Consider the following 57,671-nt stretch of genomic DNA (forward strand, 5'->3'; position numbering starts at 1 on the left):
CGATGGTACTGCAGGGGGGACCCTGTGGGAGAGTAGGACGCCGCCGAACAATCATTCACAGAGAACCCCCATCCGGGAAACCGGATGGGGGTTCTTTGCGTTTCCGGCCCACCGGAGCACCTCACCAGGGTCCCCACGAGGGGCCCCACGAAAGTTCAAAAAGTTCGGCCGGCCATGTCGAGAACCCGTGGCTGGCTCCGTCCCCGGGGTGGACGCGGCCACAATGGGTCGCACCAGCACCGAGGAGAACATCATGGCCAAGTACCTGCTGCTCAAGCACTACCGAGGCGCCCCGGCTCCGGTCAACAACGTGCCCATGGACCGATGGACGCCCGAGGAGATCTTGGCGCACGTGAAGTACATGCAGGACTTCGCGGACCGGCTGGAGAAGACCGGCGAGTTCGTCGACGGCCAGGCGCTCGCTCCGGAGGGGACGTTCGTCCGGTACGACGGCGAGGGGCGCCCGCCGGTGACCGACGGCCCGTTCGCCGAGACCAAGGACCTGATCGCCGGCTGGATGGTGATCGACGTCGACAGCTACGAGCGCGCCGTCGAGCTGGCCGGGGAACTGTCGGCCGCTCCCGGGGCGGGCGGGCGGCCGATCCACGAGTGGCTGGAGCTGCGTCCGTTCCTGGCCGCGCCGCCCACCGTCACCGAGTGACCTCCCCGCCGGAGAGACCGACTGGGTGCAGATCGTCGAGTGGTACGACGAGCTCGTCCGTCTGACCGAGAGCCCGGTCGTCCGGCTCAACCGCGCGGTGGCCGTCGGTGAGGCCGACGGACCGCGCGCGGGGCTGGCGGCGCTCGGGGAGCTGGACGATTCGCTGCCCCGCCACACGGCGGTGGCGGCGTACCTCCACGAGCGCGACGGCGACCTGGAGACGGCGGCCCGGCTGTACGCCGAGGCGGCCCACCAGGCCCCCAACCTCGCCGAGCGCGACCACCTCATGCGCCAGGCCGCCCGGCTCAACTCCCGTCGGCCTCGCTGACGGACCGTCCAGGTGGCGCGGCGTCACCACGGCTCTCCCCTTGGAGGGATGGGACCAATGGGCGGGACCAGGGGACGTGACCGTCGTAAGGCGTGGCTCAGAGGCGGCCGGCGGCCTTGAGCGCGAGGTAGGTGTCGGCGAGCGCGGGGGCGAGCTGGGTGGGGGAGGCGTCGAGGACGGTGACGCCGTGGCGGGTGAGGAGGTCGGCGGTGGCGCGGCGGTCGGCGCGGGTCTGTTCGGCGGCGGCGGCGCCGTAGACGGCTTCCAGGGTGCCGCGGCCTGCGGCGAGGGCGTCCAGGTGGGGGTCGGCGACGGAGGCCAGGACCACCTCGTGGCGCTTGGTGAGCAGCGGCAGCAGCGGGCGCAGGCCGTCCTCGACCGGGGCCGTGTCGAGGCCGGTGAGCAGGACGATCAGCGAGCGGTGCGGTGCCATCTTGAGGGCGGTGGAGACCAGCGAGCGCATGTCGGTCTCGTGCAGGGCCGGTTGGAGGGAGGCCATCGCGTTGGTGAAGGCCGGCAGGATCTCGCTGGGCGAGCTGCCGGCGACCGCGGCGCGCTTGCGGGCGTCGTGGGCGAGCAGGTCGACCCGGTCGCCGGCGCGGGTGGCGAGGGCGGTGAGCAGCAGGGCGGCGTCGAGGGCGGCGTCGAGGCGGGGCGCGTCGCCGACCCGGCCGGCGGAGGTGCGGCCGGTGTCGAGGACGACGAGGATGTGCCGGTCGCGTTCGGGGCGCCAGGTGCGGACGGCGACGGTGTTGCGGCGGGCGCTGGCCCGCCAGTCGATGGAGCGGACGTCGTCGCCGGGCAGGTACTCGCGCAGGGAGTCGAACTCGGTGCCCTGGCCGCGGGTCAGGACGGAGGTGCGGCCGTCGAGTTCGCGCAGCCGCGCGAGCCGGGAGGGCAGGTGCTTGCGGCTGTTGAACGGGGGCAGGGCGCGGACCGTCCAGGGCAGGTGGTGCGAGCCCTGGCGGCCGGCCAGGCCGAGCGGCCCGAGCGAACGGACCGTCACCCGCCGGGCGTGGTGGTCGCCGCGACGGGTCGGGGCGAGCACGCTGACGGCCCGGCGCCGCTCGCCGGCGGGGACGTGCAGGGTGTGCCGGGAGGCGGCCTCGGCGGTGCCCGGCCGCCAGGCGGACGGGGCCCAGGCGTCGCGGATCCGGGCCCGGAGGAGCCGCCCGGAGGGGTTGGTGACGGTCAGTTCGACGGAGGCGGGTTCGCCGAGCCGGACGGTGGTGTCGCCGCCCCGGCCGAGTTCCAGACTGCGGACGGGGGCGGCGAGCACCAGGTCGATCACGGCGGCGAGCAGCACGGTGCCGGTGACGAGGCCGATCCCGGCCCAGGACGGCAGCAACAGGCCCACGACGAGCGTGCCGAGCGCGGCGAGCAGGGCGGTTCGCCCGGTGAGGGCCATGCGGTGCGCTCCTTCGGGAACGGGCGGTTCAGCGGGGGGCGGGCGTCTGGGTGAGGACGGCCTGGATGACGGAGTCGGCGGTGACGCCCTCCATCTCGGCCTCGGCGCGCAGCGCGACGCGATGCCGCAGGGTGGGCAGGGCCAGGGCCTTGACGTCGTCGGGGGTGACGTAGTCGCGGCCGGCGAGCCAGGCCCAGGCGCGGGAGGCGGCCAGCAGGGCGGTGGCACCGCGCGGCGAGACGCCGATGGACAGCGACGGGGACTGCCGGGTGGCCCGGCAGAGGTCGACGATGTACGCGAGGATCTCGGGGGAGACGGTCAGCTTGGCGATCTGCTCGCGGGCGGCGGCGAGGTGCGCGGGCCCGGCGACCGGGCGGACGCCGGCGGCGGCGAGGTCGCGGGGGTCGAAGCCGGCGGCGTGCCGTGACAGGACCTGGAACTCCTGGTCCCGGTCGGGCAGCGGCAGGACCAGCTTGAGCAGGAAGCGGTCCAGCTGGGCCTCGGGCAGCGGGTAGGTGCCCTCGTACTCGACCGGGTTCTGGGTCGCGGCGACGAGGAACGGGACGGGCAGCGGGCGCGGCACGCCGTCGACGGTGACCTGGTGCTCCTCCATGGCCTCCAGCAGGGCGGCCTGGGTCTTCGGCGGGGTGCGGTTGATCTCGTCGGCGAGCAGCAGGTTGGTGAAGACCGGGCCGGGCTGGAAGGAGAACTCGGCGGTCCGGGCGTCGTAGACGAGGGAGCCGGTGACGTCGCCGGGCATCAGGTCGGGGGTGAACTGGATGCGCTTGGTGTCCAGGTTGAGCGCGGTGGACAGGGTGCGGACCAGCAGGGTCTTGGCGACGCCGGGGACGCCCTCCAGCAGGACGTGGCCGCCGCAGAGCAGGGCGACGACGAGGCCGGTGACGGCGGCGTCCTGGCCGACCACGGCCTTGCCGATCTCGGCGCGCAGGGCGGTGAGTGCGGCGCGCGGGTCGGTGGCGGTGTCGGGGGTGCCCGGGGTGGCAGCCGCCGCGCCGGGGGTGCTGGACGGGGTGGCGGTGGCCTGTTCGGTCACGGGTTCCGTACCTGCCTTTCGAGGGCGTCGAGGTCGTCGGCGAGCCGCAGCAGTGCGGTGTCGTCGGTCGGGGGCGGGCCGAAGAGGAGGGCCCGGACGTCGCCGGCGGGCTGCTCGGGGAGGCGGTCGGCCACGGCCGCGCAGAGGGTGTCGGGGTCGGGCGCGCCGGCGTGGAGCGGGACGCCCAGGGCCGGGGCGAGGCGGTGCGCGGCGGCCCGGCGCAGGGCCTCGGCGGCGCGGCCGCGGGCCTTGGCGCGGCGGTAGAGCCGGGCGCGGCCCTCGGTGGTCTCGGCGGCGCGGACCACCACGGGCAGGTTCTCGCTGATCACGGGGCCGAGTCGGCGGCCGCGCCAGAGGGCGGTCAGGACGGCGGCGACGGCGAGCTGGTAGCCGGCCCAGCGCCAGCCGTCCGGGATGTAGTCGCCGAAGGTCTTGTCCCGGGTGCCCGGGGCGAGCGGGGCGCTGTAGTCGGGCAGGTGCCAGGTGAGGCGGGGCTGGGAGCCGAGCAGGCCGAGCGCGAGGGCGGCGTTGCCGTCCTTGGCGAGCTGCTCGTTGTGCAGGAAGTCGCCGGTGCCGAGCACGATGACGTCGCCGCCGGCGGTCGGGGCGCTGACCAGCGGGTAGCCGTGGCCGCGCGGGTAGCAGCCGGCGCCGCGGCTGCCGCTGGTGTAGAGCATCCCGCCGATCTCGGCGCTGCCGGCCCGGACGGCCTCGGTGAGCGGGCACTGGGCGGCGGTGCTGCGGACGGAGGCGTAGGAGGGCCCGCCGTCCTCGTCGGAGGGGCGGATGCCGGGGGCCAGGGCGCTGAGTGCGGCCGGACCGGGGGCGATGAGGACGAGCCGGCCGTGCCGGGCCGCGGCGACGGCGCGCAGTTCGGCGGGGCCGAGCAGGTCGGGCTCGGGCAGGACGAGGGTGTCGGCGCCGCCCGGGTGGCCGGTGAGGTCGGTGGTGAGGTCGGTCTTGAGGCCCTGGTGTTCGAGCAGCGCGAGGACGGCGTGGCTGCCGTCCTTGTCGTAGGAGCGCGGGTCGAACGGCGGGTAGCGGCGGTCCTGGCCGAGGGCGGCCACGGCGGTGGCGCCGATCAGCAGGACGGCGAGGACGAGCAGGTACCAGCGGGCCCGGCGCCAGAGGCCGCGGCCGGTGGGGGCGAGGCTGGTCGTGGCCGTCCCGCCGGGGACCGGGGCGGTGGGCGGCTGCGGCGCGGGCGGCGCGGGGGCGGTGCTGGTCATGCCGCTCCTCCCAGGGCCGGGCGGGCGCGTTCCAGGGTCCGGTCGAGCTCGCGCAGCAGCTGGTACGCGGCCTGGTCGGCGGTGCGCTCGCCGTAGGCGATGTCGTCGAAGGTGCGGGCGGCGGCGGCCAGGGCGGCGGCGTGGTCGGGCAGGGCCCGGCCGGCCTCGGTGGCGGCCTCGTCGGCGGTGCGGCCGGGGCGGACGTCGAGCAGGGTGCGTTCCTCCAGGGCCCGGACCAGGGCCCGCATCTGCGCGCGGACGGCCTCGTTCCACTGCCCGGCGGCGGCGTGCCGTTCGGCGTCGGCCCGGTACTGGCCGGCGCCGCGCGGTCCTTCGACGCCGTAGACGTCGAGGACGGTGCGGGCCGCGCGCCGTGGCGCGCCGAGGCGCCACCAGAGGGCGGCGCCGATCAGCACGGCGACGATCAGGAAGAGCACCAGGCCGGTGGTGCCGCTGGTGCCGTTGCCGGAGATGCTGTCGAGCGCGTCGGTGATGTGGTCGTTGAGCCAGGTCATGACCCGTTCCAGGACGCTCGGGTCGTGCTTGTGGTACTCGGCGTCGAGCAGTTCGTCGCGGGCGGCGTCGCGGGCCGGGTCACGCGGGACGGTGACCGGGGCGCCGCCCGCGACGAGGAGCCTGTCCCCCCAGGTAGGCATCCGGGTCAGCGCCTCGCGGGGGGTCGGCCGGCCTGGTCGCCCCAGCCGGTGGCGCCGGGCTCGGCGAGGCCGGCGGCGCGGGCGAGTTCGATGTCCAGGGCCTCGCGGCGGATCCGCTGGTCGACGTAGATGAGGACGCCGAGGGCGGCCCGGAAGGGGATGGTGAGGGTGGCGGCGATGATGCCGGCGATCGCGGTGGTGATCAGCATCGCGGTGGGCTCGTGGGCCGAGCTGAGGTCGACCTGGCGGTCGAGGTCGCTGAAGCCGAGGACGAGTCCGGCGAAGCGGAACGGGATCGCGATGACCATGGCGACGATGAAGGTCAGCACCTCGCCGAGCAGCGAGATGCCGAAGATCCGCCACCAGGAGCCGAGGGTCAGCCGCCGGGAGCGGGACAGCGCGGTCCGCACGCCCTGCTTCTCCAGCATCAGGGCGGGGGCGGCCAGGCTGAACCGGATCCACAGCCAGAACCCGACCGGGATGGTCAGGATGCCGACGAGGAACAGCAGGGCCTCCGTCTCGGGGGCGCCCGCCGAGCCGGTGGCGTAGAAGTACCAGGGGCTGAAGCCGAGCAGCACCACACCGCCGGACATCAGGCCGGTGAGCAGGGTCAGCCCGAGCAGCTGCGGCAGCCGGCGGCGGGCGTCGCGCCAGGCGTCCCCGGCGTTCGCGGACTGCCCGAGGACGGCGCGGCTGACGACCATGGTGAGCAGCGCGGTGGCGACCACGCCGAGCAGCACCGTCAGCGGCATCGAGGCCAGCATGGTCGTCACCTGGGTGGCGGGGCCGGTCTTGCCCTTGACCAGCAGCTGGGCGGCGACGTTGCCGGCCTGCTCGACGATGGCGATGCCGAGGGAGAGGGCGAGGGTCGTCCGCCAGTGCTTGCGGATGGTGGCGACGGAGCCGTCGAGGAGTTCGCCGAGTCCGAGCGGGCGCAGCGGGATGACGCCGGGCTTGGGGCTCTGCGGAGCGCCCCAGCCGTAGGGGTGGTGGCCGTTCGGTGCGGGCCGGCTCCAGTCGGGCCGGGCCTGCCGGCCGTTCCAGCCGGGGGCCGGGGCGGGGGCGCCCTGCGGTGGTGCCGACGGCCCGGGCACGGCGGCGGGCGCGTCGGCCGGCGGCCGGGCGTCGTCGCGGGGCGGCTCGGGCGAGCCGGGCGAGGCCCAGCCCGGAGTGTCGGTCATCACTGCTCCTCGGAGGGGCGTCACGGGCGCGGTTCCGGGCGGATCTTTCGCCCGCGCGCAGCGCCCATCGTGCCATGGGGCCTGGGGAGGCCCCATGGGTATCCGGCCGCTGATCGGAAACGGGGGCCTTCCGGTGGCCGGGCGGTGGGCCGCGGATCGTTCGAAGGCGCTCCGGCCGGGCACATTCGACCGGTATGGCCGGAATTAACCGGTGGGGGGAGTTGGCCGTTGTGGAGCATTGGCACTGCTGTGCGGCAGGTCACAATCCGGTAATGAGAGGATGGACGCATGAAGGGACGCGTCCTCGTCGTTGATGACGACTCCGCACTGGCCGAGATGCTCGGTATCGTGCTGCGTGGTGAGGGTTTTGAGCCGTTTTTCGTCGCGGATGGGGACAGGGCGCTAGCTGCGTTCCGGGAGACCAAGCCCGACCTGGTCCTGCTCGACCTGATGCTGCCCGGTCGGGACGGAATCGACGTCTGCCGGCAGATCCGGGCGGAGTCCGGCATTCCGATCGTCATGCTGACCGCGAAGACCGACACGGTCGACGTCGTGGTGGGCCTGGAGTCGGGTGCCGACGACTACGTCACCAAGCCGTTCAAGCCCAAGGAGCTGGTGGCCCGGGTACGTGCCCGGCTGCGCCGTGCCGAGGAGCCGACGCCCGAGCAGCTGACCATCGGCGACCTGGTGATCGACGTGGCCGGCCACTCGGTGAAGCGGGACGGCCGGGGCATCCCGCTGACCCCGCTGGAGTTCGACCTGCTGGTCGCGCTGGCCCGCAAGCCCTGGCAGGTGTTCACCCGTGAGGTGCTGCTGGAGCAGGTCTGGGGCTACCGGCACGCGGCGGACACCCGCCTGGTCAACGTCCACGTGCAGCGCCTGCGGTCCAAGATCGAGAAGGACCCGGAGCGCCCCGAGATCGTGGTGACCGTCCGCGGCGTCGGCTACAAGGCCGGACCCAGCTGACGTGACGCACCTGGCTGACGAAGCCCCGTCGGGTTCCGCGACCGACGGGGCCGACGCGGTTCGCGGGTCCGTGCTGAGTTCGACCACCCGCCGCCGGCGCCGGGCGGCCGCGTACGCGCTGCTGACCCGTCAGCTGCGTCGCCCCGCGCGCCGGGTGACGGCGCTGTACCGCCGGTCGATCCAGCTGCGCGTGGTGGCGGTCTCGCTGCTCGCGTCCATCGCGGTCGTCCTGGTGCTCGGCGTGGTCGTGATGGCGCAGGTGCGCACCGGCCTGCTCGGCACCAAGATGGCGGCCGCCCGCGAGCAGGCCAGGATCGGGTTCCAGGCGGAACTGAAGAAGATCGACGAGGCGAAGGACCAGCGGCTGCGGGTCGGCGCCACGCCCGACCCCACCATCGAGGAGACCGGCACCTGGCTGCTGCGCCAGGTCAACGACCTGGCCGCGAGCGGGCAGACCGTCTACTCGGTGATCGCGATGGCCGCCGGCACCGACGCCATCGTCCCGGAGAACGGCTTCGCGCCGCGCTTCTCGGGCGACATCCTGCCCAGCAGCGTCCCCGACACCCTGCGGGACAGGGTCCACTCCGAGCCCGGCCAGATGTTCGACCAGCCGGCCCGGATCCACCGGGCCGACGAGCGGACCGAGCCCGGGCTGGCCCTCGGCATGCAGTTCACCGGCCCGGCCGGCAACAGCTACCAGATGTTCTACGTGTTCTCCTTCGGCCAGGAGACCGACACCCTCGACCTGATCACCGGCACCCTGGCGACCGCCGGCGTGTTCGTGGTGATCCTGATGGGCGGCATCGCCTGGGTCGTGGTGCGCCAGGTGGTCACCCCGGTCCGGATGGCCGCCGGCATCTCCGAGCGGCTCGCCGACGGGCACCTGGAAGAGCGGATGAAGGTCACCGGCACGGACGACATCGCCCGCCTCGGCGAGTCGTTCAACCGGATGGCCAACGCCCTCCAGGCCCAGATCCGCCAGCTGGAGGAGCTGTCCCGGGTGCAGCGGCGCTTCGTCTCGGACGTCTCGCACGAGCTGCGCACCCCGCTGACCACGGTCCGGATGGCCGCGGACCTCATCTACGACAGCCGCGAGGACCTGGACCCGATGGCGGCCCGCTCGGCGGAGCTGCTGCAGGGCCAGCTGGACCGCTTCGAGTCGCTGCTCGCCGACCTGCTGGAGATCAGCCGCTTCGACGCCGGCGCCGCGATCCTGGACGGCGAGCCGGTCGACCTGCGCGACATCGTCGCCCGGGTGGTGGAGGCCGCCGACCCGCTGGCCCAGGCCAAGGGCAGTGCGGTGGTGATCCGCGGCGACGGCGAGCCGGTCGTCGCCGAGGTGGACTCCCGCCGGATCGAGCGCATCCTGCGCAACCTGGTGGTCAACGCCCTGGAGCACGGCGAGGGACGCGACGTGGTGGTCCGGCTGGGCTCGGCCGACGGCGCGGTCGCGGTCGGCGTGCGCGACTACGGCATCGGCCTCAAGCCGGGCGAGGCGTCCCGGGTGTTCCACCGCTTCTGGCGGGCCGACCCGTCCCGGGTGCGGACCACCGGCGGCACCGGCCTCGGCCTGTCCATCGCCGTCGAGGACGCGCACCTGCACGGCGGCTGGCTGCAGGCCTGGGGCGAGCCCGGCGGCGGCTCGCACTTCCGGCTCACCCTGCCGCGCACCCGGGGCGGCGAGATCAGCCGGGCGCCGTTCCGGCTGGAGCCGGAGGACTCCCGCAACAACCGGGGCCTGGGCACCTACGGCGTGCCGTACCGGCGGGCGATCAGCCCGCCCGGCGCGACCGCGATGACCGCGGCCGAGGAGCAGGCGGAGACGCCGGAGGGGCCCGTCAACGGCTTCGGCAGCGGGCTCGGCGGGGTGCTGAACATCGGCCCCGACCTGGGAAAGCGCCGGCTGCCCGAAGGGCCGCGCGCGGACCCCTCGGACGTCCGGACGGCGGGGAGCGGGTACGGTGCCACCGGCGCCCAGGTGATGGTGGACCCGACGCCCGGAAGGCCGTCGGTGGCACAGCGGACGGCGGAGCCGGACGTGACGGACGGGACGGGCGGGACGGACCTGGAGGGGTCGCAGCGTGCGAAGGACGAGCAGCAGGACTGAGCCGCGGTTTACGGCGGTGGCCGGCGTGGTGCTCGGCGCCCTGGTGGCGAGCGGCTGCGCGGCCATGCCGGACTCCGGCGGCATCTCCCGGGTGGAGCTGTCGCAGGGGGCGGCCGACAAGAACCTGCAGGCCAAGGTCTACCCGGTGGCGCCGGCCAAGGGCGCCAAGCCGCGTGCCCTGCTGACCGGGTTCCTGGACGCGGTGACCGCCGACGAGGGGTACGAGACCGCGCGGCAGTACCTCACCGAGAACGCCTCCGCGCACTGGAACCCGGACGCCGGCATCCAGGTGCTCTCCGCCGCCACCCCGAACCTCCCGGCCGGCCAGGACATCGCCGACACCGACACCAGCGTCTCCGCGACGGTGACCGGCTCGCTGATCGCCAGGATCGACGAGAAGCACTCGTACCTGGCCGAGGGGCAGCGGGACGTCTCGGCCGACTTCACCCTCGTCCGGGAGAAGGACGGCGAGTGGCGGATCGACCGGCTGCCGGCCGGCGTGATCATGAACGAGACCAACTTCAACAACAGCTACCGCCAGGTCGACCGGTACTTCTACACCACGCCGGACCCGTCCTCGACCGTCACCGGGAGCGCCGGCCAACAGGTCCTGATCCCCGACCCGATCTACCTGCGGCGCCGGATAGACCCGCTGACCGCCGCCGCCAAGGCCCTGGTCGCCGGGCCCTCGACCTGGCTCGCGCCGGTCGCCCGGACGTCCTTCCCGAGCGGCGTCACCGTCGACCGGGTGAGCGTCGACGACGGCCGGATCGCCCACGTGCAGCTCGGCGGGGCGGACGTCAGCGAGCCGGTGTCCTGCCGGCGGATGGCGACCCAGCTCTTCTACACCCTCGCCGACCAGGGCAAGGGGCAGGTCGAACGGCTCGAACTCAAGGGCCAGCGGGGCAACTGCTTTGCCAGCCGCAACGACCTGCCGGCCACCGGCCCCGGCGCCCTGGCCGGGCCGCTGCCCGCGCAGCAGTACTACCAGCGCGCCGACAACGGCCTCCTGATGGTCACCGACGAGCAGCGCAACGGCGAGCCGGTGCGCGGCGTCCTCGGCAAGCCGCAGCCGGCCGGCAAGGCGCCGCTCGGCACCATGGCCGTCAACCGGGACGGCTCCCGGGCCGCGGCGATCAGCGGGGACGGCCACCAGCTCTACTCGGTGCCGCTGGCGGACAGCGCGGTGGCGCTGCCCGACCCGGTGCTCACCTCGCCGGTGAAGACCTCCGACAAGGAGGACGGCCTCGCCTCGCCCAGCTGGGACGGCCGCGGCGACCTCTGGGTGGTGGACCGCAACCCGCAGGGCCCGCGGGTGGTGATGGTCCGCGGCAACCGGACGTACCCCGTCGCGGTCGAGGGGCTGGACGGGCAGACCGTGCAGGCCCTGAAGATCTCCTCGGACGGCGCCCGGGCCGCCCTGGTGGTCAAGACCGCGGGCGTGCCCAGCCGCTCGCTGTACTTCGGCCTGGTGGTGCACGGCGGCACCCCGGAGGCGCCGACCGCGCGGATCACCGGCCTGCGCCAGGCGGCCCCCTCGCTCACCGACGTCGCCTCGGTCTCCTGGGCGGAGGCCGACCAGCTGCTGGTGCTCGGCAAGGAGGCCGACCGGATCAAGCAGCTGTACTACATCGGCACCGACGGCACGCAGAGCGCCGACACCACGCTGCAGGCCGAGAACATGCTCACCGTCTCGGCCTCCGAGTCCCGGGGCAACGTCCTGGCCCAGGCGCCGTCGGTGCTCGCGGCGGCCGGCGGCGCGATCTACCGGCTGATCGGCAGTCAGTGGCGCGAGGTCCAGTTGGCCGACAAGGCCGGGTCCTTCTTCTACGCGGGCTAGGGCGTGCGTCTGGGAACCGGCCCGTCACGGCCTGACGTTCCGATCCCTGATGCCCCGTCGGGCCGCACGGTGCCTCAGCCGGGCCGGTGCGCGGTGGCGGCGACCGCGGCGCCCGCCCGGGCGGGCAGTCCGGCGTCCGCCAGTGCCCGGGCCGCCTCGGCGAGGCTGGCGCCGGTGGTCACCAGGTCGTCCACCAGGACCGGCTGACGGCCCAGCAGGTCGCGCCGGGCGCGCGGCAGCACGGTGAGCGCGCCGTGCAGGTTGCGGTGGCGCTCGGCCGCGCTCAGCCCGGCCTGGTCGGCGACCGGGCGGGCGTGCCGCAGCAGCGGCTCGGCCCGGGCGTCCAGGCCGCACCGGCGCAGCGAGCGGGCGGCGGCCCCGGCCAGCCGCAGCGTCGGGTCGTGGCCGCGGGCGCGGACGGCGGACCGGGCCGAGGGCATCGGGACCAGCAGCAGCGGCGCGGCCCCGGCACGCGGCCCCAGGGCGGAGCGGACGGCCCGGCCGAGCGCCTCGCCGAGCGGGCCCGCCAAGCGCAGCGCGCCGCGCTCCTTGTGGGCGAGCAGCAACTGCCGGACGGGATCGGCGTACGGGGCGGCGGCGTGCGCCCAGGGCAGCAGCGTGGGGCCGGGCCGGGTGGCGGCCAGCGCGTGGTGGCAGACCGGGCAGAGCTGGGTGCGCTCGGCGCCGCAGCCGGCGCAGCGGGCCGGGACCAGGACGTCCAGCAGTCCGGCCAGTGCGTGGCCGAACGGCCCTTGGGCGGACGGCGGACGGGTGGGGGCGGAGGGTGGTGGCACGGCTGCTCCTGGCGACGGCAGGCACGGAGAGTGAGCAAAGGATGCGCCGTACGGGGGGTGTTGTCCAGGTATTTACCCGTGCTTCACTCGCAGGAGGGTAGACAGGGTCCAACAGCTTGACCGCCCGCCCGCAGTATCGGGTCATACCCGACTCCGCGCCTGGGGAGGCGAAAACCCCGTGTGAGGTGTTCGATAAAGCTCCAAGGGGTTTCAACCGTCCCTGGTGGGGAGGAAGTGAGGTGAGGGCCAGTCGTTTCCCGCCGCTGGCGGCGGGGGCGGGGGGCCGGCAGTGGATGGGCTGGTCCAGCTGGGTCTCAGTCCGGTCCGGTAGCACCCGGATCGGCGTCAGCACGAGGGATCGGAGTTCTGCGTGGACATCGTCGTCAAGGGCCGCAAGACCGAGGTGCCCAAGAGGTTCCGCGAGCACGTGGCCGAGAAGCTGGAGAAGGTCCAGAAGTTCGACGGCAAGGTGATCAGCCTCGACGTCGAGGTGTCCAAGGAGCACAACCCGCGGCAGGCCGACCGGTCCGAGCGGGTGGAGATCACTCTCCGTACCCGTGGGCCGGTGATCCGGGCCGAAGCCGCCGCCGCCGACCCGTACGCGGCGCTCGACCTGGCCTCGGCGAAGCTCGACGCCCAGCTGCGCAAGTCCGCGGACCGGCGCCGAGTGCACAAGGGCGGCAACGGCCGCACCCCCATCAGCGTCGCCGAGGCGACCGCGGCGCTGGCCGCGCTGCCGGACACGGCGGCGCGGGAGGGCGAGACCAACGGGGCCGTCCGCAAGACCATGATGGGATCCCTGGAAGTGGAGGGCGAAGGCCCGCTGGTGGTCCGGGAGAAGACCCACCCGGCCGCCCCCATGGCGCTGGACCAGGCGCTGTACGAGATGGAACTGGTCGGCCACGACTTCTACCTCTTCGTGGAGAAGGACAGCGGCCTGCCGAGCGTCGTCTACCGCCGTCACGGCTACCACTACGGCGTCATCCACCTGCAGACCGACGGGTCGGCCGGCGCGGGCAGTGGCGCGGGCGGGGCGATCGGCGAAAGCGACGACGAGGACTGACCGTCCGAAGACAATCCTGGAGGGGTGACCCCGGCGGCCGAGTCCGCCGGGGTCACCGGCGTTTCGGGGCAGGGCGGGTGGAGCGGGAGTCGAGGGCGGGCCCGGGAGGTCACCCGATGCGGAAGGGCGGCGTCGGAGGGTGACCGCAACGGCCGCGCGGCGTGGAATGATTGGCGCACGACGACCCGCGAAGGGGGAGGAGCGGATGGGGGATCACTTCGGGCTGGGGCCCGCTACGGGGCCGGTCACCGGACTGTCACCGGGACCGGAGGAGGAACCCGCGTACGCGCCGCACCGGGGTGAGCCGATCCGCGTGCTGGTGGTGGACGACCACGCGCTGTTCCGCCGGGGGCTGGAGATCGTGCTCGCGGAGGAGCCGGACATCAAGGTCGTCGGCGAGGCCGGCGACGGCGCCGAGGCCGTGCTGAAGGCTGCCGACCTGCTCCCGGACATCATCCTGATGGACGTCCGGATGCCGCGCCGCAGCGGGATCGAGGCCTGCACCGCGATCAAGGACGTGGCACCCAGCACCAAGATCATCATGTTGACGATAAGCGACGAGGAGGCCGACCTCTACGAGGCGATCAAGGCGGGCGCCACCGGCTACCTGCTGAAGGAGATCTCCACCGACGAGGTCGCCACCGCGATCCGCGCGGTCGCCGACGGGCAGTCCCAGATCAGCCCGTCGATGGCGTCCAAGCTGCTCACCGAGTTCAAGTCGATGATCCAGCGCCGCTCCGACGACCGGGACCTGGTGCCCGCACCCCGGCTCACCGACCGGGAGTTGGAGGTGCTCAAGCTGGTGGCGACCGGGATGAACAACCGGGAGATCGCCAAGGAGCTGTTCATCAGCGAGAACACCGTGAAGAACCACGTGCGCAACATCCTGGAGAAGCTCCAACTGCACTCCAGGATGGAGGCGGTGGTGTACGCGATGCGCGAGAAGATCCTCGAAATAGGGTGACCCGGCTGCGCCTTGTGTCCTAGGCCCTGTCCGGCCGATCTTGCCGGGCCCGCGACGTTGGGCATCCCGCCTGGACGCACGCCCGAATCGCCCAAGTACGCCCAGTACGAGGACGATCCGGGCGCACGCCCAGCCGGGCGCCCAGCGCCGCGGGCTGATCCGCCAAGATCGACCGGACAGGACCTAGCTCGCGAGGAGTTTCTCGAGGGCCGGGCGCAGCCGTTCGTTCGGCAGGGTCTCGACCCGGACGGCGTCGCAGCCCACCCAGGCGGCCGCCTCGCGCAGGGCCGCCGCCAGCGCCTCGACGTGCCGGGCGCCGTGACCCCGGTCGCCGGTCAGCGAGACCTGACGGGCCACCAGGGTGCGCCCCTCCCGGGCCGGGTCGACCCGGCCCACCAGCCGGCCGCCGGCCAGCAGCGGCATCGCGAAGTAGCCGTGCACCCGCTTGTGTTTGGGCGTGTAGGCCTCCAGCCGGTGCGTCATGCCGAAGATCCGCTCGGTGCGTGCGCGGTCCCAGATCAGCGAGTCGAACGGCGAGAGCAGCGTGGTGCGGTGGCGCCCGCGCGGGGCGGTGGCCAGTGCGGCCGGGTCGGCCCAGGCCGCCGCCGCGGCGCCGCCCGGGCCCCAGCCGGCCACCTCGACCGGGACGAGCCCGCAGTCCGCGAGGACCGGGTCCAGCTGCTCGGCGCGCAGCCGGTGGTAGTCCAGCAGGTCGGCCCGGGTGGCCACGCCGAGTGCGGCCCCGGCCTGGGCGACCAGGGTGCGCACGCACTCCCGGTCGGTGCGGTCCTGACCGAACAGCGCGTCGGGGATGGCCTGTTCGGCCAGCGCGTAGACGCGCTTCCAGCTCCGGCGCTCGGTGCAGACCACGTCGCCGAAGGCCAGCGCCCGCTCCACCGCGATCTTGGTGTCCGACCAGTCCCACCACTCGGCGGTCTTCTTGGCGCCGCCCAGTTCCGTGGAGGTCAACGGGCCCTCGGCGCGCAGCTTGTCGAGCACGTGCCGGTACGTCTCGGGCGTCACCTGGTGGCCCCAGAGGTGGCCGCGCTCGCGGTAGCGGCGGCGCCGGAACGCGAACAGCGGCCACTCCTCGACCGGCAGGATGCAGGCCGCGTGCGACCAGTACTCGAAGCTCGTGCCCGCGCCCCAGTACGCGGCCTCGACGGCCGGGCGGCCGACCGCGCCGAGCCGGGCGTACGGCACCAGTTCGTGCGAGCGGGCCAGCACCGAGATGGTGTCCAGCTGGACGGCGCCCAGGTGCCGCAGCACCCCGCGCACCCCGGCCCGGCGGTCCGGCGCGCCGAGCAGGCCCTGGGCGCGAAGGGCGATCCGGCGGGCTTCGTCGGCGCTCAGGGCGGTGACGGGCGGCGGGCCGGCGGGGGAGCCGGCGGCAGGCAGGGCGGTCATGTCGGCGAGGGTAGTCCGGGGCACCGACAGCCGGTCGGGGTGTGCCGGGGCGGTGGTCAGCGCTGGAGGTCCGGGAGGTCCGGGAGGTCCGAGGCGAGCAGCGAGGCGACCCAGGCGTCGTGGAAGGTGCCGCGCTGCTCGGCGTACGAGCGCAGGGTGCCCTCGAAGCGGTAGCCGACCTTCTCGGCCACCGCGCGGGAGCCCTCGTTGCCCACGTAGGCCTGCCACTCCAGGCGGCGCAGGCCGAGCTCGACCAGGCCGTGGCGGGCGACCGCGCGGGCGGCCTCGACGGTGTAGCCGCGGCCGCGGAACTCCTTCGTCGCCCACCAGCCGACCTCGGCGGAGCCCGGGTCGCCGTGGCGCAGCACGAGGCCCTGGGTGCCGACCAGGGCGTCGGAGCCGCGCTCGAACACGCACCAGATCCGGTTCTCGCCGGTGCGCCAGCCCTGTGCGGCGAGGTCGCGGACGAAGTACTCGGCGTCCTCGCGCCGGTACGGGCTCGGGACGACCGTCCAGCGCTGGATCTCGGCGTCCTGGCAGGCGGCGAAGACGGCGTCGATGTCCGACTCCTGCGGGGCCCGCAGGACGAGGCGGTCCGTGGTGAGGGTGACGGTGGGGGGCTCTTCCATGGGCGGATTATTCCGTGGAGAGAGGAATTCGGGCATCCGAATATCGGGCCGATCCCTCGGTCCGCTGACCGGTTTGTCCCGGTGGGCGGTGCTATCGGATCAAGTGCTCGCGCGGGTGACACGGGAATACCGTGCTGACGCACCTCCCGGGGCATTGGACTCCTCGCATACGATGGCCCGTGCGGTGGGGTGAACCCGCCGTGCAGTCGTCCAGTGCCAATACAGGCAAGGAGCCCGCCCAAGTGTCCGTCTTCGACAAGATCCTGCGCGCCGGCGAAGGCAAGATCCTTCGCAAGCTGCAGCGGATTGCTGCCCAGGTCAACTCCATCGAAGAGGACTTCGTCAACCTCACCGACGCCGAGCTGCGCGCGCTGACCGACGAGTACAAGCAGCGGCTCGCGGACGGCGAGACCCTGGACGACATCCTCCCCGAGGCGTTCGCCACGGTGCGCGAGGCCGCCAAGCGGGTGCTCGGTCAGCGGCACTACGACGTTCAGCTCATGGGCGGCGCGGCCCTGCACCACGGGTACGTCGCAGAGATGCGCACCGGTGAGGGCAAGACCCTCGTCGGCACCCTGCCCGCGTACCTGAACGCGCTCACCGGCAAGGGCGTCCACCTGATCACCGTCAACGACTACCTCGCCGAGCGCGACTCGGAGTGGATGGGCCGGGTGCACCGCTTCCTCGGCCTCGAAGTCGGCGTGATCCTCGGCAACATGACGCCCGCCGAGCGCAAGCACCAGTACTCGATGGACATCACGTACGGCACGAACAACGAGTTCGGCTTCGACTACCTGCGTGACAACATGGCCTGGTCGAAGGACGAACTCGTCCAGCGCGGCCACAACTTCGCGGTCGTCGACGAGGTCGACTCGATCCTCATCGACGAGGCCCGCACCCCGCTGATCATCTCCGGCCCGGCCGACCAGGCGACCAAGTGGTACGCCGACTTCGCCAAGCTGGTGCTGCGCCTGAAGATCGACCGCGACTACGAGGTCGACGAGAAGAAGCGCACCGTCGGCATCCTGGAGGAGGGCGTCACCCGGGTCGAGGACTACCTCGGCATCGACAACCTCTACGAGTCGGTGAACACCCCGCTGGTCGGCTTCCTGAACAACGCCATCAAGGCGAAGGAGCTGTACCGGGCGGACAAGGACTACGTCGTCATGAACGGCGAGGTCATGATCGTCGACGAGCACACCGGCCGCATCCTGGCCGGCCGCCGCTACAACGAGGGCATGCACCAGGCGATCGAGGCGAAGGAGGGGGTGGAGGTCCAGAACGAGAACCAGACGCTGGCCACCATCACCCTGCAGAACTTCTTCCGCCTGTACGACAAGCTCGCCGGCATGACCGGTACCGGCACCACCGAGGCCGCCGAGTTCCACCAGATCTACAAGCTCGGCGTGGTGCCGATCCCGACCAACAAGAACCCGCTGCGCATCGACCAGCCCGACCTGATCTACAAGTCGGAGCCGGCCAAGTTCGCCGCCGTGGTCGAGGACATCGCCGAGAAGCACGAGAAGGGCCAGCCGGTGCTGGTCGGTACCGTGTCGGTGGAGAAGTCCGAGTACCTCTCGCAGGAGCTGCGCAAGCGCGGCATCCCGCACGAGGTGCTGAACGCCAAGCACCACGAGCGCGAGGCGCAGATCGTCGCGCAGGCGGGCCGCAAGGGCGCCGTGACCGTCGCCACCAACATGGCCGGCCGCGGTACCGACATCATGCTCGGCGGCAACTCCGACCACCTCGCGGCGGCCGAGCTGGCGCAGCGCGGGCTCACCCCGACCGAGACCCCGGAGGAGTACGAGGCCGCGTTCCCCGCCGCCCTGGAGAAGGCCAAGGCCTCGGTCAAGGCGGAGCAGGACGAGGTCAAGGAGGCCGGCGGCCTCTATGTGCTGGGCACCGAGCGGCACGAGTCCCGTCGGATCGACAACCAGCTGCGCGGCCGTTCCGGCCGTCAGGGCGACCCGGGCGAGTCCCGCTTCTACCTGTCGCTGGGCGACGACCTGATGCGCCTGTTCAAGGCCGGCATGGTCGAGCGCGTGCTGTCGATGGCCAACGTGCCCGAGGACGTGCCGATCGAGTCCAAGATGGTCACCCGGGCGATCGCCTCCGCGCAGACCCAGGTCGAGCAGCAGAACTTCGAGATCCGCAAGAACGTCCTCAAGTACGACGAGGTGCTGAACCGCCAGCGCGAGGTCATCTACGGCGAGCGCCGCCGCGTGCTGGAGGGCGAGGACCTGCAGGAGCAGGTCGGCCACTTCATGGACGACACCGTCGAGGCCTACGTCAAGGCGGCCACCGGCGAGGGCTTCGAGGACGACTGGGACCTGGAGAAGCTCTGGACCGCGCTCAAGCAGCTCTACCCGGTCACCCTGGACCTGGAGGAGCTGGAGGAGGAGGCCGGCGGCCCCGCCGGGATGACCTCCGAGTTCCTGGTCAAGGTCGTCCAGGAGGACATCCAGGCGCAGTACGGCGCCCGTGAGGACCAGCTCGGCGCCGAGATCATGCGTGAGCTGGAGCGCCGGGTCGTGCTGTCGGTGCTGGACCGCCGCTGGCGCGAGCACCTCTACGAGATGGACTACCTCCAGGAGGGCATCGGCCTGCGGGCCATGGCGCAGCGCGACCCGCTGATCGAGTACCAGCGCGAGGGCTTCGACATGTTCACCGCGATGATGGAGGGCATCAAGGAGGAGTCCGTCGGCTACCTGTTCAACCTGGAGGTCCAGGTCGAGCAGCAGGTCGAGGAGGTCCCGGTCGCGGACGCCGAGGTGCTGCTCGACAAGCTGGAGAAGGACGCCGCCCGCCCGGAGATCAAGGCCAAGGGCCTGGAGGCCCCGAAGCCGCAGCGGCTGCACTACACGGCCCCCTCGGACGAGGTCGGCGGCGGTGTCATCGAGGGCGACTTCGAGGACCTCGCGCCGGAGGACGAGGGCGACGGGCTGACCCGCGCCGAGCGCCGCAAGGCCGCGAAGTCGGCCAAGGGCCGCCGCCGCAAGGGCTGAGCAGGCCGCAGGACGCCGCACAGGGCGCCGCTCCCGGACGGGGGCGGCGCCCTGTGCCGTTCCCGTCCGCCACGCGGTCGTGGGGGCCGCTGTGGCCGCCCTGCCCGCCTTGGCCGCTGTGACGGCCGTGGTCGCCGCGACGGTCGTGGTCATCGGGCCTCCACGGCGGTGCACTGCCACTGCCCGGCCTGGCCGCGCTGCTCCAGCCGGAAGGCCACCATGTGGTGCCGCCGGCCGAGGTCGACCCGGACGCAGGCCTCGACGGCGTCGGGCGAGGGCGACCGGTCGTGCACCGGGCCCAGCCGGGGCCGGTCGGCGGCGCCGCCGCGGCGCAGCGCGCCGGCCCGGACCAGGGAGGCGAGCTGCCCGTAGCCGTCCAGGCTGGTGTGCCGCATCAGCTGGCCGGACGGCCGGGCGCCGGTGAGCACCTCGACCAGTTGGTGGGCGAAGCGGGAGGCCAGCGCCCGGGGGTCGTGGCCGTCCGGGCCGGTGCAGGCGGCGCGGGGGTGGCGCGGGCGGCGCCCGGCCGGGTCGTGGGTGGCCGTCGTGCGCGGCCGGCGGTGCGGGCGGGCGGTGAGCGGTGCGGTCACGGCGGGCTCCTCGACACGGTGGTGCGGGTGCGGACGGGTCCTTGCTAGCGGTGGGCCGCGTCGGGCGGCAAGGGCTTTTGCCGCTGCTCCCGGAGTGACCGGCAAGTTCACCTATCCGAGTGAATCGATCAGTGCGGTGCCGGGCCCGGCGCGCGGTCGTGCGGTGCCCGATTGACGTGCGTGGACGGGCCGTACGGTCCGAAAGAGGACGGTTCGATGCGCCGGACCGGGTGGCCCGGATCGCCGCCCCCGTTGCGGTGCCCGGCCGTCGGCGCGCACCATCGGAGCCTGATCGGGAACCGCGCGGAGCGGGACGGGGCCGGGCGGCCACGACCGCACCCACGACGAGGGGCGGCCGCGATGACGACACGGGCAGCGGCGGTTCCGGCTCCGGCAGCCGCGGGCACCGCCCCGCCGACCGGGGACGCACCCCGGCGCGGCCTGGTGCTGGGCGGCGGCGGGATGCTCGGCGCGGCCTGGACGGTCGGCGCGCTCTGCGCCGTCGAGGAGGCCACCGGCTGGCGGCCTGGCCGCGCGGACGTGCTGCTCGGCACCTCGGCGGGCTCGATCCTCGGCGCGATGCTGGCCGGCGGGGTCCGCACCGAGCAACTGCGTGACCACCAGCGCGGCCTGCCGATCACCGACGGCCCGCTGGCCGGGGTGGACTTCGACTACGACACGGCCGCCGGCGGCGCGCTGCCGCCCCGTCCCGGGGCGGGCATCGGCTCGCCCGGCCTGCTGCGGGACGCCGTGCGGCACCCGCGCGAGTACCCGTTGCTGACCATGGTGTCGGCGATGGCGCCGCCCGGCCGCGGCTCGCTGGCCCCGGTCGGCGAGCTGGTGCGCGGCCTGCTCGGCCCGGGCGGCTGGCCGCCGCCGGGCGCCGACGGCGAGGCCGGCGCCGGGGCCGCGGTGCTGCGGGTGGCGGCCGTGGACTACCGCAGCGGCCGCCGGGTGGTCTTCGGGGACCCGGACGCCCCGGCGGTCGCGGTCGCCGACGCGGTGATGGCCTCCTGCTCGATCCCCGGCTGGTTCGCGCCGGTGCGGCTGAACGGTTCGGCGTACGTGGACGGCGGCTGCTGGTCCGCCACCAACGCCGACCTGCTGCTCGGCCGCGGCCTGGACGAGGTGTACGTGCTCGCCCCGATGGCCCTGCGGCTGCGCCCCCGCACCGACCGCACCGACCGTGCCGAAGGCGCCGACGCCGGCGGGGTCGCCGGCACCAGCGGGCTCGCGGGCTCCCTCGCCGCGCTGCGCGAGTGGCGCGCCCGGGACCGCCCGCGCGGCGTGCTGGCCCAGCTGGTCAGCCGCTACCGCCGCGCCGTCACCCGGCAGCTGCTGCGCGAGGCCGTGCTGCTGCGGGCCGAGGGCGTACGGGTGCGGATGCTCGCGCCGACGCCGGCCGACCTGGCCGTGATGGGCCCGAACATGATGGACCCGGCCCGCCGCGACGCGGTGCTGGAGAGCGCCCTGCGCACGTGCGGTGAGGCCCTGCGGGCCGCCCGCTGAGTCGGGCCGAGGTGATCACGCCCGGCCCGGCGGCGCTTATTCTTGGGGCGCTGGAAGCTGTGCCGCTGGACGAACCGGAGAGTGCCACCGATGCGCGTGTACGTGCCCACCACCCTGAACGGCCTGGCGGCGGCGCACCCGGGTGGTGCCCTGGACCAGTCCGCGGCCTACGCCGTGACGCCCGCGCTGCGCGAGTGGTACGTCAGTGACGACCTGGAGGAGCTGGAGTACGCGGCGCTGAACCGGGCCGCGCAGTCCTCCCTGCGGCTGCTGGCCGCTGACCCGGACGCCCCGCGCCGCCGGGTCGTGGTGGCCCTGGACGTGGCGGACTCGGCCGTCCGGCCGTTCCCCGGCGACGAGTACCAGGACCAGGCCTCGCTCGGCCGGGTGGTGCTGGCCGGCCCGCTGCCGCTGGCGAAGGCGGCGGCGGTGCACGCGGACGTCGCCGACGGCGAGGTGGTCGAGGACGTCGCGGCGGCGGTGGCGGCGGTGGCCGCGGCCGACGCGGGCGACCAGGACGCCCAGTTCACCGTGGACGGGGCCGAGGACCACGACCTGCTCTGGTTCGCCACCCAGGAGATCTCCGCGCTGCTGGCCTGACCGGCCGGTCGCGCCCGAGCGGAGCAGCGGGGTGCGTGAGCCCCGTCCTACCGGCGTGTCGGTGGTCGGGGTTACCGTTCCGGGCGTGGCTACACACATCGTTTGGGACTGGAACGGCACGCTCTTCCACGACATGGAGGCGGTGCTCGGCGCGAGCAACGCCGCGTTCGCGACCATCGGCGTCGGGCCGATGACCATGCTGGAGTACCGCGAGCAGTACGAGATCCCGATCCCCCGGTTCTACGAGCGGCTGCTCGGCCGGATGCCGTCCCAGGAGGAGTGGCTCCGGCTGGACGAGGCCTTCCAGGACCGCTACCGGGAGCTGAGCCCGGCCTGCGGGCTGACGGACGGCGTGCACGAGCTGATGGACGGTTGGCGGGAGGCCGGGCACAGCCAGTCGCTGCTGTCGATGTACGAGCACGAGAGGCTGCTGCCGCTGGTCGACGCCTTCGGCCTGACCGGCCGGTTCCTGCGGGTGGACGGCCGCAGCGGCCCGTCCGGCGGCCAGAAGGCGGAGCAGCTGGCCCGGCACCTGGCCGCCCTCGGCGAGCGGGTGGACCCTGCCCGTACGGTGCTGATCGGCGACGCCGCGGACGACGCCCGGGCGGCCCTGGGCGCGGGTGCGCACGCGGTGCTCTACACCGGCGGCTCGCACACCCGGGAGAAGCTGGAGCCGCTCGGGGTGCCGGTGGTGGACAGCCTGGCGGAGGCGGTCGAGCTGGCCGGGCGGCTGGGGCGGGGCTGACCGGCCGCGGCGGGCGTGGCGGGCGCCACGTCCGCCGTCCGCGTGTCTGAGCGGGCGGATCGCGCGGCCGCTGGTCAGGCTGGACCAGGGCCTGTCCGGTGGATCGGGCCTTCCCACCGGAGCAGTCAGCAGGACGGAGCCGCCATGCCGATCGACGCAGTCACCGAGGTGCCCCTACCGGTCAACGAGCCGGTGCTGGGGTACGCGCCCGGCAGCCCGGAGCGGGACCGGCTGGTCCGGCGGCTGGACGAGCTGGCGGCCGAGCAGATCCCGTTGCCGATGACCATCGGCGGCGAGCAGCGGTTCGGCGGCGGTGAGCGGATCGACGTCGTCCAGCCGCACCACCACGCCGCCAAGCTGGGGGTGCTCGGCAACGCCACCCGGGAGGACGCCCGCGCGGCGGTGGACTCGGCGCTCGCGGCGGGCCGGCAGTGGCGGTCGCTGTCCTTCGACGACCGGGCGGCGGTCTTCCTGCGGGCCGCCGACCTGCTGGCCGGGCCCTGGCGGGAGACCCTCAACGCGGCCACCATGCTCGGCCAGTCCAAGACCGCGCAGCAGGCCGAGATCGACTCCGCCTGCGAGCTGATCGACTTCTGGCGGTTCAACGTCCAGTTCGCCCGGCGGATCCTGGCCGAGCAGCCGGTCTCCGCACCGGGCGTCTGGAACCGGGTGGACCACCGTCCGCTGGAGGGTTTCGTCTACGCGATCACCCCGTTCAACTTCACCGCGATCGCCGGCAACCTGCCGACCGCGCCCGCCCTGATGGGCAACACCGTGGTCTGGAAGCCCGCGCCGACCCAGACCCTGGCCGCGCACTACCTGATGCGGCTGCTGGAGGCGGCCGGTCTGCCGCCCGGGGTGGTCAACCTGGTCACCGGCGACGGCGTCCAGCTGTCCGCGGTCGCCCTCGCCGACCCGGCGCTCGCCGGGCTGCACTTCACCGGCTCCACCGCCACCTTCCAGTCGCTCTGGCAGACCGTCGGCGCCAACATCGGCGGCTACCGGACGTACCCGCGGATCGTCGGCGAGACCGGCGGCAAGGACTTCCTGCTGGCCCACCGCTCGGCCGACCCGGCGATCCTGAAGGCGGCGCTGGTCCGCGGCGCGTTCGAGTACCAGGGCCAGAAGTGTTCGGCGCTCTCCCGGGCCTACCTGCCGCGCAGCCTCTGGCAGAAGATCAAGGACGAGCTGGTGGCCGAGGTGGACGCGCTCACGGTGGGCGACGTCACCGACCTCTCCAACTTCATGGGCGCCCTCATCGACCGGCGCGCGTTCGAGAAGAACCGGGACGCCATCGAACGGGCCAAGGCCGATCCGACGATCGAGCTGGCGGCGGGCGGCCAGTACGACGACGCGATCGGCTGGTTCGTCCGGCCGACCGTCCTGGTCTCCTCCGACTACCGCAACGAGATCTTCCGGACGGAGTACTTCGGTCCGATCCTGGCCGTCCACGTCTACGAGGACGCCCGCTGGGAGGACGTGCTGCGCCGGGTCGACTCCGGCGCCCCGTACGGCCTGACCGGCTCGGTGATCGCGCAGGATCGTTACGCCATCGCCCAGGCGGTCGAGGCGCTGCGGTTCACCGCCGGGAACTTCTACATCAACGACAAGCCGACCGGCGCGGTCGTCGGCCAGCAGCCCTTCGGCGGCGGACGGGCCTCCGGGACCAACGACAAGGCGGGCTCCGCCCAGAACCTCCTGCGCTGGACCTCGGCCCGCGCGATCAAGGAGACCTTCGTTCCCCCCACCGACCTGCGGTACCCGCACATGGGCTGAGAGTGAACGGGGGGCTCCGGTTTGGACATGGTGTCCAGGACGGACCGATCATCCTGCGGGTTTGCGCCTCCCTGTCCCTGTCCACCTTCGATTGATCCGGTTAGGCTGGCTGGCGTCGTCGGGTGGCTCCGCAGGACGAATCGTCCTACCCACTGCGAAGGTATTTCATGCGCGCCATGAAGCCTTTTCAGTTGGAAGGTGCGGCAGGATTGCGAGTGACCCGTCGGTGTACACCCACACACCACCGAGTCACGCAACGGCGCGCGACAGGAGCCAAGAAGTCATGCAGACCAAGCTGGACGCAGCCAAGGCCGACCTGCTCAAGAAGGCAGCCGCAGCCGCTGAGAACAGCCAGGTGGGGGGAGCGGCGCCGGGGGAAGGTCTGAGCAACGGCGCTCTGACCGCGTACCTGCACCACTACTACCTCCACACCGCGCCCGAGGACCTGGTCGACCGCGACCCGGTCGACGTCTACGGCGCGGCGGCCTCCCACTACCGGCTGGGCCTCAAGCGCCCGCAGGGCACCGCCGAGGTGCGGGTGTACACCCCCTCGGTCGAGGAGAACGGCTGGTCCTGCGGCCACACCGTGGTCGAGGTCGTCACCGACGACATGCCCTTCCTGGTCGACTCCGTCACCAACGAGCTGTCCCGCCAGGACCGCGCCATCCACGTCGTGATCCACCCCCAGCTGGTCGTCCGCCGCGACATCACCGGCAAGCTGCTGGAGATCCTGGACGTCGACGCCTGCTCCCGCAGCCAGGCCGCCGGCACCGAGTGGCCCGCCGACGCGACCGTCGAGTCGTGGATGCACATCGAGATCGACCGCGAGACCGACCGCGACGACCTGCGTGCGATCGAGGCCGACCTGCGCCGGGTGCTCGGCGACGTCCGCGAGGTCGTCGAGGACTGGAGCAAGATGCGCGAGAGCGCGCTGCGCCTGGCCGACGAGCTCGCCGAGGAGCCCCCGACCGGCCTGCCCGAGCAGGAGGTCGGCGAGGCCTGGGAGCTGATGCGCTGGCTCGCCGACGACCACTTCACCTTCCTCGGCTACCGCGAGTACGACCTGGTCGAGCACGAGGGCGAGGAGGTCCTGAAGGCCGTCGCCGGGACCGGCCTCGGCATCCTGCGCTCCGACCCGCGCGGCCACGACGACCACCACCACCCGGCCAGCGAGGCCTTCGGCCGCCTCTCCGCGCCGGTCCGCGCCAAGGCCCACGAGAAGAAGCTGCTGGTCCTCACCAAGGCCAACAGCCGCTCCACCGTGCACCGCCCGTCCTACCTGGACTACGTCGGCGTCAAGAAGTTCAACGCCGCCGGCGAGCCGATCGGCGAGCGCCGCTTCCTCGGCCTGTTCTCCTCCGCCGCCTACACCGAGTCGGTCACCCGCATCCCGGTCGTGCGCCGCAAGGTGCAGGAGGTGCTCGAAGGCTCCGGCTTCTCCAGCGAGAGCCACGACGGCCGCGACCTGCTGCAGATCATGGAGACCTTCCCGCGGGACGAGATGTTCCAGACCGCGGCCTCCGAGCTGATCTCCATCGCCACCAGCGTGCTGTACCTCCAGGAGCGCCGTAAGCTGCGGCTCTTCCTGCGCCAGGACGAGTACGGGCGCTACTTCTCCGCGTTCATCTACCTGCCGCGCGACCGCTACACCACCCGGATCCGGCTGCTGCTCACCGACATCCTCAAGGAGGAGCTGAACGGCGCCACCATCGACTACACGGTGTACGCCACCGAGTCGGTGCTGACCCGTCTGCACTTCGTGGTCCGCGTCGCCCCCGGCACCGAACTGCCGCAGCTCACCGACTCCGACATCGAGCGGATCGAGAACCGCCTCGCCGAGGCCGCCCGGTTCTGGATGGACGGCTTCCACGACCAGCTGCACACCGAACTGGGCGAGGAGAAGGCCGCCGAGCTCGGCCACAAGTACGCCAACGCCTTCCCCGACGGCTACCGCGCCGACTTCCCGCCGCGCACCGCCGTCGCCGACATCAAGCAGATCGAGTCGCTGCACGGCGAGGGCGACTTCCGCCTCAACCTGTACCAGCCGGTCGGCGCGGGCGACGACGAGCGCCGCTTCAAGGTCTACCGGGTCGGCGGCCCGATCTCGCTCACCGAGGTCCTGCCGGTGCTCCAGCGCCTGGGCGTCGAGGTGCTGGACGAGCACCCGTACGCGCTGCGCCGCTCCGACGGCACCACCGCGTGGGTGTACGACTTCGGCCTGAAGCTGCGCGAGGCCACCGAGCTCACCGACGAGGCCCGCGAGCGCTTCCAGGAGACCTTCGCCGCCACCTGGACCGGCAAGGCCGAGAACGACGGCTTCAACGAGCTGGTCCTCACCGCCGGGCTGACCTGGCGCCAGGCGACGGTGCTGCGCGCGTACGCCAAGTACCTGCGCCAGGCGGGCTCCACGTTCTCCCAGGACTACATGGAGGACGCGCTCCGCAACAACACCCACACCACCCGGCTGCTGGTCAACCTGTTCGAGGCCCGGCTGAGCCCCAGCCACCAGCAGGGCGCCGCCGAGCTGACCGAGGGCATCCTGGAGGAGCTGTCCGGCGCGCTCGACGAGGTCGTCTCGCTGGACGAGGACCGCATCCTGCGCTCCTTCCTGCACCTCATCACGGCCACCCTGCGGACCAACTTCTTCCAGCACGACGGCTCCGGTGACTGGCACTCCTACGTGTCGATGAAGTTCGACCCGAAGGCCATCCCGGACCTGCCGGCCCCGCGCCCCGCGTTCGAGATCTGGGTGTACTCGCCGCAGGTCGAGGGCGTGCACCTGCGCTTCGGCAAGGTCGCCCGCGGCGGTCTGCGCTGGTCCGACCGGCGCGAGGACTTCCGCACCGAGATCCTCGGCCTGGTCAAGGCGCAGATGGTCAAGAACACCGTCATCGTGCCGGTCGGCGCCAAGGGCGGCTTCGTCGCCAAGCAGCTGCCGGACCCGTCGGTCGACCGGGACGCCTGGCTGGCCGAGGGCATCTCCTCGTACAAGACGTTCATCTCCGCGCTGCTCGACATCACCGACAACCTGGTCGCCGGCGAGGTCGTCCACCCGGCCGACGTCGTCCGCCACGACGAGGACGACACCTACCTCGTCGTCGCCGCCGACAAGGGCACCGCGACCTTCTCCGACATCGCCAACGGCGTCGCCGAGTCCTACGGCTTCTGGCTGGGCGACGCGTTCGCCTCCGGCGGCTCGGCCGGCTACGACCACAAGGGCATGGGCATCACGGCCCGCGGCGCCTGGGAGTCGGTCAAGCGCAACTTCCGCGAGCTCGGCGTCGACACCCAGACCGAGGACTTCAAGGTCATCGGCATCGGCGACATGTCCGGCGACGTCTTCGGCAACGGCATGCTGCTCAGCGAGCACATCCGCCTGGTCGCCGCCTTCGACCACCGCCACATCTTCCTCGACCCGAACCCGGACGCCGCCGCCTCGTACGCCGAGCGCCGCCGCCTGTTCGAGCTGCCGCGCAGCTCCTGGGACGACTACGACAAGTCGCTGATCTCGACCGGCGGCGGGGTCTTCCCGCGCAGCGCCAAGTCGATCCAGGTCAGCGCGCAGGTCCGCGCCGTCCTGGGCATCCAGGAGGCCCGGCTCACCCCGGCCGAGCTGATGAAGGCGATCCTCCAGGCGCCGGTCGACCTGTTCTGGAACGGCGGCATCGGCACCTACGTCAAGGCCTCCACCGAGACCAACGCCGAGGTCGGCGACAAGGCCAACGACGCCATCCGCGTCAACGGCGACCAGGTCCGGGCCCGCGTCATCGGCGAGGGCGGCAACCTGGGCTGCACCCAGCTCGGCCGCATCGAGTACGCCGCGGTCGGCGGCCCCGAGAGCACCGGCGGCTGGATCAACACCGACGCCATCGACAACTCGGCCGGCGTGGACACCTCGGACCACGAGGTCAACATCAAGATCCTGCTCAACCAGGTCGTCGCCGACGGCGACATGACGGTCAAGCAGCGCAACGTCCTGCTCGCCGAGATGACCGACGAGGTCGGCCACCTGGTGCTGCGCAACAACTACGCGCAGAACGTGGTACTGGCCAACGCCGTCGCCCAGGCGCACAGCATGGTCAACGTCCACTCCCGGATGATCAACCGCTTCGAGCGGGCCGGCCGGCTCGACCGGGGGCTGGAGTTCCTGCCCGCCGAGCGCCAGATCCGCGAGCGCCAGCAGGGCGGCCGCGGCCTGTCGCAGCCGGAGATGTCCGTCCTGCTCGCGTACACCAAGATCATCCTGGCCGACGAGCTGCTGGCCACCGACCTGCCGGACGACCCGTACTTCCGCACCGCGCTGCACGACTACTTCCCGAGCGCGCTGCGGGCGAAGTTCGCCGACGCGATCGACAGCCACGCGCTGCGCCGCGAGATCATCACCACGCTGATCGTCAACGACACGATCAACCGCGGTGGTTGCACCTTCGCCTTCCGCCTGAAGGAGGAGACCGGCGCGACCTACGAGGAGATCGCCCGGACGCACACCGCCGCGCGGGCCGTCTTCGGCCTGGAGGAGATCTGGGCCGAGATCGAGGGCCTGGACAACAAGGTCCCGGCCCGGATCCAGACCAAGATGCGGCTGCACTCGCGGCGCCTGGTCGAGCGCGCCACCCGGTGGATGCTCAACAACCGCCGCCAGCCGCTCGACATCGCCGGCACCATCGAGTTCTTCCACGACCGGGTCAGCCAGGTCTGGGGCTCGCTGCCCAAGCCGCTGCGCGGCGAGGACCTGACCTGGTTCGAGGGCATCCAGGGCGAGCTCGCCGCGGCCGGCGTGCCGGACGAGCTGGTCACCCGGATCGCCGGGCTGTCCTCGGTCTTCCCGACCCTGGACATCACCGAGGTCGCGGACCGCTCCGGCAAGGACGTCGCCGAGGTCGCCGAGCTCTACTACGACCTGGGCGACCGCCTGCAGATCTCGCACCTGCTCGACCGCATCATCGACCTGCCCCGCACCGACCGCTGGTCGTCCATGGCCCGGGCCGCGATCCGCGAGGACCTCTTCGCGGCGCACGCGGCGCTGACCGCCGACATCCTGGCCTGCGGCCCCGAGGGCGCCACCCCCGAGGAGCGCTACACCGCCTGGGCGGACCTCAACTCCACCCTGCTGAACCGCGCCAAGAGCACCCTCGACGACATAAGGGGTTCGGACAACTACGAGCTGTCCAGCCTCTCGGTCGCGATGCGCGTCATCCGCACCCTCCTGCGCACGGGTTCCATGCGCTGACGGCCGACGGCACAGCAAGGCGGCGGGCGGTGGATTCCGGATGGTGACGGAGTCGTCACGCTGCGCACGAGCCGGGGCGTGGTCGGGATATGTCCTGGCGATTAACGTCGCGCTACGAAGTCCGCCGAGTCCCAACGGAGTTCCCGGTCGGGCGTGGAACTTCGCCCCAACTGCCCTTTTTGGTAGCTGTTCTGACCTGCCAGGAGTTGCAGTAGGCTGACCCCGCGATAGGCGTCGCCGCAGGTCCCGTGCCGGAAAGCACCGCGATGTGATGTGACATCAGGTGTCTTTCGGAGGGGGTTCAGGCCGCCAGTCCCATTCGCGCCTCGGGGCCCGGACCGGCTCCACACGGTGCCACCTGAAGAGAGTTTCATGACGTCATTTGTGCAGGAACCCTTTTTCTGGGTCTTCATCGTGGTGATGCTCGTAGCCGTCGGAGCGGCCCTCCAGGCCCGCAGGACGAACCTCGCCCTGCGGCGGCGAAACGTTTCCCTGGAGGAGGCCAGCGCCCTGGCTCAGCGCCAGCGCGACGAGTTCGCCGTGCTGCACGACCACCTGCGGAGCCAGCACGCGTCCGAACTGACGGACGTCCGCCGCGACGCCGAGGAGGACACCAAGGCCGTCCTCAAGGCGGCGATGCGGACGCTGCAGGGCCTGGCCGACGAGCAGCAGGTCGTCATCGACAAGGTGCAGCGGAAGTACGGCGACAGCCCGCAGATCCTGGCCGACCTGATGACGATCGACCACACGAACAGCCAGTTCGGCCGGCGTGCCCAGGGCATCGCGGTGCTCTGCGGCGGCTGGCTGGGCCGCCGTGAGAGCGTCGCCTCGGTCTACGACGTGGTCCGCAGCGCCCAGGGCCGGATCCGGCACTTCGACCGGGTGCGGATCCACTCCCAGGTCAGCGTCGCGCTCGTCAGCAAGGTCGTCGAGCCGGTCGCCGTCGTGCTGTCCGAACTGCTCGCCAACGCGACCAACTACTCCGCCCCGGACACCCCGGTGGAGGTCAGCGTCCAGGCCGTCCCCACCGGCGTCTGCCTGATCGTCGACGACGCCGGCCTCGGCATGGGCCAGGAGGAGAAGGACCGCGCGGCGGTGCTCCTGAACCCGGGCGCGCCGATCGGCCTCACCAGCCTGGGCAACCCCCCGAAGTTCGGCTTCGCCGTCTCCGGCATGCTGGCCGCCCGCTACGGCTTCCGGGTCTCCGTCGACTCGGTCTCCCCGTACGGGGGCGTGCGGGCCGTGGTGCTGCTGCCGGCCGAGCTGCTCAGCAGCGAGGTCGCGGCCCCGGCCCCGGCCACCGCCGTGCACGGCGACCACCAGGCCGCGCACGGTGACCACCAGGGCGCGCGCGGCGACTACCAGGCCCCGCCGGCGGAGCAGCCCGCGCCGGCCTGGGCGCAGGCCCCCGGTCAGCGGCTCGTGTCGCTGCCCGAACCGGCGGCGCCCCTGGCCCCGGTGCCGGCGGCGGCGGTGACGGAACCGGAGATGACCGCGGACGGGCAGCTGCCCCGCCGCCGCCGTCACCGCCCGGTGTCGGTGCTCCCCTCCCCGCAGGACCCCGGCCGGGCCGAGGCGCCGGTGCGGAGCCCCGGCCAGAACACGCCGTCCCGCCTCGGCGCGTTCCAGCGCGGCACGCTGTCCGGGCGCAACACCACGAACACGGAAGGAACCGAGATCCAGTGAGCCGCGATCTTTCCTGGGTGCTCAACGACGTACTCCAGGTCCCCGGCGCCCGGCACGCCATCCTCGTCTCCGCCGACGGCCTCCTGCTCGAACGGTCCAGCGAGATAGGCCGTGACGAGGCGGAGACCAACGCCGCCGCGATGAGCTCGATGCAGTCGCTGAGCCGCGCGGTCGCCCCGTTCGTCGGCGGGGACGGCGCAGGCGCCGGGGTCTGGCGCCAGACCCTGCTGGAGTACGACCACGGCTGGATCTTCCTGATCGCGGCCGGCAGCGGCGCGTACCTGGCCGCCTCCACCGCCCCCGACGTCGACATGGAGGCGATGTCCTTCCGGATGCAGCAGCAGGTGGGCGCGCTCGGACGGGCGATGTCGGCGGCGCCGCGCCAGAGCACGCTCAGCGGCTCATGACGGCCGGCGGCGAGGAACAGCGGGTCACCGGCGGCTTCATCCGCTCCTACGTGATCACCGGCGGGCGCGAGTTACCGAGTGCGGAAGCCCTGTCTCTGATCACCTTGGTCACCGTCGCGCCCGAGCAGGACCTCCCTGCCCTGCCGAGCCCGGAGACCCGGGCGATCTGGGAGCTGTGCTCCGGCGGCTACCTCTCGGTGGCCGAGGTCGCGGCCCGGCTGGAGCTGCCGGTGGGGGTCGTGAGGCTGCTGCTGACGGACCTGATCCATGAGGGACGGTTGCTGTGCCGGTCGGCCCCGCCCCCGGCCCAGGCCCCGGATCCGAGACTTCTAGAGAAGGTACTGCATGGACTTCAACGCCGGTTCGCCTGAGGACATCTACGTCCCGGGCGCGGTGACGACCGCGGTCAAGATCCTGGTCGTGGGCCACTTCGCGGTCGGCAAGACCACGCTCATCGGGGCCTTGTCGGAGATCGCCCCGCTGAGCACCGAGGAGAGCATGACGCAGGCGTCCATCCGCGTCGACGACCTCCGCGGCGTACCGGACAAGAAGACCACGACCGTCGCCCTGGACTTCGGCCGGCTGACGCTCGGCGACGACCTGGTGCTGTACCTGTTCGGCACGCCGGGGCAGCAGCGGTTCATGCAGCTCTGGGAGGACATGGCGCGGGGCGCGCTGGGAGCGCTGCTGCTGGCCGACCCGACCCGCCTCGCGGACACCTTCCCCGTCATCGACCTGATCGAGCAGTACGGCCTGGAGTACGCCGTGGCGGTCAACAGCTTCGACCGGCAGGACGAGTACACCGAGGACCAGCTGCGCGAGGCGCTCGACCTGCTGCCGCACACCCCAGTGGTGTTCTGCGACGCGCGGGACCAGCGTTCCTCGGCCAACGCCCTGCTGACGCTCGTCCGGCATCTGCTCGACCGCGCCTCCTGATCCCCCCCCCCCGCGACTCCTGACCCCCCCCACGCCTCCCTCCCCTCACGCCTCCCGGGTCCGCACCCGCCCGGGGCCACCTCCAAGGAACGACCCATGGATTCTCCGCAGCGACCCGGCCCGCAGTCGCCTCCGCAGGGCTGCCCGATGCACGTCGGCGTGAGCACACCGCTCTACGGGGAGATGTTCTCGTCCGACCCCGGCGCGGTCTACGACAAGCTGCGCGCCAACGGCCCCGCCGCGCCGGTTGAGCTGGCTCCGGGGGTCGAGGCCACCCTGGTCACCTCGCACGAGGCCGCCCTGCGGGTGCTGCAGAACCCGGGGATGTTCGCCCGGGACTCGCGGCGCTGGGCGGCGCTCAACGAGGGACGGGTGCCGCTGGACAGCCCCGTCCTGCCGATGATGTTCTACCGGCCCAACTGCCTCTTCACGGACGGCGCCGAGCACCTGCGGCTGCGCAAGGCCGTCACCGAGAGCCTGGGCCGGCTCAACGACAACCGGCTCAACCGGCACGTCGAGCGGATAGCCGGCTACCTGATCGACCAGTTCAGTCCGCTGGGCCGGGCCGACCTGCTCAACGACTACGCCAAGCTGCTGCCGCTGCTGCTGTTCAACCAGCTGTTCGGCTGCCCGGCCGACATCGGCGACCGGCTGACCCGCAGCATGTCCGCGCTCTTCGACGGCCTCGACGTGATCCAGGCCAACGAGGAGCTGACCGCCTGCCTGATGGACCTGGTCGCGCTGAAGCGCCGCCAGCCCGGCGACGACATCACCTCGTGGCTCATCCAGCACCCGGCCGGCCTGCGGGACGAGGAGCTCAAGGACCAGCTGGTCATGCTGATGGGCGCCGGCGTCGAGCCCGAGCGCAACCTGATCGGCAACGCGCTGCTCCTGCTGCTGTCCGGCGAGGGCCGCTCCGGAATGCGCATCGAGGACGCCCTCGACGACGTGCTGTGGAACAACCCGCCGATCGCCAACTACGCCACGCACTACCCGATGCAGGACCTCGACGTGGGCGGGGTCCCGATGGACGCGGGCAGCCCGGTGGTGATCAGCTTCGCCGCCGCCAACAGCGACCCCGCGCTGACGGACGCCCGGCTGACCCTCAGCAAGGGGGCCCACCTGGCCTGGGGCGCCGGTCCGCACGCGTGCCCGGCCAAGTCCCCGGCCCAGCTGATCGCCCTGAGCGCGATCGAGTGCCTGCTCAACGCCCTCCCGGACGTCACGCTCGCGGTGCCCGCGGAGAGCGTGGAGTGGCGGCCGGGCCCGTTCCAGCGCGGCCTGGTCTCGCTGCCGGTGCGGTTCAGCCCGGCGCCCGCCCGCACCACGCGGCCGGCCGCGGGTGCGGACACCGCGCCGGGCGGGTCGCCGGTCGGCGGCCCCGAGGCGACGCAGGCGTACCCGCAGGCCACCGCCCCCGCGCCGGGCCGGGCCGGGCAGAAGAAGGGGTGGTGGAGCGCCTTCCTGGACGTCTTCCGGGTCTGACACGCCCCGGGCTCCGATCCGACGCGCCGTCGGAAGCCGTTCCGCCAACGCGGTGTGAACGGGGTCCGACGGCGGTGCGGGTACGTGACGGGGGCAACACGGATCGACGCTTGAGCGCGCTGTTGCTGGGTAGATCGCCGCCGTACTGCCCGCCCGCGCGTAAGGAGCCCCGTGTGACCGCCACGTTGGAAGCCCGCCCCGCAGACCCGGAGCGCCCGGACGGAAGGGTGGTCGACCGCCGTGCCGCCGTGCCGCTCCTGCGCAGGCTGCGGTCGGCCGAGGGACTCGCGGACCCGAGCCCGGTCTACGACGGGCTGCGGGCGCTGGGAGACCTCGTCCCCGCGCCCTGGGGCGGCTACCTGGTCACCGGGTACGACGCGTGCGACCAGGTCCTGCGCGGCAGGACCTGGCTCGTCCCCGACTTCGCCTGGCAGGAGCGGCAGACCGGGACGGAGCGCTGGGAGGCCGTCGCCACCCAGGAGATGAGCCGGACGCTCTCCCGGCTCAACGCCCCCGAGCACACCCGGCAGCGGCGCAGCCTCGGGAACCTCTTCAACCACGCCACCCTGCGGGACATGCAGCCGGAGATCGAGGCCGACGTCACCGGGCTGCTCGACCGCCTGGCCGAGCGAATACGGACGGACGGCGAGGCGGACCTCTCGTCCCTGGTCAGCGAGCAGCTGCCGATCGGCACCGTCGGGCGCTGGCTGGACATCGCCCCGGCGGACTACCCGCACATCCTGACGATGACCCACAACCAGGTGCACGCGCAGGAACTGCTGCCCACCAAGAGCCAGCTGGCGGTCTCCGAGCAGGCCACCATGGACCTGCGCGAGTACTTCACCCGCCTCGTCCGGGAGCGCCGCGACAACGACGGCGACGACGTGATCGCCGGCTGGATCCGCACCTGGGACGCGCTGGAGTCCGACCGCGAGGCCACCGACCGGATGGTCTACCAGCTCACCATGTTCGTCACCATCGCCTCGCTGGAGACCACGGCGACGCTGCTCTCCTCGCTGGTGTGGTCGCTGCTGCGGTCGCCCGGCCGGTGGGAGTGGCTGCGGGAGCGGCCGGAGCACATCGACGACGCGATCGACGAGGCGCTGCGCTACGACCCGCCGATCCGCGTCAACAGCCGCGTCGCGGGCGAGGACACCGAGCTGGCCGGGGTGTTCCTGCCCAAGGACACCATGGTCCACGTGATGTACGGCGCGGCGAACCGCGATCCGCGCCGCAACCCGGACCCGCACGCCTTCGACGTGCTCCGCCGGGGCACCCACCTCACCTTCGGCGGCGGCGCCCACTACTGCCTCGGCGCGGGCCTGGCCCGGCTGGAGGCGCGCGCCCTGCTCGGCCAGCTGCTGCGGCGCTTCCCGACCCTGCGGGCGGTGAGCCCGCCCGAGTACGCACCCCGGATGGTCTTCCACCGGGTGACGTCCCTGAGAGTGGCCGCATGAACGTGTCCCCGCAGGTTCCCCAGGTTCCCCAGGTGCCGCAGTACCCGCCGTACGCGGCGCAGCCGTCGTACCTCCCGAACCCGTACCAGAACCCGTACCCCGAGCCCGTAGTGTCGCCCGCCCCGGAGCCCGTTCCCGCGCCCGTGGTGGCCCGTACGGTCCGTACCGAGCGCCAGGGCCCCGTGCTCCACATCGAGCTGGACAGCCCGGCGACCGGGAACGCCGTCACCTCGGCCATGCTGGACGAACTCCTCGCCGTGCTGGCCGTACCCGACCCGGCCGTGCGCGTGATCGTGCTGTCCGGGGCCGGCCGGGACTTCTGCCTCGGCGGCGACCGCGACGAACTCTTCGCGGGCCTGGACCAGGACCCGACCGGCGGCGGCATACGGAGCTACGGGGAGAAGGCCCGCAGGGTCTGCGATGCCCTCACCAACAGCTCCGCCGTGACCGTCGCGCGGGTCCAGGGCCGGGCCACCGGCGCCGGCTTCGCCCTGGCGCTCGCCTGCGACCTGCGGGTCGGCGCCGACAACGCCGTCTTCCGGCTGCCCGAGCTGGCCCTGGGCCTGCCCGTCGCCTGGGGCGGCCTGCTGCCCCGGCTGCTCCACGAGGTCGGCGCGGCCAGGGTCCGCGAGATCATCCTCACCAGCCGCCCGGTCGGCGCGGTGGAGGCGCGGGAGCTCGCCATCCTGCAACGCGTCGTCCCCGAGCAGGACCTGGACGGGGCGGTGGCCGAGTGGGTCAGGCCCGTCACCCGTCGCCCCGAGGCGGCACTGAGGGTCACCAAGACGCTGCTCGCCTCCCATGCGGCGGCCACCCGGCTGGCCGACGCCTCCGTGCTCGACTCCGAGTTGATGGCCTCGGTCCTCGCCGCCGCCCACTACACCCGCGGCCTCGCCGCCGAGCCCCCGGCCCACTGACCTGCAGCTGCCGTCCGCCGCCTTCGGAAGACGGCGGCGGACGGGTGACCAGTCGTCGGCCGTGCACGGCGACGTCCCTTCCACTGGTGTGGAAACCGATTGTGGATCACGCCCGCATATTCGCTACTGTGTGTGATCGACACCGGGGAGGGGATCACCGTGGGGATGATGCGCAGCGCGCGCACGGCGGGGGCCGTACTGACGATGGCTCTGGTCGTGGCCGGAGCGGCGGCCTGCGAGGGCGGCAAGGACGCGGGGCAGAAGACCGGCGCGACCGCGGCGGCGGCCAGTACGCCGCCGCAGCCGTTCGGCACCGGCGGCTACCGCGGACTGCAGTTGTCGATGACCAAGGACGAGGCACTCGCCTCCGGAGCCCTGGAGCCGTCGCCGGTCTCGCTGTTCAACGGCTGCACCGACTACGCGTACAAGGGCGGCCCGGCGCCGGACCCGGTCCGGATGGCGGCCGAGACGGAGGCCCGCGCGAAGTCCGACAAGGCGTTGGCCAGGATCGACGAGATGCGGGCGAACCGGAAGCCGTTCGAGACCCTGGCGCCCGGGGCCTCGCTGGAGCAGATGGTGAAGCACAGCGAGCGCCTCCAGGAGCGGCTGAAGCAGGAGGCCGCCGAACGGCAGGAGTCCGACGCGCTGTTCAAGGAGGCGGACGTCATCGTGACCGCCCGTAAGAACCGGGACCAGGCCTTCCTGGCCACCGGACGGGTCAACTTCGGCACCGAGGGCCTGCGCCAGCTGGTCGCCCCGGCGGACGCCCGCACCGCCGAGGGAGTCGGCGCCGGCTCGGCGGAGGACGAGCTCAAGCGAGCCTACGAGGGCAAGGCCCTCAAGCCGACCGAGGACGGCAAGTACGAACTCCCGGCCGAGGGCGGCAACGGCGGCCCGGACTGGTTCTACGAGTTCACCATGGCCGAGGGCAAGGTCGCCGGCCTCGCCCTGGTCAAGCACAACACGTACTGCTCCTGAGAATCGACGGCGACGCCTCGGCCGAGGAAAGCCGTACGGCGCCCCAGCCGCCCGGTCAGTGGGCGGCCGCGCGTTGGAGGGCGCTGGCGAGGAGGGCGAGGTCGGTGGGGCCGTTGCCGAGTTCGCGGACCGGACGGCGGGCGGGCGGGGCGCCGAGTTGGAGCGGGTCGATCGCGACGACGGTGGGGCGCAGGGTGGCGGTGCGCGGGATGCGGCCGCTGATCCGGGCGGCTTGGAAGGCGGTGACGCCGCCGTCCGGCAGGCGCAGGTAGCCGCGGCCGGGGGTGTCCTCGGGCAGGGCGGCCGCGTCGCCGAGGTGGATCAGCAGGTCGGAGTCGGCCGGGTCCTCGGTGCGCAGCGCGATGCGGAGCAGGGCGGCCTCGTCGACCTCGGTGCCGGAGCTCTCCTCCGGGTGGCCGGTGGTGACCGCGAGGTGGACGCCGAGCGGGCCGCCGTGGCGGGCGACGGCCGCGAGGGCGCGGGCGAGCGGGCGGCCGGCCGGGGAGGTGGGGGAGAGCAGGGCGTCGTAGTCGTCCACGACGACGACCAGGCGGGCGGGGCAGGGGGCGGCGGCGGGGGAGGTGACCGGCCGGGCGCCGTCGCCGCTGCGCGGGTGGATGATCTTCGGGGTGGCGGCGGAGGCCGCGCCGACGACGGCGGGCACGGGGACGGCCGGGTGTCCGGCGAGGCTCTGTCCAGCCAGGCTCTGCCCGTCCAGGCCCTGTGCGTCCAGGCTCTGCCCGTCCAGGATGCGGGCGGCGTGCCAGGAGGCGAAGTCCAGCCCGTCGAACAGCCGCTCGCGCAGGGCGAGTTCGTCCTCCAGGGCCTCCGCGGCGAGCAGCGCGGCCCGCGGGTCGTCGGCGGCGTTCACCAGGCCGGTGACGTGCGGCAGTTCGGTGCAGCCGTCCAGGCCGTCCTCGGTGGAGCGGCCCTCGATGAGGGTGACGGTGAGGCGCTCGGGGCGTTCGGAGACGGCGAGCGAGGCGACCAGGGTGCGCAGCAGCTCGGTCTTGCCGGAGCCGCGGGCGCCGCCGATGAGCAGGTGCGGGCCGCCCGGGTCGGGGGAGGGGAGGGCGAGTTCGGGGTCGGCCAGGTCGAGCGTGCAGAGCTCGTCCCGGGTGGTGCCGAGCAGCGCGGTGGCGGCGCCGATGCCGCCGGCGTGCGCCGCCCAGCGGGCGGACAGCTTGGCCGGGGTGACGGTGTCGAGCTGGAGCAGGTCGAGCAGCCGCAGCGCGTCGGGCAGCGGGCCGCGGGCGGCCGGGGCGGCCTCGCGCAGCGGGGCGAGCACGCGGGCGAGCCGTTCGGCCCAGGCGTCGGAGACGGCGTCCAGGGAGACCTCGTGCAAGGTCTCCCGGCCGCGGGCGACGGGGCGGTCGAGGGAGAGCTGGGTGCCGACCTCGCCGGTGATCAGGGCGGTGGCGCCGAGGCCGCGGGGGAGCAGTTCGGGCTGCTCGGCGAGGCAGATCGGGAAGATGCCGACGGCCGGGCCCTGGCGCAGCAGCAGGTCGACGGCCTGCCGGGCGGTCTCGGTGGTCGGGCGGCCGTCCACCACGACGACGGTGGCGGGGTGGCCGCCGAGGCCGGCCGGGCCGCTGAGCCGGGCGGTGAGTTCGGTCAGCCGGGCGGTGGCCTGTTCGTCGTCGAGGCCGAGCAGCAGGCGGCAGTCCTGGCCGTCGACGGGGCGCAGGTGGGGCAGCCAGAGGGCCCAGGCCCAGGTGTCCGCACGTTCTTCGGGGGTGCGGGCCTGGTCGGCGTCGACGACGACCAGGCTCAGGCCGGTCGGCGGGTGCAGGGCGGCGAGCTGGGCGACGACGGCGCGGGTGAGCGCGTCCAGGCGTTCGCGCGGGCCGCTGAGGCCGAGGCTGCCGGCGGTCTGCAGGTCGAGGGTGACGGGGACGGCGGGCAGCATGGTGCCGGGTGAGGTGCCGGGGCCGCCGGGGCGGTCGGCGGTGCCCAGGCGCAGGGTGAGCGCGTCGGGGTGGCCGGGGCCGCGCTCCCAGAGCCGGGGGCCGGGGCCGACGGCGTTGAGCAGCAGGGTGGCGAGATCCGGCCATCGTTCGCGCTGGGCGGCGGCCTGGCGCAGCCGTACGGCGGTGTGGTGGCGTTCGGCGCTCTCCTGGCCGGGCGGTTCGGCGGTGCGGCCGAGCCGCAGCGAGAGCAGGCCGCGGCCGCGGCCGGGGGCGGGTTCGGGGGCCGCCGGCGGTTCGGCCACCGGCGGGGTGGGGCGGACCGGGCCGGGGGCGGCGAGCTGGAGGTGGCCGTGGCCGTCGGGCAGGGCGGCGCGGCCGGTGCCGTCGGCCGGGTCGGGGGCGGCCACCTGAAGGGTGGATTCGCCGATGCGCAGCAGGGCGCCGGCTTCCAGCGGGACGGCTTCCTCGGGGGCTCCGGGCGGGACGAGCCGACCGTCCAGGGTGGTGCCGTTGGTGGAGCCGAGGTCGCGGACGGTGATCCTGCCGTCGTCGGCGAGGTGCAGGGCCAGGTGCAGCCGGGAGACGTCGGGGTCGTCGAGCGGGACGTCGGCTTCGCCGGAGCGGCCGATCCGGATCTCCCGGCCGTGCAGCCGGTGCACTCCGCCGGCGTCCGGGCCGCCGACCACGCGCAGTTCGGCGGCGGCGGGGGTGTCGTCGGGGTCGTCGGCGGTCGGGTCGGGCTCGTTGAGGCTGAGGACGGCCCCGTCGAGGAGCGGGGGGTGGCCGAGCAGCGTGTGCTCGTCGACCCGGTGCGCCCCGGCGTACAGGTGCACGTGGGTGGCGGCCCGGGGCCCGCGCACGCCGACGGCGCCCGCGAGGGCGCCCGCGAGCGCGCCGAGCGCGGTGCCGACGGGTGCGGTGACCAGCACGTCCACGTAGGGGATGGCGGAGCCGACGGCGGTCGGGCCGCTGCGCGGTCGGAGGACGGTCAGCCGGATCTGCATCTCGCCCGCGGGTCCCTTCTGCTGGTGTGGAGCCTGGTACCGCTGCCCGGTGTCGTCGCGGGCGCGCGGGGCGGCCGCGGCGACCCTTTGGGCCACACGAGTGGCGAGTGTCCATCCTGCCATCCGTCACGGACAGTCCGCGCACCGTACCGGATTTGACGATCTTGCGATCATCGCCATGGTGGAGGCGACGGAGGGTCAGGTCAACCGGTGCGGCGGGGGCCCCGTCGGCGGGCCCGCCGAACCCGTCCGGGAACTCCCCTAGGGGATGTCCCCCAACCCCTCCGGGATGGCCTGCCGGTCGCCCCAAAAACCTGAACGGACACCGTTAGAGTGGCCGCAGACACGGGCCCGGCAGGCTCACCGCACCGGCGGAGGAGCGCCCCGCACGGGCGGCACGACGAGGAGTGCGACAGGTGCGGCCAGTCGGCAGCAAGTATCTGCTTGAGGAGACCCTCGGACGGGGTGCCACCGGGACGGTCTGGCGCGGCCGGGTGCGCCCCGACGTCCAGGTGCCCGGCAGCGAGCCCGGGCAGCTGGTGGCGATCAAGGTGCTGCGCGAGGAACTGGCGGCCGACCCGGACGTCGTGATGCGCTTCCTGCGCGAGCGCTCGCTGCTGCTGCGACTGACCCATCCGAACATCGTCCGGGTCCGCGACCTGGTGGTCGAGGGCGAGCTGCTGGCCCTGGTGATGGACCTGATCGACGGCCCCGACCTGGCCCGCTACCTGCGTTCCAACGGCCCGTTCAGCCCGATCGCCGGCGCCCTGCTGATGGCCCAGGTCGCGGACGCGCTGGCGGCCAGCCACGAGGACGGGATCGTCCACCGCGACCTCAAGCCGGCCAACGTGCTGCTCGCCTCCACGGTGCTGGACGGCACCGAGCAGATGCACCCGATGCTGACCGACTTCGGCATCGCCCGCCTCGCCGACTCCCCGGGCATCACCCGCACCCACGAGTTCGTCGGCACCCCCGCCTACATCGCGCCGGAGTCCGCCGAGGGCCGCCCGCAGACCTCCGCGGTGGACGTCTACGGCGCCGGGATCATGCTGTACGAGCTGGTCACCGGCCGCCAGCCGTTCCAGGGCGACAGCGCGATCGCGCTCCTCCACGCCCACCTGGCGCAGGAGCCGCAGCGGCCCAGCACCATGCCCGAGCCGCTGTGGACGGTGATCGAGCGCTGCCTGCGCAAGGACCCGGCGCAGCGGCCGTCCGCGACCTCGCTGGCCGGCGCGCTGCGGGTGGTGGCGGCCGGCGTCGGGGTGCACGCCTCCCCGGCGGCGGTGGACGAGGCGCTCGCGGTCGGCTCGCTGCTGCTGCCGGACCCGCGCCCGACCTCCGTCCCGAGCGCGGGCGCGGGCGTCCCCGGCCTGTCGCCGGCGGCTCCGGCCGCCCCGCCGGCCCCGCAGTACGACCCGGCCGGGGCGACCCAGGTGATGGGCACCCAGCCGCCGCCCGCCCCGCCGTTCGGGGCCCCGGACCGCACCCAGGTGATGCCGCCCACCGTCGTGCCGCCGCCCCCGCCGGGCGCTCCGGGCACTCCGGGCGTCCCGGGGGAGGAGACGCCGCACCCGTGGCAGACGCAGCTGCGGGCGGCCCGGGACCGCAACCAGCAGACCCAGGTCGGCTACTTCGGCCCGGAGGACTTCGAGGACCCGCAGGTCGCCCCGCGGCCCTTCCAGGCCGGGCCGGGCGGTCGCCCGGGCTACCAGCCGCAGCAGCCGCCGCCCGGCTACCACCCGGACCAGCGGCGCCAGGGCCCGCCGCCGCCCGGGTACGCCCAGCGGCCGCCGGTGGCCCCGCCGCCCTACCAGGGAGGTCAGGGCTACCAGGCCGGGCAGACCGGCCACGGCGGCCAGCCGCAGCCCGGGCCCGGTGGACGCCCGCAGCCGCCCGGCGGCTACCGGCCGGCCCCGGCCGCGTACGGACAGTCGCAGGGCGGCTACCCGCCGCCGCCCCCGCCCACCCCGGTCCCGCGCCGGGCCGAGCCGCCGCAGCACCGCGAGTCCCCGCAGCACCGCGAACCCCCTCAGCACCGTGAGCCCCCGCAGCGTCGGGAGGAATCGCAGCGTCGGGAGGAGCCGCGCGAGCAGGACCGCCGCGAGCCCGCCCCGTCGCGCGAGCGGCGCCAGCGCAGCCGCAACCGGATGTACATCCCCGGGCTCGGCTGCCTCAAGGGGTGCCTGGTGGTGCTGGTGGTGCTGGTGGTGGCCGGGTTCGCGCTGTGGAACTTCACGCCGCTGCCGCACTACTGGGACAACGTCCAGGGCTGGTTCAACACCGTGCGCGACTGGGCGGACGCCCTGTTCGGCAGTTCGAAGAACTGACGCCGGGCCAGGCCCCGCCGCGCGGGGCCGTCCGGTCCAGGACCGGTTCCGCGCGGCGAGATTGACGATTTGTCGACAATTCGTGAGATTTCTCGCCCGAGACTGCCCGCCCAGGGCCCTCGGGCGGCCCGCGCGGGGCGCCGGGGCGCGTAGGTTGGTCGCTGTTGTCCCGCCCCACCGAGCGCACCGGACCCCCGGGCGCGCTCCCGCGCCGCCCACGGAGCAGCATTGGCACGCAAGATCGGCAGCCGGTACACCGTCCACCAGGTGATCGGCCGGGGTTCGGCCGGGACGGTCTGGCTCGGCGAGGGGCCCGACGGCCCGGTGGCGGTCAAGCTGCTGCGCGAGGACCTGGCCGCCGACCAGGTGCTGGTCGGCCGCTTCGTCCAGGAGCGCGCCGCGCTGACCAGCCTCGACCACCCCCGGGTGGTCGGCGTGCGCGACATGGTCGTGGACGGCAGCGACCTCGCCCTGGTGATGGAGCTGGTCCAGGGCACCGATCTGCGCTCCCGGCTGGAGCGCGACGGCGCGCTCCCGCCGCAGACCGCCGCCTCGGTCATCGCGGACGTCGCCGACGGCCTGGCCGCCGCGCACGCCGCCGGCATCGTCCACCGCGACGTCAAGCCGGAGAACGTCCTGCTCGACCTCGCCGCCGCCCCGGGCCCCGGCGGCGCCCCGCGCGCCAAGCTCACCGACTTCGGCGTGGCCCGCCTGGTCGACGCCCCGCGCCGGACCCGGGCCACCCGGATCATCGGCACCCCCGACTACCTCGCCCCGGAGATCATCGAGGGCCTGGAGCCGCGCGCCGCCGTCGACATCTACGCCCTCGCCACCGTGCTGTACGAGCTGCTGGCCGGGTTCACCCCGTTCGGCGGCGGCCACACCGGCGCGGTGCTGCGCCGGCACGTCACCGAGCAGGTGCCGCCGATCCCCGGTCTGCCGGACGGGCTGTGGCGGATCATCTCCGAGTGCCTGGCCAAGGCCCCGGCCTCCCGGCTGCGGGCCGCCGAGCTGGCCGCCCGGCTGCGCGAGCAGCTGCCCTCGCTGGCCGGCCTTCCGGTGCTGGCCGTCCCCTCCCAGGGCCGTGCCCCGGCGGAGGAGGCGCTGCCCCCCGGTGAGGCCGTGTACGCCGAGGTGGACGCCGGCCCGGGCATCCACAAGCGCCGCCGGGGCCCGGCCGTCCCGCTGGTGCCCGGCGTCGCCCCCGACTCCACCCGGGACACCCACACCAGCCTGCGCCGCCCCTCCGCGGGCGAGCTGGCCGCGTACGCCGCGGAGTCCCGCGCCCAGCGCACCGCCCCGGGCACCGGGCACCGCCGGGACCGGCAGGCGCTGCTGCGCCGCCGCCGGCTGCTGGCCGTCCTGCTGGCCACCGTCCTGCTGCTGGCGGGCGCCGCCGCGGCCTGGACGGCCTTCGCGGCCACCGCCCCGGACGCCGGCCACCCGGCCCGCCCGGCGGTGTCCGGCACGGCCCCGCGGGCGCCGTAGAAGGCCGTCGGGCGGGTGCCGCGGGAGCCGGAGGACCCCGGTGTCGTCATGACCACCCCCGGAACCATTACCCTGGGGGCGTGGCAGCCGTCGATCCTTCCGAAGAGCTCAAGAACCTCGAAACGACCATGGGGTCGATCGAGGCCGTCCTCGACCTGGACAAGATCCGGGCCGACATCGCTGTCCTGGAGGAGGCGGCAGGCGCCCCCAACCTGTGGGACGACATCGCGAACGCGCAGAAGGTGACCAGCCGGCTCTCCTTCCTCCAGGGCGAACTGCGCAAGTTCGAGGGCCTGCGCAGCCGTATCGACGACCTGGGCGTGCTGTTCGAGCTGGCCGAGGCCGAGGACGACGCGGACACCCGGGTCGAGGCCGAGTCCGAGCTCGTCTCCCTCCAGAAGGCGGTCGAGGAGCTGGAGGTCCGCACCCTCCTGTCCGGCGAGTACGACGCCCGCGAGGCGCTGATCAACATCCGCGCCGAGGCCGGTGGCGTCGACGCCGCCGACTTCGCCGAGCAGCTGATGCGCATGTACCTGCGCTGGGCCGAGCGGCACGGGTACCCCACCGAGGTGTACGACACCTCGTACGCCGAAGAGGCCGGCATCAAGTCCGCGACCTTCACGGTCAAGGCGCCGTACGCCTACGGCACCCTGTCGGTCGAGCAGGGCACCCACCGCCTGGTCCGCATCTCGCCCTTCGACAACCAGGGCCGCCGGCAGACCTCCTTCGCCGGCGTCGAGGTGCTCCCGGTCGTCGAGCAGGCCGACCACGTCGACATCGACGAGGGTGACCTGCGGATCGACGTCTACCGTGCCTCCGGCCCCGGCGGCCAGGGCGTCAACACCACCGACTCGGCGGTGCGCATCACGCACCTCCCGACCGGTGTCGTGGTCTCCTGCCAGAACGAGCGCTCGCAGATCCAGAACAAGGCGTCCGCGATGAACGTCCTCCAGGCGAAGCTGCTGGAGCGGCGCCGCCAGGAGGAGCGGGCGGCGATGGACGCGCTCAAGGACAGCGGCAGCTCCTGGGGCAACCAGATGCGCTCCTACGTGCTGCACCCGTACCAGATGGTCAAGGACGTCCGGACCGAGTACGAGGTCGGCAACCCGCAGGGCGTGCTGGACGGCGACATCGACGGCTTCATCGAGGCCGGCATCCGCTGGCGCAAGCAGCGCGAGACCGCCGCGCAGTAGGCGCCGACAGACGGAACAGGGCCCCCGACCGCAGTGGTCGGGGGCCCTTTCGTGTGCCTCGGTGGGTTCAGGCCAGGGCCTGCCGGGCGATCAGCGCCACCGCGAGCAGACCGGCCAGCAGGGCCAGCAGCATCGCGGGGGAGAGCGCCGCGAACGGGCCCTGCTGCTCCTGCAGCCGGGCCCGGTTGGCGCGGCAGACCGCGCAGCGCCCGTCACTCACGCGGCCGTTGCAGTTGGCGCACACCAGATGGTCGCAGGTCATGCGATCTCCTCCTCGCTGCTACAGCCAACGCACCGGACGGGGCTTTGGTTCCTCTTCTTGCCCTGTGCGGGGGAGCGCCCGAACACGGACGCCACCTCCACTCTGCCAGGTTCTGACGGTTCCGGCTCCCGGGCTGTGAGATGCCTCCCAATTTTCGGGGCATAACCAGACATTCTCCCCCAGATTTCGACGGCTGTCCTGGGCGGCCCCTGCGCGCCGACCGCCGATTCGCGTATGGTCCCAGACCGGGAGCGGCCCTTTCCGCTCCCGCCACCCGCCCCAGGGCCGGGCGCCCGGGGTGGACCGACCGAGGACTGGCGCCGCCTAGGATGGCCTCCGTGATGCAGCCGTGATCAGATTCGACAACGTCTCCAAGACCTATCCCAAGCAGAACCGTCCCGCCCTGGACAACGTCTCGCTGGAGATCGAGAAGGGTGAGTTCGTCTTCCTGGTCGGCTCGTCCGGCTCGGGCAAGTCCACCTTCCTGCGCCTGTGCCTGCGCGAGGAGCGCCCCTCCACGGGCGAGGTGCACGTGCTGGGCAAGGACCTCGGCAAGCTGTCCAACTGGAAGGTGCCGCACATGCGCCGCCAGCTGGGCACCGTCTTCCAGGACTTCCGCCTGCTGCCCAACAAGACGGTCGCGCAGAACGTCGCCTTCGCCCTCGAAGTGATCGGCAAGCCCAAGAGCGCCATCAACAAGGTGGTGCCCGAGGTGCTGGAGCTGGTCGGCCTCGGCGGCAAGGAGGACCGCATGCCGGGCGAGCTCTCCGGTGGTGAGCAGCAGCGCGTGGCGATCGCCCGCGCGTTCGTGAACCGTCCGATGCTGCTGATCGCGGACGAGCCCACCGGCAACCTCGACCCGCAGAACTCGGTCGGCATCATGAAGCTGCTCGACCGCATCAACCGCACCGGCACCACGGTGCTGATGGCCACCCACGACCAGGCCATCGTCGACCAGATGCGCAAGCGCGTCATCGAGCTCGACAAGGGGCTGCTCGTCCGCGACCAGGCCCGCGGCGTCTACGGATACCAGCACTGACCGACCGGCGCAGCCGGCGCTGAACCCGTAGGGCCGTCCGCCCGCGTCGCCAGACCAGCAGTACCGACCCTGGAGTTGTTACCCGCATGCGTGCCCAGTTCGTCCTGTCGGAGATCGGTGTGGGTCTCCGCCGCAACCTGACGATGACCATCGCGGTCGTGGTCAGTGTCGCGCTCTCCCTCGCCCTGGCCGGTTCCTCGCTCCTGGTCCGCGACCAGGTGAACTCCATGAAGGGGTACTGGTACGACAAGGTCGAGGTGAGCATCTACTTCTGCACCAAGTCGGACGCGCGCAACTCGCCGCAGTGCGACAAGGGTGCGGCCACCGACCAGCAGGTGCAGGACATCAAGGCCCAGCTGGACAAGATGGACTCGGTGGTCCAGTCGTCGACCTTCGAGAGCTCCGCCGAGGCGTACAAGCACTGGAAGGAGATGAACCCGGACAACCCGCTCATCTCCGTCCTGGGCCCGGACGCGATGCCGCAGTCCTGGCGGGTCAAGCTGAACGACCCGACCAAGTACGACGTCATCCAGAGCGCCTTCGCCGGCAAACCCGGCGTCAAGTCGGTGGAGGACCAGCGGAAGATCCTGGAGAACCTGTTCGGCCTGCTCAACGGCCTCCAGACGGCGGCCTTCGTGATCATGGTGCTGATGCTGTTCGTCGCCCTGCTGCTGATCGTCAACACCGTCCGGGTGTCGGCGTACAGCAGGCGGCGCGAAACCGGCATCATGCGCCTGGTCGGTGCCTCGAACTTCTACGTCCAGATGCCGTTCATCGCCGAGGCCGCGTTCTCCGCGCTGCTCGGTGCGGTGATGGCCTCCGGGCTGCTGGTCGGCGGGCACTTCTTCGTCCAGAACTGGCTGGCCGACCGGGTGCAGTTCATCCACTTCATCGGCCTCGGCTCGGTGCTCGCGGTGATACCGCTGCTGATCGTGGTCGGTATGGGCATGGCCGGCGTGGCGGCGTTCTTCACGCTGCGCAAGTACCTCAAGGTCTGACCACCTCCGGCCCCGGCGGCCCCGGACGGCACTGCGCCGTCCGGGGCCGCCGTCGTTTCGGCCGCCGTTGTGGCCCGTCGCGCCCGACGCGGTGTCTACACTCCGGTGCCATGCTGGAAACTCCGCGCAGGGCACGTCAGGTGGCCACTCTCAGCCTGGTGTTCGGCGTCGTGCTGATCGCCGGTGCCGCCACCGGCGCCTGGGGCGACCCGCCGCGGCGCCCGGCCGCCGGTGCCGCCCCGGTCGCGGGCGCCGTCCCGGGCCCCCCGGCGGACCCGGCCGGCACCGCCCTGTCCGAGCAGCAGGCCGAGCACCTGCTCGGGGCCAACGGCGACCGCTGGGGCGCCTACTACAGCGCCCAGGAGTACGCCGCGTTCAGCCAGGGACTGGACGGCCGCTACCTGGGCGTCGGGCTCTCGGTCGGCCGCGGCCAGGACGGCGTCACCGCGGTCTCCCAGGTCGCGCCCGCCGGGCCCGCCGCCACGGCCGGGATCGAGGCCGGCGACCGGCTGCTGCGGATCGACCAGGACCAGGCCGACCACCTGCCGGTCACCGAGGTGGTGGCCCGGCTGCGCGGGCGCGACGGCGAGCGCGGGGTGGGCTCCGAAGTCACCCTCGCCGTGCGGCGCGGTGCCGGCGAGGTCCGCGAACTGCGGCTGCGGCGAGCTCTGTTGGACAGCCAGCAGGTCACCGCCGAGCAGCTGGAGAAGGGCGTGCTGCGGATCGCCGTGCGGGCCTTCACCAGCGGCGTGACCGATCAGGTGCGCGCCGCGCTGCGCGCCCCGCACGCCGGTGTGGTGCTCGATCTGCGCGGCAACTCGGGCGGGTTGGTCGAGGAGGCCGCCGGCACCGCCGGGATCTTCCTGGACGGCGGAGCGGTCGGCTCGTACCAGGAGCGCGGCGAGACCCGGGAGTTGACCGCCCCGCCCGGGGGCGACCAGCGCACCCCGCTGGTGGTGCTGGTCGACGGCGGCACGATGAGCGCCGCCGAACTGCTCACCGGTGCGCTCCAGGACCGCAGCCGCGCCGTGGTGGTGGGCTCCCGGACCTTCGGCAAGGGCACCGTCCAGCAGCCCAGCCGGCTCGCCGACGGCGCCGTCCTGGAGCTGACCGTCGGCCGCTACTACACCCCGGCCGGCCGCTCCCCGGAGGGCACCGGCCTGACCCCGGACGTCCCGGCGGCGGCCGGCGAGGACGCCGACGCGCTCGCCCTGCGGGTGCTGGCCGGGCTCGGCACCCGGGCCTAAAGGGGCTGCCCCGAACCGGCCGAAGTGCGAGAATGGCCGCGCTATGGCAAAGGAAACCGGACAGAAGCTGATCGCGCAGAACAAGAAGGCGCGACATGAGTACACGATCCTCGACACCTACGAGTGCGGCCTCGTGCTCACCGGTACGGAGGTGAAGTCACTGCGCGAGGGGCGGGCCAACCTGGTCGACGGCTACGCCTACATCCAGAACCACGAGGCCTGGATCGACAACGTGTTCATCCCCGAGTACACCCAGGGGACGTGGACCAACCACGCGGCCCGGCGCAAGCGCAAGCTGCTGCTGCACCGACTGGAGATCCGCAAGATCGAGAGCACGGTCCGCGACGCGGGCCACACGCTCGTCCCGCTCTCGCTGTACTTCAAGGACGGCCGGGTGAAGCTCGAACTGGCGCTCGCGGTCGGCAAGAAGCTGTACGACAAGCGGCAGACGCTGCGCGAGAAGCAGGACACCCGCGAGACGGCCCGTGCGGTGGCGGCCGCCCGGCGGCGCCAGCGTTAATCCGCTGGACCCTCACCCGCCGCCTCGCGTACTATGGCGGCAGCAACACGGACGGTCACCGTCCGGCTGTTTCTCAACAAAACATGGGGATGATCGGTTTCGACAGGGGATGTTGAAACAGGGGAAGCGAGCCGAGGAACGCGGCAATGATCTCGTTAACCACGTGTCGCAAAAAAATAATCGCCAACTCTAAGCGCGATTCCCAGCAGTTCGCTCTCGCTGCCTAATAAGCACCGATAGCGCTTGGGTGTCAGACCGGGGAGTTCCCGACCCGGACCCTGGCATAATCTAGGGAACTCAACCGTCCACCCGGGCTGCGAGGGTGGATGGGAAATCAAACAGCAGCTGGGCCTGTTGGCGGCTTGTCCGTGTGACTGCCAGGGCCGAGAAAATCACAGCGGACTGCGCTCGGAGAAGCCCTGAATTAACTCCACTGGACCCGGGTTCGATTCCCGGCATCTCCACCACCCCATGTTGACAGTGAAGGCCGTCCACCGCTTTGCGGTGGGCGGCCTTCACGTTTACCCCGGTTGGGGCGTAGGATCATCCGTCCGCTCGTTTTCCGGAGCCGGATTCCGCCGCTACCACCGAGGCCATGCAGAGCAACACGGACACCACCGCCGCCACCGACCGCGAGACCGTGCGCGAGCGCGAGATCGCCGGTGAGCAGCAGCACCTCGACACCGTCTACCGCCGGCTGGAGGAGAAACTCGCCGAGGCCGAGTACATCCTGGAGGACGCCGCCAAGCGGGTCCACGTCGGCACCCCCGGCGCGCTCGCCGAGCGCGACGCCCAGGTCTACCGGGCCGGCGCCCACCTCCAGCGCCTGAACAACGAGTTCGAGGACTTCCTGTTCGGCCGGATCGACCTCCAGCGGGCGGACGCCCCGGAGGAACACGGCATCCCCTCCGACACGCCGCTCGACCCGGCCGACCCGGCCGTCGCCGAGACCCTGCACATCGGCCGTCTCGGCGTGCTGGACGCCGAGTACGGTCCGCTGGTGATCGACTGGCGGGCGCCCGCCGCCGCGCCGTTCTACCGCGCCACCCCGGTCGAGCCGGGCCGGGTGGTCCGCCGCCGGGTGATCCGCTCCAAGGGGCGCCGGGTGATCGGCGTCGAGGACGACCTGCTGCGTCCCGACCTCACCCCGACCCTGAACGGCCGGGAGCTGGCGGTGGTCGGCGACGGCGCACTGATGGCCTCGCTCGGCCGCGCCCGCAGCCACTCGATGCGCGACATCGTCTCCTCCATCCAGAAGGAGCAGGACGAGGTGATCCGGGCGGCCGCCGCCGGCGCCACGCTCGTCACCGGCGGCCCGGGCACCGGCAAGACCGCCGTCGCCCTGCACCGCGCCGCGTACCTGCTGTACCAGGACCGCCGCCGCTACGCCGGGGGCATCCTGGTGGTCTCGCCGACCCCGCTGCTGGTCTCCTACACCGAGGGCGTGCTGCCCTCGCTCGGCGAGGAGGGGCAGGTCGCCATCCGCGCGGTCGGCTCGCTGGTGGACGGCATCGAGGCGGGCACCTACGACAGTCCGGAGGCGGCCCGGGTCAAGGGATCGGGCCGGATGGTGCAGCTGCTGCGCCGGGCCGCCCGGGCCGCGCTGGAGCTGGGCGCGCCGCAGGAGCTGAAGGTGGTCGCCCGCGGCGAGGTGCTCAAGCTGGACGCGGGCCGACTCAAGGCCGTGCGCGGCAACGTGATCGGCTCCGGCGGCACCCCGCTGAACCTGCTGCGCCCGCGCGCCCGCCGCCTGCTGCTGGACGCCCTGTGGCAGGAGGCCACCCGGCACCTGCCGAAGCCGACCGACCACTACGCCCGCGAGCAGCGCCAGGAGGAGAAGGAGTCCTTCGACGAGTACGTCTCGGACGAGGCGCCGTTCCTGGACTTCCTGGACGCCTGGTGGCCCGCCGTGACCCCGCGCCGGGTGCTCGGCACGCTCAAGCAGCACCGGCACATCAACCGGATCGCCCGCCGCGCCGTCTCCCCGGACGAGGCGAGGCTGCTGGCGGCCTCCTGGCGCCAGCTGTCCCCGAACGGCGAGGGCGCGCTGTCCGCGCACGACGTCGCGCTGGTGGACGAGCTCCAGGTGCTGCTGGGCGAGGCGGCCCGGCCGAAGGTGCGCGAGGTGGACGCGGTGGACCTGCTGAGCGGGCTGGAGGAGGTCACCACCTTCGCCGACCGCAGCTCCCGCCAGCGCGAGCGCGTCCCCGTCGAGCGCACCGAGTACGCGCACGTGATCGTGGACGAGGCGCAGGACCTCACCCCGATGCAGTGGCGGATGATCGGCCGCCGGGCCCGGATGGCGACCTGGACGATCGTCGGCGACCCGGCGCAGTCCTCCTGGCCGTTCCCGCAGGAGGCGCAGGCCGCGCTGGACGAGGTGCTGTCCGGCAAGCCGCGCCGCCGCTTCACGCTGACCGTCAACTACCGCAACCCGGCGGAGATCGCCGAGGTCGCGGCCAAGGTGCTGGCGCTGGCCGCGCCGGGCACCCCGTCGCCGACCGCGGTGCGCCGGGTCGGCGTCGAGCCGCGCTTCGCGGCCGTCGTGGATCCCGCCCCGGAGGCCTTCGGCGCGGCGGCCCGGGCGGAGCTGGAGCGGCTGCTGGCCGAGGTGGACGGCACCGTGGCGATCGTGGTGCCGATGGACCGCCGGGCCGAGGCGGCCGGCTGGGCCGAGGGCCTGGGCGAGCGGGCGGTGGTGCTGGGCAGCCTGGAGGCGAAGGGCCTGGAGTACGACGCGACCGTGGTGGCCGACCCGACCGGCATCGCCGGCGAGTCGGAGGCCGGCCTGCGGGTGCTGTACGTGGCGCTCACTCGGGCGACCCAGCGGCTGACCGTGCTGTCCGGTCCGGACGACCTGCCGGACGCGGCCGGCGTGCCCGCGCTGCTGCACGGCTGACGGCCGGTCCGCCGGACGAAGAAGGCCCCTCACCGGATGGTGAGGGGCCTTCAGACGTTAGTGACACCGACCCGCCATGCTCGCCTCGCGGCAAGTGGTCCCTCGAAGGGACGAAGGTTGGGCCCGGGGGCTTGGATCGAGCCGGTGTCCCGTCCAATGTAACGCATCGGCCCGGAGAGGCAAGAAGTTGTCGGGTCCGCACACTCAATGAACGTTATTTCTGGCTACCCCTTGGAAGGTGCGACGATCGAGGTCTAGCATGCGCAGGCGATGCCTTCAACAAAATGTTGAACCTGCCGCACGGACGGAAGAAGGAAGCGTCGATGGCGACGGTGCCCAGTGTCTCCAACTCGATCACGGTGCGGCTGGAGGTCCCGGCCCGGGGCAACGCCGTCAGTGCGATCACCACGGCCGTGGAGTCCTCCGGCGGTTCGGTGACCGGTCTCGACGTCACCGCCTCCGGCCTGGAGGCGCTGCGGATCGACGTCACGGTGGCGGCCTCCTCGGTCGCGCACGGCGAGGAGATCGTCGAGAAGCTGCGGGCGATCGACGGCGTGTCGATCGGCAAGGTCTCGGACCGCACCTTCCTGATGCACCTCGGCGGCAAGATCGAGATGTCGTCCAAGCTCCCGATCCGCAACCGTGACGACCTCAGCATGATCTACACCCCGGGTGTCGCCCGGGTCTGCATGGCGATCGCCGAGAACCCCGAGGACGCCCGCCGCCTCACCATCAAGCGCAACAGCGTCGCCGTGGTCACCGACGGCTCGGCGGTGCTGGGCCTGGGCAACATCGGCCCGGCCGCCGCGCTGCCGGTCATGGAGGGCAAGGCGGCCCTGTTCAAGCGCTTCGCCGGGATCGACGCCTGGCCGCTCTGCCTGGACACCCAGGACACCGACGAGATCGTGGCCATCGTCAAGGCGATCGCCCCCGGCTTCGCGGGCATCAACCTGGAGGACATCTCCGCGCCGCGCTGCTTCGAGATCGAGGCCCGGCTGCGCGAGGCCCTGGACATCCCGGTCTTCCACGACGACCAGCACGGCACCGCGATCGTGGTGCTGGCCGCCCTCACCAACGCGCTGAAGGTGGTCGGCAAGGAGATCAGCGACATCCGGGTGGTGATGTCGGGCGCCGGCGCCGCCGGTACCGCGATCCTCAAGCTGCTGCTGGCGGCCGGCGTCGAGCACGCCACCGTGGCGGACGTGCACGGTGTGGTCCACCAGGGCCGGGAGGACCTCAACGACAGCCTGCGCTGGATCGCCGAGCACACCAACCGCTCGGGCCGCACCGGCAGCCTCAAGGAGGCCGTGGCGGACGCCGACGTCTTCATCGGCGTCTCGGCCCCGAACGTCCTGGACGGCGACGACCTGGCCACCATGGCCGAGGACTCGATCGTCTTCGCGCTGGCCAACCCGGACCCGGAGGTCGACCCGGCCATCGCCCGGCAGACCGCCGCCGTGGTCGCCACCGGCCGCAGCGACTTCCCCAACCAGATCAACAACGTGCTGGTCTTCCCGGGTGTCTTCCGCGGCCTCCTGGACGCCCAGAGCCGCACCGTCAACACCGAGATGATGATCGCCGCCGCCCGGGCGCTGGCCACCACCGTCGCCGACGACGAGCTGAACGCCAACTACATCATCCCGAGCGTCTTCCACAAGGACGTCGCCAAGACGGTCGCCTCGGCGGTGCGCGAGGCGGCGCTGGCGGGCGTCCAGGAGAGCACGGAGCCGGCCCGTCCGACCCCGGGCATCGTCGGCACGCTCGACGCCTCCTCGTTCCCCACCGTCAAGCTCTGACCGGCGAGGCGACCGACGTGTCGCTGATCGGTCAAATGTCCGAATAGCGGCCTTACCCGCCCGAGCCCGCCCCGAACCCTTGCGACACAAGGGCGAGGGGCGTGTTTGGGCTTGTCGTGCCTAGGGCGTACGGTAGCCCTGCACGGGGCAGGCGTGTCCGACAAGTACGGAACGTCCCCCTGGTCTTCCGGCGCGTCGTCCCGACCGCCGCCCGGGCCCGGTCCGCCGGAGCCGACGGAGCGTCACACCTCCAACGGGTGGGGTTCGTTCGGGTGTCGTGGCCGGGGCCCGATTGGCTTTCTCGGGGCCGGTCGGGGCAGGATTCGTATCCAGGCAGGCGGACGGGCCTTCGACGGCACCGGCGCGCGGCATCGGGTACGGACCCGGCCTGCGACCACGCATTGCCTGCATGAGCACAGTGTGCGGACCTGCGGCCTATCCGGGTGCCCCCCGGTGGGAGTACCGATGGGCCCCCGCACACCGCAAGCGAACAGACCACAGGAGTACACATGAACCGCAGTGAGCTGGTGGCCGCGCTGTCCGAGCGCGCCGAGGTGACCCGCAAGGACGCCGACGCCGTTCTGGCCGCCTTCGCCGAGATCGTCGGCGAGGTCGTCGCCAAGGGCGACGAGAAGGTCACCATCCCCGGTTTCCTGACCTTCGAGCGCACCCACCGCGCCGCCCGCACCGCCCGCAACCCGCAGACCGGTGAGCCGATCCAGATCGCGGCCGGCTACAGCGCCAAGGTGAGCGCCGGCTCCAAGCTGAAGGAAGCCGCCAAGGGCGCCTGAACCACCCCTTGAACGCCCGAGAGGCCGGGCTCCCCTGCTGGGGAGCCCGGCCTCTCGTCGTGGGCCTACAGGCCCGCAGGCCCGTAGGCCCGTAGGCCCTGCTGGTCAGGCGTCGACCAACTGCTCGGACGGCAGCTCGACGTGGGCGCCCAGGTCGCGCAGCTTGTCCATGAAGTTCTCGTAGCCGCGGTTGATCAGGTCGATGCCGTGCACGGTCGAGGTGCCCTCGGCCGCCAGCGCCGCGATCAGGTACGAGAAGCCGCCGCGCAGGTCGGGGATGACCAGCTCGGCGCCCATCAGCTTGGACGGGCCGGAGACGACCGCCGAGTGCAGGAAGTTGCGCGCGCCGAAGCGGCACGGGGTGGCGCCCAGGCACTCGCGGTACAGCTGGATGTGTGCACCCATCTGGTTGAGCGCGCCGGTGAATCCGAGCCGCGACTCGTACACCGTCTCGTGGACGATGGACAGGCCGGTGGCCTGGGTCAGGGCGACGACCAGCGGCTGCTGCCAGTCGGTCTGGAAGCCCGGGTGCACGTCGGTCTCCAGGGCGATCGCCTTGAGCTCGCCGCCCGGGTGCCAGAAGCGGATGCCCTCGTCCTCCACCTCGAAGGCGCCGCCGACCTTCCGGAAGGTGTTCAGGAAGGTCATCATCTCCAGCTGGCGGGCGCCGCGGACGTAGATGTCGCCCTTGGTGGCCAGCGCCGCGCAGGCCCAGGAAGCGGCCTCCAGACGGTCCGGCAGCGCGCGGTGGGTGTAGCCGCCCAGCTCGTCGACGCCGGTGATCAGGATGGTCCGGTCGGTGCCCAGGGTGATGATCGCGCCCATCTTCTGCAGCACGCAGATCAGGTCGACGATCTCCGGCTCGATGGCCGCGTTGCGCAGCTCGGTGACGCCCTCGGCGAGGACGGCGGTGAGCAGCACCTGCTCGGTCGCGCCGACCGAGGGGTAGGGCAGCTCGATCTTGGTGCCGCGCAGGCGCTGCTGGGCGACCAGGTAGGTGCCCTGCGGGTGCTTCTCGATGGTGGCGCCGAACTGGCGCAGCACCTCGAAGTGGAAGTCGACCGGGCGGCCGCCGATGTCGCAGCCGCCCAGGCCCGGGATGAAGGCGTGGCCGAGGCGGTGCAGCAGCGGGCCGCAGAACAGGATCGGGATCCGCGAGGAGCCGGCGTGCGCGTCGATGTCGGCGACGTTCGCACTCTCCACGTGCGACGGGTCGAGGATCAGCTCGCCGTCCTCGTCGCCGGTCCGCACGGTGACCCCGTGCAGCTGGAGCAGTCCGCGGACCACCTTGACGTCGCGGATGTCCGGGACGTTGCGCAGTCTGCTGGGGCCCTGGCCGAGGAGGGCGGCGACCATGGCCTTGGGCACCAGGTTCTTCGCACCGCGGACGCGGATCTCGCCTTCGAGCGGGTTTCCGCCGTGGACCAGCAGGACGTCGTCGGTCATCGTTCTCGCAATCCGGGGTGCCAGAGGAGTGGGAAGGCTCCGGTAGAGAGCCGGTGGTGGACCGGTTGGTACGGGCGCGCTCGGGCCCCCGGCAAAACCGAGTCGGCACCGTAAAGGGCGTCCACCATCCGTAGATGGTAGTGGGCGTGCCGATGGTTCCCGTGAGCCTCTCCCGTGATGGTCCTCTCTCCGGGCTCGCTCCCGCCCGCCGGAGGGGCCGTTCGGGTGTTTGTCCGGCGTGGCGGGGTTTCGATCGTTGAGGTGTCCGACCCCGGCCGTTCTGCGGGATCATGTGGGCATGACGGCGGCCCACTCGCACGCAGGACGGTCCCACACCGGCCGTCTGCTCGTCGCGACGCCCCTGCTCACCGACCCGAACTTCGCCCGGGCGGTGGTGCTGCTCCTCGACCACGACGTCGAGGGGGCGCTCGGCGTGGTCCTCAACCGGCCGACGCCGGTCGAGGTGGGCAGCGTGCTGGACGGCTGGGGGCGGCTGGTCGGGCAGCCCGCCGTGGTCTTCCAGGGCGGACCGGTGGCGCTGGACTCGGCGCTCGGCCTCGCCGTGGCGCCGGGGGAGCCGGGCACCGGCGAGCCGCTCGGCTGGCGGCGGGTGCACGGCGCGATCGGCCTGGTGGACCTGGAGGCGCCGCCCGAGGTGCTGGCCGGCGAGCTGGGCGCGCTGCGGATCTTCGCCGGGTACGCCGGCTGGTCGCCGGGCCAGCTGGAGACGGAGCTGGGGAGCGGCGCCTGGTACCTGGTGGACTGCGAGCCGGGGGACATCTCCAGCCCGGAACCGGAGCGGCTGTGGCGCTCGGTGCTGCGCCGCCAGCGCGGCCCGCTGGCGCTGCTCGCCACCTATCCGGACGACCCGACGCTGAACTGACGTACGGGCCGCCGTCGCGATACTGGCCGGGTTTCGCGGGGCGCCCATAGACTTGGCACCTATGAGCACTCTTGAGCCCGAGCGCGGCCTCGGCACCGGCACCCTGGTCGAGCCCGTCCCCCAGGTGTCCCACGGGGACGGCGACCACGAGCGCTTCGCGCACTACGTCCAGAAGGACAAGATCATGGAGAGCGCGCTCTCCGGCTCGCCCGTGGTGGCGCTCTGCGGCAAGGTCTGGGTGCCCGGGCGCGACCCGAAGA

Annotated in this window: 44 protein-coding genes, 1 other RNA gene and 1 pseudogene (1 of these 46 running past the window's edge); 34 read left to right on the plus strand and 12 right to left on the minus strand. The window is 72.9% G+C overall.

Annotation, left to right across the window (positions count from 1 at the left end; all coding sequences use genetic code 11):
- Window positions 1–253 precede the first annotated feature (253 nt).
- Together ACFVTF_RS16455 and ACFVTF_RS16460 are read left to right on the plus strand one after the other, a co-directional pair.
- On the plus strand, window positions 254–661 hold the full coding sequence (locus ACFVTF_RS16455; RefSeq protein WP_387814394.1) for a YciI family protein: 408 nt from the start codon (window positions 254–256) through the stop codon (window positions 659–661).
- Window positions 657–989: pseudogene (locus ACFVTF_RS16460) on the plus strand (RNA polymerase subunit sigma-24); the annotation flags it as partial. The gene ACFVTF_RS16455 and the pseudogene ACFVTF_RS16460, both read left to right, overlap by 5 nt.
- Before the next feature lie 97 nt (window positions 990–1,086).
- Here the strand turns inward: ACFVTF_RS16460 and ACFVTF_RS16465 are convergent.
- The 5 genes from ACFVTF_RS16465 to ACFVTF_RS16485 form a co-directional block, all read right to left on the minus strand.
- Window positions 1,087–2,397: a DUF58 domain-containing protein gene (locus ACFVTF_RS16465; RefSeq protein ID WP_387814135.1), complete on the minus strand. Its 1,311-nt coding sequence runs from the start codon at window positions 2,395–2,397 to the stop codon at window positions 1,087–1,089.
- A 28-nt stretch (window positions 2,398–2,425) separates the two neighbouring features.
- Window positions 2,426–3,346, minus strand: coding sequence for an AAA family ATPase (locus ACFVTF_RS16470; protein WP_371522808.1), 921 nt, complete (start codon window positions 3,344–3,346; stop codon window positions 2,426–2,428).
- Between the two features lie 101 nt (window positions 3,347–3,447).
- On the minus strand, window positions 3,448–4,680 hold the full coding sequence (locus ACFVTF_RS16475; RefSeq protein ID WP_387814137.1) for a DUF4350 domain-containing protein: 1,233 nt from the start codon (window positions 4,678–4,680) through the stop codon (window positions 3,448–3,450).
- Entirely contained in the window at window positions 4,677–5,336 is a 660-nt protein-coding gene (locus tag ACFVTF_RS16480) for a DUF4129 domain-containing protein (RefSeq protein ID WP_371518611.1), read from the minus strand. The genes ACFVTF_RS16475 and ACFVTF_RS16480 overlap by 4 nt, the downstream gene beginning before the upstream one ends.
- Before the next feature lie 5 nt (window positions 5,337–5,341).
- Window positions 5,342–6,517, minus strand: coding sequence for a hypothetical protein (locus ACFVTF_RS16485; protein ID WP_387814139.1), 1,176 nt, complete (start codon window positions 6,515–6,517; stop codon window positions 5,342–5,344).
- 288 nt (window positions 6,518–6,805) lie between these two features.
- Here ACFVTF_RS16485 and mtrA point away from each other — a divergent pair, with 288 nt between their 5' ends.
- The 3 genes from mtrA to ACFVTF_RS16500 all read left to right on the plus strand — a co-directional run bounded on the left by mtrA (window position 6,806) and on the right by ACFVTF_RS16500 (window position 11,430).
- Entirely contained in the window at window positions 6,806–7,483 is a 678-nt protein-coding gene (gene mtrA, locus ACFVTF_RS16490; RefSeq protein WP_030247322.1) for an MtrAB system response regulator MtrA, read from the plus strand.
- A gap of 70 nt (window positions 7,484–7,553) precedes the next feature.
- On the plus strand, window positions 7,554–9,590 hold the full coding sequence (gene mtrB / locus ACFVTF_RS16495; RefSeq protein WP_371518613.1) for an MtrAB system histidine kinase MtrB: 2,037 nt from the start codon (window positions 7,554–7,556) through the stop codon (window positions 9,588–9,590).
- Complete coding sequence (locus ACFVTF_RS16500; protein ID WP_387814141.1) at window positions 9,565–11,430, plus strand: LpqB family beta-propeller domain-containing protein; 1,866 nt, start codon at window positions 9,565–9,567, stop codon at window positions 11,428–11,430. Before mtrB ends, ACFVTF_RS16500 begins: the two co-directional genes overlap by 26 nt.
- 74 nt (window positions 11,431–11,504) lie before the next feature.
- Here the strand turns inward: ACFVTF_RS16500 and ACFVTF_RS16505 are convergent, their stop codons facing one another.
- Window positions 11,505–12,224 carry a ComF family protein gene (locus ACFVTF_RS16505; protein ID WP_371518616.1) on the minus strand — a complete coding sequence of 240 codons (720 nt, stop codon included), beginning with the start codon at window positions 12,222–12,224 and terminating at the stop codon, window positions 11,505–11,507.
- 370 nt (window positions 12,225–12,594) lie between these two features.
- On the opposite strand from ACFVTF_RS16505, the gene hpf reads away from it, so the two are divergent.
- Together hpf and ACFVTF_RS16515 are read left to right on the plus strand one after the other, a co-directional pair.
- The gene (hpf, locus tag ACFVTF_RS16510) at window positions 12,595–13,287 is read left to right on the plus strand and encodes a ribosome hibernation-promoting factor, HPF/YfiA family (RefSeq protein ID WP_371518617.1); all 693 of its coding nucleotides are present in this window, start codon (window positions 12,595–12,597) and stop codon (window positions 13,285–13,287) included.
- 205 nt (window positions 13,288–13,492) lie between these two features.
- The gene (locus ACFVTF_RS16515; RefSeq protein ID WP_079135841.1) at window positions 13,493–14,251 is read left to right on the plus strand and encodes a response regulator transcription factor; all 759 of its coding nucleotides are present in this window, start codon (window positions 13,493–13,495) and stop codon (window positions 14,249–14,251) included.
- Window positions 14,252–14,434: 183 nt separating this feature from the next.
- Here the strand turns inward: ACFVTF_RS16515 and ACFVTF_RS16520 are convergent, their stop codons facing one another.
- Window positions 14,435–15,658, minus strand: coding sequence for a winged helix-turn-helix domain-containing protein (locus ACFVTF_RS16520; protein WP_387814144.1), 1,224 nt, complete (start codon window positions 15,656–15,658; stop codon window positions 14,435–14,437).
- 56 nt (window positions 15,659–15,714) lie between these two features.
- On the minus strand, window positions 15,715–16,287 hold the full coding sequence (locus tag ACFVTF_RS16525; RefSeq protein WP_387814146.1) for a GNAT family N-acetyltransferase: 573 nt from the start codon (window positions 16,285–16,287) through the stop codon (window positions 15,715–15,717).
- Between the two features lie 242 nt (window positions 16,288–16,529).
- On the opposite strand from ACFVTF_RS16525, the gene secA reads away from it, so the two are divergent.
- Window positions 16,530–19,292 (plus strand): preprotein translocase subunit SecA, encoded by a 2,763-nt coding sequence (secA, locus tag ACFVTF_RS16530; RefSeq protein ID WP_387814148.1) that lies wholly within the window; start codon window positions 16,530–16,532, stop codon window positions 19,290–19,292.
- Window positions 19,293–19,441: 149 nt separating this feature from the next.
- On the opposite strand, the gene ACFVTF_RS16535 is transcribed toward secA, so the two are convergent.
- Window positions 19,442–19,882 carry an Rv3235 family protein gene (locus ACFVTF_RS16535; protein ID WP_387814150.1) on the minus strand — a complete coding sequence of 147 codons (441 nt, stop codon included), beginning with the start codon at window positions 19,880–19,882 and terminating at the stop codon, window positions 19,442–19,444.
- 360 nt (window positions 19,883–20,242) lie between these two features.
- Here ACFVTF_RS16535 and ACFVTF_RS16540 point away from each other — a divergent pair, with 360 nt between their 5' ends.
- The 13 genes from ACFVTF_RS16540 (at window position 20,243) to ACFVTF_RS16600 (ending at window position 37,608) form a co-directional block, all read left to right on the plus strand.
- Window positions 20,243–21,391 (plus strand): patatin-like phospholipase family protein, encoded by a 1,149-nt coding sequence (locus ACFVTF_RS16540; RefSeq protein ID WP_387814152.1) that lies wholly within the window; start codon window positions 20,243–20,245, stop codon window positions 21,389–21,391.
- Window positions 21,392–21,481: 90 nt separating this feature from the next.
- Complete coding sequence (locus ACFVTF_RS16545) at window positions 21,482–21,991, plus strand: DUF6912 family protein (RefSeq protein WP_350881082.1); 510 nt, start codon at window positions 21,482–21,484, stop codon at window positions 21,989–21,991.
- Between the two features lie 85 nt (window positions 21,992–22,076).
- Window positions 22,077–22,736 carry an HAD family hydrolase gene (locus ACFVTF_RS16550; protein ID WP_387814154.1) on the plus strand — a complete coding sequence of 220 codons (660 nt, stop codon included), beginning with the start codon at window positions 22,077–22,079 and terminating at the stop codon, window positions 22,734–22,736.
- Window positions 22,737–22,886: 150 nt separating this feature from the next.
- Complete coding sequence (gene pruA, locus ACFVTF_RS16555; protein ID WP_371522810.1) at window positions 22,887–24,512, plus strand: L-glutamate gamma-semialdehyde dehydrogenase; 1,626 nt, start codon at window positions 22,887–22,889, stop codon at window positions 24,510–24,512.
- 283 nt (window positions 24,513–24,795) lie between these two features.
- Window positions 24,796–29,742, plus strand: a complete 4,947-nt coding sequence (locus tag ACFVTF_RS16560) for an NAD-glutamate dehydrogenase (protein WP_387814155.1) — start codon at window positions 24,796–24,798, stop codon at window positions 29,740–29,742.
- 372 nt (window positions 29,743–30,114) lie between these two features.
- Entirely contained in the window at window positions 30,115–31,428 is a 1,314-nt protein-coding gene (locus ACFVTF_RS16565) for an ATP-binding protein (protein WP_387814157.1), read from the plus strand.
- Entirely contained in the window at window positions 31,425–31,835 is a 411-nt protein-coding gene (locus ACFVTF_RS16570) for a roadblock/LC7 domain-containing protein (RefSeq protein ID WP_350881088.1), read from the plus strand. The genes ACFVTF_RS16565 and ACFVTF_RS16570 overlap by 4 nt, the downstream gene beginning before the upstream one ends.
- A complete protein-coding gene (locus tag ACFVTF_RS16575; RefSeq protein WP_350881090.1) occupies window positions 31,832–32,206 on the plus strand; it encodes a DUF742 domain-containing protein in 375 nt (124 codons plus the stop codon). The genes ACFVTF_RS16570 and ACFVTF_RS16575 overlap by 4 nt, the downstream gene beginning before the upstream one ends.
- On the plus strand, window positions 32,181–32,771 hold the full coding sequence (locus ACFVTF_RS16580) for an ATP/GTP-binding protein (RefSeq protein WP_350881092.1): 591 nt from the start codon (window positions 32,181–32,183) through the stop codon (window positions 32,769–32,771). The genes ACFVTF_RS16575 and ACFVTF_RS16580 overlap by 26 nt, the downstream gene beginning before the upstream one ends.
- Before the next feature lie 96 nt (window positions 32,772–32,867).
- The gene (locus ACFVTF_RS16585) at window positions 32,868–34,256 is read left to right on the plus strand and encodes a cytochrome P450 (protein ID WP_371518629.1); all 1,389 of its coding nucleotides are present in this window, start codon (window positions 32,868–32,870) and stop codon (window positions 34,254–34,256) included.
- A gap of 266 nt (window positions 34,257–34,522) precedes the next feature.
- A complete protein-coding gene (locus tag ACFVTF_RS16590; protein WP_387814397.1) occupies window positions 34,523–35,713 on the plus strand; it encodes a cytochrome P450 in 1,191 nt (396 codons plus the stop codon).
- A complete protein-coding gene (locus tag ACFVTF_RS16595) occupies window positions 35,710–36,630 on the plus strand; it encodes an enoyl-CoA hydratase/isomerase family protein (RefSeq protein WP_387814160.1) in 921 nt (306 codons plus the stop codon). Before ACFVTF_RS16590 ends, ACFVTF_RS16595 begins: the two co-directional genes overlap by 4 nt.
- 132 nt (window positions 36,631–36,762) lie before the next feature.
- Entirely contained in the window at window positions 36,763–37,608 is an 846-nt protein-coding gene (locus ACFVTF_RS16600) for a hypothetical protein (RefSeq protein ID WP_387814162.1), read from the plus strand.
- Window positions 37,609–37,663: 55 nt separating this feature from the next.
- On the opposite strand, the gene ACFVTF_RS16605 is transcribed toward ACFVTF_RS16600, so the two are convergent.
- Window positions 37,664–40,618 carry an FtsK/SpoIIIE domain-containing protein gene (locus ACFVTF_RS16605; RefSeq protein WP_387814164.1) on the minus strand — a complete coding sequence of 985 codons (2,955 nt, stop codon included), beginning with the start codon at window positions 40,616–40,618 and terminating at the stop codon, window positions 37,664–37,666.
- Between the two features lie 320 nt (window positions 40,619–40,938).
- Here ACFVTF_RS16605 and ACFVTF_RS16610 point away from each other — a divergent pair, with 320 nt between their 5' ends.
- From ACFVTF_RS16610 to prfB, 3 genes are all read left to right on the plus strand, one after another.
- On the plus strand, window positions 40,939–42,849 hold the full coding sequence (locus tag ACFVTF_RS16610; RefSeq protein WP_387814166.1) for a serine/threonine-protein kinase: 1,911 nt from the start codon (window positions 40,939–40,941) through the stop codon (window positions 42,847–42,849).
- A gap of 228 nt (window positions 42,850–43,077) precedes the next feature.
- The gene (locus tag ACFVTF_RS16615) at window positions 43,078–44,337 is read left to right on the plus strand and encodes a serine/threonine-protein kinase (protein ID WP_371518637.1); all 1,260 of its coding nucleotides are present in this window, start codon (window positions 43,078–43,080) and stop codon (window positions 44,335–44,337) included.
- 80 nt (window positions 44,338–44,417) lie between these two features.
- Window positions 44,418–45,530 (plus strand): peptide chain release factor 2, encoded by a 1,113-nt coding sequence (prfB, locus tag ACFVTF_RS16620; RefSeq protein ID WP_387814168.1) that lies wholly within the window; start codon window positions 44,418–44,420, stop codon window positions 45,528–45,530.
- Window positions 45,531–45,597: 67 nt separating this feature from the next.
- On the opposite strand, the gene ACFVTF_RS16625 is transcribed toward prfB, so the two are convergent.
- Window positions 45,598–45,792, minus strand: a complete 195-nt coding sequence (locus ACFVTF_RS16625) for a hypothetical protein (protein ID WP_363370334.1) — start codon at window positions 45,790–45,792, stop codon at window positions 45,598–45,600.
- Window positions 45,793–46,141: 349 nt separating this feature from the next.
- Here ACFVTF_RS16625 and ftsE point away from each other — a divergent pair, with 349 nt between their 5' ends.
- The 8 genes from ftsE (at window position 46,142) to ACFVTF_RS16665 (ending at window position 55,082) form a co-directional block, all read left to right on the plus strand.
- Window positions 46,142–46,831, plus strand: coding sequence for a cell division ATP-binding protein FtsE (ftsE, locus tag ACFVTF_RS16630; RefSeq protein ID WP_063349173.1), 690 nt, complete (start codon window positions 46,142–46,144; stop codon window positions 46,829–46,831).
- 86 nt (window positions 46,832–46,917) lie between these two features.
- Entirely contained in the window at window positions 46,918–47,829 is a 912-nt protein-coding gene (gene ftsX, locus ACFVTF_RS16635) for a permease-like cell division protein FtsX (RefSeq protein WP_387814170.1), read from the plus strand.
- Between the two features lie 110 nt (window positions 47,830–47,939).
- The gene (locus tag ACFVTF_RS16640; RefSeq protein ID WP_387814172.1) at window positions 47,940–49,076 is read left to right on the plus strand and encodes a S41 family peptidase; all 1,137 of its coding nucleotides are present in this window, start codon (window positions 47,940–47,942) and stop codon (window positions 49,074–49,076) included.
- Window positions 49,077–49,119: 43 nt separating this feature from the next.
- Entirely contained in the window at window positions 49,120–49,596 is a 477-nt protein-coding gene (gene smpB, locus ACFVTF_RS16645) for an SsrA-binding protein SmpB (protein WP_350881115.1), read from the plus strand.
- 85 nt (window positions 49,597–49,681) lie between these two features.
- Window positions 49,682–50,063, plus strand: a transfer-messenger RNA (tmRNA) gene (gene ssrA, locus ACFVTF_RS16650).
- 128 nt (window positions 50,064–50,191) lie between these two features.
- The gene (locus ACFVTF_RS16655; protein ID WP_387814174.1) at window positions 50,192–52,495 is read left to right on the plus strand and encodes a HelD family protein; all 2,304 of its coding nucleotides are present in this window, start codon (window positions 50,192–50,194) and stop codon (window positions 52,493–52,495) included.
- 323 nt (window positions 52,496–52,818) lie between these two features.
- On the plus strand, window positions 52,819–54,291 hold the full coding sequence (locus ACFVTF_RS16660; RefSeq protein WP_371518644.1) for an NAD-dependent malic enzyme: 1,473 nt from the start codon (window positions 52,819–52,821) through the stop codon (window positions 54,289–54,291).
- A 509-nt stretch (window positions 54,292–54,800) separates the two neighbouring features.
- The gene (locus ACFVTF_RS16665) at window positions 54,801–55,082 is read left to right on the plus strand and encodes an HU family DNA-binding protein (RefSeq protein WP_030059737.1); all 282 of its coding nucleotides are present in this window, start codon (window positions 54,801–54,803) and stop codon (window positions 55,080–55,082) included.
- 105 nt (window positions 55,083–55,187) lie between these two features.
- Here the strand turns inward: ACFVTF_RS16665 and murA are convergent, their stop codons facing one another.
- The gene (gene murA, locus ACFVTF_RS16670; protein WP_350881121.1) at window positions 55,188–56,528 is read right to left on the minus strand and encodes a UDP-N-acetylglucosamine 1-carboxyvinyltransferase; all 1,341 of its coding nucleotides are present in this window, start codon (window positions 56,526–56,528) and stop codon (window positions 55,188–55,190) included.
- Window positions 56,529–56,826: 298 nt separating this feature from the next.
- On the opposite strand from murA, the gene ACFVTF_RS16675 reads away from it, so the two are divergent.
- Entirely contained in the window at window positions 56,827–57,411 is a 585-nt protein-coding gene (locus ACFVTF_RS16675) for a YqgE/AlgH family protein (protein WP_063349180.1), read from the plus strand.
- Between the two features lie 61 nt (window positions 57,412–57,472).
- Window positions 57,473–57,671: the 5' portion of a DUF3039 domain-containing protein gene (locus tag ACFVTF_RS16680; protein WP_371518646.1), read on the plus strand. 86 nt of this gene lie beyond the right edge of the window; 199 of the gene's 285 nt are visible here — the first part of the coding sequence; it begins with the start codon at window positions 57,473–57,475; its stop codon lies off the right edge, out of view.

The sequence above is a fragment of the Kitasatospora sp. NPDC057940 genome, assembly GCF_042887425.1.
Taxonomy (GTDB): domain Bacteria; phylum Actinomycetota; class Actinomycetes; order Streptomycetales; family Streptomycetaceae; genus Kitasatospora.

Coding starts and splice junctions, on each gene's coding strand:
- smpB (WP_350881115.1), top strand. CDS start 49,120: ATGGCAAAGGAAACCGGACAGAAGCTGATCGCGCAGAACAAGAAGGCG.
- ACFVTF_RS16515 (WP_079135841.1), top strand. CDS start 13,493: ATGGGGGATCACTTCGGGCTGGGGCCCGCTACGGGGCCGGTCACCGGA.
- ACFVTF_RS16520 (WP_387814144.1), bottom strand. CDS start 15,658: ATGACCGCCCTGCCTGCCGCCGGCTCCCCCGCCGGCCCGCCGCCCGTC.
- murA (WP_350881121.1), bottom strand. CDS start 56,528: ATGACCGACGACGTCCTGCTGGTCCACGGCGGAAACCCGCTCGAAGGC.
- ACFVTF_RS16585 (WP_371518629.1), top strand. CDS start 32,868: ATGGATTCTCCGCAGCGACCCGGCCCGCAGTCGCCTCCGCAGGGCTGC.
- ACFVTF_RS16580 (WP_350881092.1), top strand. CDS start 32,181: ATGGACTTCAACGCCGGTTCGCCTGAGGACATCTACGTCCCGGGCGCG.
- ACFVTF_RS16525 (WP_387814146.1), bottom strand. CDS start 16,287: ATGGAAGAGCCCCCCACCGTCACCCTCACCACGGACCGCCTCGTCCTG.
- ACFVTF_RS16540 (WP_387814152.1), top strand. CDS start 20,243: ATGACGACACGGGCAGCGGCGGTTCCGGCTCCGGCAGCCGCGGGCACC.
- ACFVTF_RS16665 (WP_030059737.1), top strand. CDS start 54,801: ATGAACCGCAGTGAGCTGGTGGCCGCGCTGTCCGAGCGCGCCGAGGTG.
- ACFVTF_RS16640 (WP_387814172.1), top strand. CDS start 47,940: ATGCTGGAAACTCCGCGCAGGGCACGTCAGGTGGCCACTCTCAGCCTG.
- ACFVTF_RS16655 (WP_387814174.1), top strand. CDS start 50,192: ATGCAGAGCAACACGGACACCACCGCCGCCACCGACCGCGAGACCGTG.
- ACFVTF_RS16575 (WP_350881090.1), top strand. CDS start 31,832: ATGACGGCCGGCGGCGAGGAACAGCGGGTCACCGGCGGCTTCATCCGC.
- ACFVTF_RS16485 (WP_387814139.1), bottom strand. CDS start 6,517: ATGACCGACACTCCGGGCTGGGCCTCGCCCGGCTCGCCCGAGCCGCCC.
- ACFVTF_RS16675 (WP_063349180.1), top strand. CDS start 56,827: ATGACGGCGGCCCACTCGCACGCAGGACGGTCCCACACCGGCCGTCTG.
- ACFVTF_RS16595 (WP_387814160.1), top strand. CDS start 35,710: ATGAACGTGTCCCCGCAGGTTCCCCAGGTTCCCCAGGTGCCGCAGTAC.
- mtrA (WP_030247322.1), top strand. CDS start 6,806: ATGAAGGGACGCGTCCTCGTCGTTGATGACGACTCCGCACTGGCCGAG.
- ACFVTF_RS16475 (WP_387814137.1), bottom strand. CDS start 4,680: ATGACCAGCACCGCCCCCGCGCCGCCCGCGCCGCAGCCGCCCACCGCC.
- ACFVTF_RS16545 (WP_350881082.1), top strand. CDS start 21,482: ATGCGCGTGTACGTGCCCACCACCCTGAACGGCCTGGCGGCGGCGCAC.
- ACFVTF_RS16660 (WP_371518644.1), top strand. CDS start 52,819: ATGGCGACGGTGCCCAGTGTCTCCAACTCGATCACGGTGCGGCTGGAG.
- ftsX (WP_387814170.1), top strand. CDS start 46,918: ATGCGTGCCCAGTTCGTCCTGTCGGAGATCGGTGTGGGTCTCCGCCGC.
- ACFVTF_RS16465 (WP_387814135.1), bottom strand. CDS start 2,397: ATGGCCCTCACCGGGCGAACCGCCCTGCTCGCCGCGCTCGGCACGCTC.
- ACFVTF_RS16455 (WP_387814394.1), top strand. CDS start 254: ATGGCCAAGTACCTGCTGCTCAAGCACTACCGAGGCGCCCCGGCTCCG.
- ACFVTF_RS16560 (WP_387814155.1), top strand. CDS start 24,796: ATGCAGACCAAGCTGGACGCAGCCAAGGCCGACCTGCTCAAGAAGGCA.
- ACFVTF_RS16625 (WP_363370334.1), bottom strand. CDS start 45,792: ATGACCTGCGACCATCTGGTGTGCGCCAACTGCAACGGCCGCGTGAGT.
- ACFVTF_RS16480 (WP_371518611.1), bottom strand. CDS start 5,336: ATGCCTACCTGGGGGGACAGGCTCCTCGTCGCGGGCGGCGCCCCGGTC.
- ACFVTF_RS16565 (WP_387814157.1), top strand. CDS start 30,115: ATGACGTCATTTGTGCAGGAACCCTTTTTCTGGGTCTTCATCGTGGTG.